Below are 57671 nucleotides of genomic sequence, written 5' to 3'. Positions count from 1 at the left end.
TGGGTTACACCACAGGGGCGGCAACCATCGGCGCAACCCCCATCCCCTTTTCAGACTTTGCCCTACTTGCCCCAACACAAATTGCTATGATCGTGCACATCAGCAAAATTTACGGGCTTGAACTCTCGCAGAGCATGGCAGAGCAGCTACTAGCGGTCTTTGCGGGCGTGCTTGGCGTGGGCTATGCGGTGCGCGCGGCGGTGGGCGGTGTTTTAAAGTTTATCCCCGTAGCGGGCAGTGTCCTTGGGGGCATGATCAGCGCCACGGCAGCAGCGGGCACAACGGCTTTAGTGGGCAAGGCGTTCGTGGCGTATTTGGATGCCAACATTGAGGATTTAGAGGGAGCGATTAAAGATTTTAACGCTAAGGTGTTTCAAAAATACTTAGATATGGTAAAAGCCATCAAGTCCTATGTCTAAGAGGGTTTTTTAAGCCTTGCAAGATGTTGGAAAAAGCTAAAATTTTGGGGTGTTTTCTATAGGTTTTTAAGTGGGAGTGTGGCACAATCTGCGCACATGTCTAGTCTTTCTATCGGTTTTTATCGTGGTATGCTCATCGGCGATAATCTTGTCTGTATTCCTGCTATGGTTGCCATTAAAGCCCTTTACCCCTCTTGTAAGCTCGTGGTCTATACAAACACGATTGGCAAAGAGCTTTACGCAGGCTATGATTTCATCGACACCCTCGTGGACATGGACACCCTCTCTAAAGAGGCGATCCAAGCAAGCATCAATTCTTGGCACTTTGATTATTTCATCCTCACCCAAGCCAACCGCTGGCGTTGTAAGCTCGTCAACGCCACTAATGCCAAAGTCGTCCTCTCTTTGCTTAGTTTAGGCAGCATTTTTAAGCCACGATTTCGCACCCTTTTTATTTCGAGGAATTTTAGCCCAACGGCGCAATATGCGAGGATGTTAAGGCTGGTAAGAGAGATCGACCCTAAGTATTTTGACTCCCATTTTAAGGGCATTGACTTTACAGCCACGCGCCTAAAGACCCTTGCTAAACACAAAGAAAAAATCGATGCGTTCCTCGCCCCCTATGGCGCATTTTCTAAGCTGGTGTGCTTAAACCCCTTTTCACGCACATGCACGCATAACCTCAGCCTTCAAGGTTGGCTAAAGCTCACGCAAAAACTTGCTAGCCTCTACCCCCAAATCCTTTTTATTCTCCCCACCTATCAGGGCAACCCCACCCCCCTAGACTTCACCCCCACACAGCCCAATGTGGTGGTTTTCAGCAACGATCGCGATCTCTTCAACATGGTTGAGCTCATCTCCCGCCTTTGGTTACTTATTTCGCCCAGCACAGGCAACGCCCACATCGCCAACAACCTTAAAATCCCCCTGCTGGGGCTCTTTAGCAAAAGGGATCGGGTGCTTTGGCGGGGAGAGAACATGGATCTAGACAAGCTCATCACTTTGAAAAAATCCCAAGCAAAGATGAGCGAAGCGCAAGAAGAGGGGGTGATCGCCCAAGTGGTGCTTATGTTTAAGTCAATTTTTGAGAGGTCAAATACACAATGATAAGGGAGGTATTTTAGCTTATGCGTTGCGCAGGCTGCGTGTTTTAGTGTAAGTCACCCTGACATAGGGCGAGCGCACAACCCACTAAAATGGTTTCCTTTTACATTTTATGTGTATAATTAAGGCATTTTTAGAAAAGGAAGCCCATGTCTATCACACTCATCAACAATGAAACAAACGAGAAGTTTGAGTTTGAGACCATCAACTGCACGCGCGGTCCCAATGCGATCGATTTTTCTAAACTCTTTGAAACCTCGGGGATTTTCTCCTACGATCCGGGGTACGCTTCTACGGCTGGGTGTAAATCCACCATTAGCTACATTGATGGCAAAAAAGGGGAGCTTTACTACAAGGGACACCCCATTGAAGAGCTGGTCGCTAAATACAAGTATGTAGATGTGTGTAAACTCCTGCTCACCGACCAACTCCCCCAAAATGAAACCGAGTCGCTGGAATTTGAGCTGGAGCTACGCCACCGCAGCTTCATCCATAGGACTTTAATGAATATGTTTTCCGCCTTCCCCACAAACGCCCACCCTATGGCAAAACTCAGTAGTGGGGTGTCCATCCTCTCCACTTTCTATTTTGACCACGCTGTGATGAAAGATGAAAACGACCGCCAAACCATGGCAAGGCGCATCGTGGCAAAAATGCCGACCTTGGCTGCCATTTGCTACCGCAACGAGATCGGTGCGCCCATCATCCACCCCGACATCAGCCGTAGCTACATTGAGAACATTTTATTCATGTTAAGAGCCTATCCTCACGAGCGCCTCAAACACGGGATACACGGCGAAGTGGAGATCACGCCTCTAGAGGTGGAGGCTTTGGATAAAATCCTCACTTTGCACGCCGACCATGGGCAAAACGCCTCCTCTACGACCGTGCGCAATGTCGCCTCTACGGGTGTGCATCCTTATGCTGCCATCAGTGCGGGCATCAGCGCACTTTGGGGGCATTTGCACGGCGGAGCAAACGAGAAAGTGTTGATCCAACTAGAGGAAATCGGGGATGTAAAAAATGTCGACAAATACATCGCACGGGTGAAAGACAAGAACGACTCGTTTAAGCTCATGGGCTTTGGGCATCGGGTGTATAAAAGCTATGACCCCCGTGCGCGGATTTTAAAAAAGCTCAAGGACGACTTGCAGGCTAGGGGGATTAAAATGAATCCCAAGTTGGATGAGATTGCCGCTAAAGTTGAGGAAGTCGCCTTAAAAGACGAATACTTCATCGAGCGCAACCTCTACCCGAATGTAGATTTTTACTCGGGCACGATTTTACGGGCATTGCAAATCCCCGTGCGCTTTTTTACCCCCGTGTTTGTCATCGGGCGCACGGTGGGCTGGTGCGCCCAGCTCCTAGAGCATGTTAAAAACGCCCAAGCGAGGATCACCCGCCCTAGACAAGTTTACATCGGCAAATAGGTTATGTCCCTTCGTGTTGCGCCCCTGCCACTTAGTTGGGGCTTGTTGCTCTACAGCGTTGTTTCTTTAATTCTCTTTAACTTGCCCTTACTGGGATTTGTGCTGAGAGAAAATGGGGGCTTTAGTGTGGTCTTTAGCGTGTGCGCTGCCTACATTTGCACCACAAACATGGTCTTTGTAGCGTTGTCTGTCTTTGGTTTGCGGGTGTTGCGCTTTCTTTGCGCCCTCTTTAGCCTGCTCAATGCCCTAGCTCTTTACTTTGTTAGCACCTACCACGCCCTATTGACAAAGGACATGATGGGCAATGTCTTGCACACGAACTTCAAGGAAGCCAGTGCCTTTTTAGGCGGACATTTGTGGGCTTATGCCTTACTAGGGCTTGTAGTGGGGGCTATCTTTTGGGTCTTGCCCTTAAAGCCAAGCCCCTTTAAGAGTAAAGCCTATTTTTTCTTAGGCTCGGGGCTTGTCTTTGCGCTGTGGGGGGCGACCCACACGAAACAATGGCTCTTTTTTGACCGCCACGCCAAGGCCATCGGTGGGCTGGTTGCGCCCTACAACTACAGCATCAACGCTGCGCGCGCCGCCCTAGCCCACTTAAAACACACTCCTCTAAAACGCTTTGGCTTAGTGCCCCTGCAAGCGCAAGGGCGGGTGGTGGTGTTAGCCATCGGCGAGAGCGCGAGGCGGGCAAATTATGGTATCTATGGCTACAACAAGCCCACCACGCCCAAACTCCAAGAGCTTTTAAACCACCACGAAATTTTAGCCCTCAAAGCCACCTCTTGCGCCACCTACACCACCGCTGTGCTGGCGTGCATTTTAAACGCCAAGAGTGGGTATGAGAACTTGCCCTTGTTCTTACACCGACAAGGGGTTAAAGTCGTGTGGCTGAGCCTAAATGACGGACCACCTCCCATGGATGTGGACTGGTCTCCCCCTTTGCTAGAGCTGCACCAATGGTTTAGACAAGCAGGCTTAGATCCTAAGATCATAGACTACGATGAAGCCCTAGCCCTAGCCTTGCCCCATTTGCTGGCACGCTACCCTAAAGACAATTTATTGGTCATCTTGCACCTCAAAGGTTCGCACGGCCCGCTGTATGTGGATAAAGTCCCTAAAGGTTTCGCCCCCTTCAAACCCATTTGCACCCACAGCGAATTAAACATGTGCCAGAGTACCGCCCTCATCAATGCCTACGATAACACCATCGCCTACAATGATAAAGTCCTAGGTCTTTTGGTGCAAGACCTACACCACACGCCCCGCCAAGCGGTGTTGCTTTACATGAGCGATCACGGCGAGAGTTTGGGCGAACATGGGCTGTATCTGCACGGCACGCCCTACCTCATCGCCCCCGATTTTCAAAAACAAGTCCCCTTCATTGTTTACATCAACCCCGCCTTTCAAACGAGTTTGCAAACCAAACCTATAAAGTCCAACTACCACCAAGATGTGATTTTTTCTAGTGTCTTGCACGCCTTTGGGCTGCAAAAAAGCCCTGCCTACAACCCCCATTTGGATATTTTCCAATGAGGCTTAAAACCCTATGTCTCAATAGCCTGCCTAAGAGTTTGCCGATCAAAAGCATTGCGCTTTTTTTCCTGTTCTTTTTAGTGGGGGTGTTAACCCCCTTTCCTAAGATCGCCAAACAGCCCCAAGTCCCCACCGCCTTTAGCGTAACCGAGCACTACGCCCGCTTCATCCCCACCATCGCCTCTTTTGCCTTGCCTCTTGCTAAAAGGGACATAGTCGGTTTGGTGCAAATCATCCATGTCAGCATCGCCACCACCATCGCCACGCATGCGCTCAAATGGGGCTTAAACAATGTCGTGCTTTTTGGACGGCGTTTGGGCGAACGCCCCAATGGGAGCAATAAAAACATGCCTAGCGGACACTCTTCGATGGTGGCTTGTGCTTTGGGCTTTTTAGTGCGCCGCTATGGGTGGGTGTGGCTGTGGTTTTTGCCTTTAGCCTTCATGACAATGGGGGCTAGGATCTACCTAAATGCCCACACCATCGGCGCGCTCATCGCCGGCTTTAGCGTGGGGATTTTATGCGTTTTGTTTTTAACGAGCCGGTTTAAGTAGGCTTTCTGTAAATCTCTGGGTGCGTGGTTTTAAAACGGCGGTGGAACCAAAACCAGCTCTCAGGGTGGGCTCTAATGATTTGCTCGCTTAAAGTGGCTTGAGCTTGGGTCGCCTCTTGTATGTCGGCTTGGCTGTCGTCTGTAATGTTGATTTTGATCGGGGGGTAGTAGGTGACGAAGTAGTGGCTGTAATCCTCGTTGAAGTCAATGATCACCGCCACAATGTCTATGTTAAAACGCCTTGCTAGGATAGAGCCGATCGTGGTGTGGGTCGCCTTGTGCCCGAAAAACTCCACCTCCACCCCCTCTTTGGGCGAAATGTTTTGATCGACTAAAATCCCCACCAAGCCCTTGCCCCCATTATAGACTTTCAACAGCTCTTTAAACGCCCCGACTTTGTTGATAAAACGCACGCCAAAAGCCTCTCTATGTTTGACAATCAAGCGGTTAATGTTTTCAAATTTGGTTAAACGCCCCAAAGAGCCCCGATCGTACTGCGCATAATACTGCGCTAAAGAAGTCCCCACCGCCTCCCAATAGCCAAAGTGCATGCCCATCACCACCGCCTGCCCGTTCTTAGCCAGCGACTTTAAAACATTCTCTTGATCTATGAGCGTGAAGCGGGCATCGTAAATGTCTTTAGGCAAAAACTCCACCCTAACGCTTTCTAAAATAATGAAGGCGAAGTTTTGGTAAGCCCTTTTGATGATTGCCTCTTTACGCTCATTTGACATTTCGGGGAAGACAAAGTCTAAATTTGCCTTAGCGTCATAATAACGCCGTCTATCTAGCTTGTAAAAGATAGAGCCCAAAGCCCGCACACAGCCTACAAACCATTTATGGGGCATGTGTGCTAGAATGAAGCCTAGCCCATTTAAAGCCCACTCTAAAACCTTGCCCCAAAAAATCCCCCACTCTCTTTTAATCCCATTTTCTTTACTCAAACTTGCTTGTCCCTTCTAACACTTTTAACACCGCCTCTTTAATGGCAAGGGGCGGGATGTCTTTAATGGAGTGGTCGTTTTTGTTGTAGTCGGCATTGGGGTTACCCACTAGGGCAATGTGGTGCGTGCCCTTAAGCTCAAACCTCTCTTTTGGCGTGTTGCCATACAGCGTTACCGAAGGCGTTTTTAACGCCCAAGCCAAATGCACCACGCCCGTATCCCCGCCCACAACGACGCTCACCCCAGCCACAAGGGTTTTCACCTCTTCTAGGCTTAATGGGGGTAAAAGCGTGGCTTTTACTTGGGGGTTTAAATAGGTGTAAAGCTCTTGGGCTTTCTCTAAGTGGGCGTGGCTTAAAATTAAAATTTCTAGCCCATAGTCTCTTAACGCCAGCCCCACTTGTTTAAAGCCCTCTATTGGGTAGGTTTTATGCACCCTAGAAGTCTCTAGCACGAACAAGACTTTAGGCGTGGGGGTGCTTAAAATAGGCTCTAATTTGGGGATTTTGGGGCAGAAAAAAGTCAAGTTTCTTAGCTCTAAGCTGTCTTGCCACTCTTGCACGCCAAAGGCTAAATTAAAAGCGTCATGTAAGATTTTTTCATTGCGTTTTAAAATATGGGCGGTGTAGGGGATTGCGACCTTATGGGTGTAAAAAAAGCTAGCGATTTTCTCTCTAATGGAGTGCTTGTCAAAGCCCACAAAATGCCTAGGCTTTTTCTTGGCTAAGAACAGCCCGATTAAAGCGGACTTTAACAGCCCTTGCATATCAATGATTAAATCAAACACTCCCAAAGAGCGTAAATGCCGATAGAAACGCCAAATTTTTAAGGGGTTTTTGGAGTGCAAGGTTTTTTTATAAGGCAGGGCGTGTAAGACATCAATGTAGGGGGCATTTTTTAAAATGGGGGCGAAGTTTTCATCTACAAACCAATGGATTTTCGCCCCATTATAGCGTTGCTTTAAAAAGGGTAAAAACACGGCACTCACAATCACATCGCCTAGGGCTGAGAGCCTAATGATGGCGATTTTCATACAAACTCAATTTCAAAGGGCACGGGTTTGGTGAGTTTGGCAGCGATCTCTTGGCATAAATAGGTGTCGCTCGGGCATTTGATTTGTAAGGTCTTGTGCTTGAGGCTGTAGTGCGTGCCCTTGGGCACACGGGCTAGGCACATGGTTTCAGCAAGCCCCAAAATAAAGCTGAGCCACTGCAGGGTCAAAATGGGGGGCATGATCGCACTGATATGGGCGATGTTGCTATCTCTAGGGATTTTTTTATGGCTAAATTGCACTAATAGACAAATGATTGCCCGATCTTGATGAGAAAAGCCATAGCTCAAAGAGTGCAAACTTAAATAAGCCCCGTGTTTGTGGGCGTTGTAGAAATTTAACACCTTGCCAATGCTAGAGAGTTGTCCGGCGATTTTCAAATGGTAGAGGTATTTTTGGTGGATGCCATGCAAGGGTTGTAGGACTTCAAAGAGTTTAGCGCACTCTTTTTTCACCTCTTGGCTGTGCTTGGAGTGGGGCAAGAAGCGATCCAAGAGCGATAAAATGGAGGGGTTGATCCCCTTGGGGAAGCTGTGGTTGTGGCTTCTTAGCATGTCGCTTAAAAACACGCCCTCACGCACGCCCACCCCGCTAGCCACAATCGTACTCGCCTTAAAATGCTCCAAAAACATGGTGAAAATCAAGGTCCCACTGCGGATGCTGTCTTTGCGATCCTCGCTGATGCCAAACTCGGCAAGCTGCGATTCACTGCTTCTTATGATTTGTTGCATCCAATGCCAATTGCTCTTCACATCCATTTCGTAGCCGTGGATCACATCAATGGGGTAGTTATTTTGAAACATCCCCACCTTAGCTAAAGAGCGGATCGTCCCACCCACGCCAAAAACACAGCTGGTTTTAAAATGGGGGGGCAATTTGGCCAATTCTTTTTGGATAAACTCCCTAGCTAAGCTCAAATCGAGGTTTTTATCAAAAAAGAGTTCTTTGAGGCGGATTGTGCCAAGATTAACAGAAATCAAATCCTTGATTTTACCATTTTCAATCAAGGCACACTCTGTGCTCCCTCCGCCAATGTCAATGGTGATCCCGTCTTTATGGTGCAAGAGATTCGCACAAGCCACGCCCCCATAAAACGCCTCTTTTTTGCCATCAATCACCTTCACTTGCAGGCCACACTCCTCTTTCACAAGGGCGACAAATTCTTTAGAGTTGGGCGCATCGCGCACGGCTGAGGTCGCCACGCATAAAATCTTACGGCTCTTGTATTTTTCGGCAATGTCCTTAAAGTCGCTGAGTGCCCGCAACGCCCGCTTGAGTGGGGCTTTTTGCAAGACCCCCTTATGTTCGTAAGTGCCTTGCGAAATGCGCACCTTGGCTTTGATCTCATAGAGCAGATAAAAACCAAATTGGCTTGTCTTTTTAAAGATCGCCATGCGCACGGAGTTCGAGCCGATGTCAATGATGGTGGTGATTTTTGCCATAAAAACCTAGTTCTCTTCTTGCAAGCTCTCGTATTTGTATTGCAATTCCTCTTGAGTTTCGGCGTTATTTGGGTCGGGTATAATCGCATCTACGGGGCAAATGCCGACACAGCTAGGCTCATCGCTGTAGCCCACGCACTCCGTGCACCGATCGGGGTCAATGGTGTAAATCGGGTCGCTTCCATCAATGGCAATGGCTTCTGTAGGGCACTCCTCTCGACACGCATCGCAAGCAATACACTCCTGAATGACTAATAAAGACACGAAAACCCTTTATATAGAATTTTTAGCATGCGTATTTCTACTAGAGTTTTGCTAAATTTTCTCTAAAAAATCTAAAAAAAGACTCCTAAGAGCCTTTATTTTCATCAAAACACACTTTCAAACTTGCCCCGACTAATGCTCTTTGGCACGCTTGGGGCTTTTTAATAGACATATAGACTTGTGTAATAGTAGGAAAGCAAGTCTTAAGCCATGCGCTAATTTCGCTTAACGCCTCCTCTAAAAGCCCATACTTGGTTGTGGATAATTTGTTTTGCACCACCTCTAAAATGTCCATGTAATCTAGGTAGTTTTGGGGGGTATAGTTGTACTCAATGCTTAAATCCACAATCAAGGGCTGGGGGGCTTTTTGCTCGCCCTCCAACACCCCGATGATGGCATCGATTTGGTAATCTTGCACACTTAGTGTCATAAAATCTTGCCCTCTTGTCCGCTTAGTAAATTTAGTAAATTAGACCAATGCTTGTAAAGTGTGAAAACAAAAATCAGCACCATGGGCGTTTGCGTGCCCACCTCATGCACGATATTAATCGGTGCCGGCAGGAATTTAGGCATGAAAAAGATCAAAAGAGTCGCCGTGCCCACCCCCACAATGGAGGCTAAGGACGAGATTTTAAGCCCCTTGCCAATGACCGCCCACAGAGCAAGCCCGATTAAACTTTCTACGGGGATGAGCAGGAGCACCGCCCCCATGGTGGTGCTGACCCCCTTACCGCCCTTGAAGTTCAAAAAGGGCGAATAGCAATGCCCCAAAATCGTGGCGATGGCGACCATCCACTGCGCCGCAAAATTCAAGCCCGCCATTTTGGCAAGGAAGACACAAAAAACCCCCTTCACCAAGTCCAAGACCAAGACCAAAGTGCCGATTTTCTTTGCCTTAGCCGGGTCAATATTTTTAAGCACCCGCACAACATTAGTCGCCCCAATACCCCCACTGCCATGCGCGGTGATGTCCACTTGGTACATGATTTTGATGAGCCAATACCCAAAGGGCATGCCCCCCACCACATAGCCCACAATGTAAAAAATGACATTAATGTTTGTCAAAAAACTCAAGAGACTGTCCATAAACTCCCCTAAAATTTAAACCCCCATTATAGCCAAATTCAAAACGATTTAAGATAAGCCCCCTTGATGAAGACATGGTTTTTATCATTAAAGAGAAAATCCACCTTGTAACTCTCTTTAATCTTTTGCTTTTTGTTGGGCAGAATGTGACGCACGGCTAGCTCAATGGGGGGCAATTTTAAGGGGGTATTGGGTTTGACCTCAAAGGCTAAAAACAGCGGTTTGTTGTGCACCTTGTCCCAGCCCGTGCGCCACCTAGGCAAAGTCCCCTGACTTTTTAAAAGTCTATCGCCCACCTGAAACTCAAAAGAAGCCAAGTAATACAGCCCGGGCTCTAGGTAGCGTTGTTCGATTTTGGCTTTTTTATAGGGATCTTTGAAAATCAACAACACCCAATTATTGCTCCCGAGTGCAAACTCTTTAGAGGGCTTGTCGCCCAATTTGCGCCAATAAGTCTTCACCACCCCCCCCTGATGGGCAATGTCAAAGGTTACCAAGCTCGCATTTGGGGAGTGTTTTACAGTACACGCCCCTAAAAATAGCCCCAAGAGCAGACTAAATATTTTCACGGGCTATTTGATAAGCTTAGAAATGGCTTTAAACTGCGGGTGGGTGTAGGTTTTAAGCCAGCCAAAGGCGCACATTTCAATGGAGACAACTCTCGCCCCCTGTGTGTGTAAATCCTCTAGGGCTAAATGGCAATCCGTGGGCTTTCTTGAGCTGACACACTCGGCGACCACGCTCACACTAAAGCCCGCCTTTAAAAAATCCAGCACGCTTTGATACACGCACACATGCGCCTCAATGCCGAGCACAAATAGAGGGGTTTTAGGCAGAGATAAAACGGGGTGGGCACTAAAGCTCTCTTTGGTGTAAATCTCCTCACAAAAGGGGCGCAACTCTTGCAAGGTTTCGCCCAACTTAGTGGGGTTTTGCTCTGTGGCGATGGTAGGGATATTGAGCTCTTTAGCGATTTGTAAAAAACGCAGGCAGTTTTCAAGCAGTGCTTCTTTTTGGTGCATGGCAGAAAAGAGACGTTCTTGCAAGTCAATGAGTAAAATGAGGGGTTTTTCTAGGGTTTGCATCCATGTCCTTTAAAAGCCCCTATTCTAACCCAAAATGTTTAAATTTAAGGAGTTTCTTTAAAGGTGGTACCAAAAGTCGGACTCGAACCGACACGGAGTTGCCTCCACCAGATTTTGAGTCTAGCGTGTCTACCAATTCCACCATTTTGGCTTAAAGTTTTTAAGGCTTTGAGCCGTTTCACTAGCTTGCTCATAAAGCAACCAGCCGTTTTTTATCCGCCCTGCGACGCAACTAGCCGTTTTACACAACTAACAAATCCCACGGTTTTGTGGTGCACTGAGCGAGACTCGAACTCGCACGGGTTGCCCCACCACCCCCTCAAGATGGCGTGTCTACCAATTCCACCACCAGTGCCTAACCCCCTCCTTTTGTTTTAAGCCAAGAAAGGGTTGCTGTAAATCGCCACGATGGCAAACACAAGGGTGTAAATCACTTGCGCCTCGATCATCGCCATGGCGATGAACATGGTGGTGAGCAATTTACCGCCCACGCCGGGGTTGCGGGCTGTGCCTGTGATGGCAGCGGCAGCGGCGTTGCCCATACCGATTGCGCCCCCACAAGCAGCCACGCCTAGCCCCACAACTGCCCCCACGATAGAGTAGGATTTAATCATGTCCACCCCGCTCATATCCGCTCCAAAGGCTAGCCCTAACGCTCCTAAAAAGAAAAGCACAAAAAACTTCATCACCGCCACAACCTCGCTTTGCTATTTTAAAATATACATAAGCCCTAATTATAGCAACTCTAAACTTAAGCTAAAATGACATGCACCTTGCCCTGCTCGATTTTAGAGATTTCACACCACAGCGGCGTGCCATTTTCTAAGCTCGTCAAATCCAAATCCCCCGCATTGCTCTTATGCAACAAAGCGTCCTCCCCCGCCTCCAAGCGCACAAACACCCCAAAATCCACCACCCGTTTGACAAAGGCCTGCACCTTCTGCCCCACGCTCAAATTTTGCAGTTGCAAGGCTTGGCTAATGTACTCTTTAGCCTGTGTAACTGCCTCTTGCATGCCCCTCACCGTCACAAGTCCGCTTGCCTTGTCTAAATCGATCTGCACGCAAAAGCGTTGTAAAATGTCTTTAATGTGCTTGCCCCCCGGACCTATGAGTGCGCTCATTTTTTGGGCGGGGATGTGAAAACTCTCTGTGGTGGGTAGGTTTGTGTTGATTTGCATGTACTTTGCCGCCTCTTGCATGCGATCTAGAACCACTTGGCGGGCTTCTTTGGCCTGCTCTAAAATCTCTGCTAGCCACTCTAGGGGTAAGCCGGCTAATTTCGTATCCATTTGCATGGCGACCACGCCCTGAGTGGTGCCTGCGATTTTAAAATCCATGTCGCCTTGCATGTCCTCTAGCGCGCTGATGTCGCTTAAAATGGCATGCTTATTGCCATCAAACACCAACCCCATCGCCACACCCGCCACTAAGGCGGTGGGCTCAATCCCGCTTGCCTTTAAAGCTAGCGAGCCCGCACACACGCTCGCCATAGAGCTAGAGCCATTGGACTCTAAAATCTCGGACACTAGGCGGATGACGGGGGCATTTTGGGGCAAAGAACAGCTTAAAGCCTTTTGGGCCAAATGCCCATGCCCTAGCTCGCGGCGGCTGGGTGCGCTAAGTGGGGCAGCCTCACCCACACTAAAAGGTAAAAAATTATAGTGGAGCATAAAGCGTTCTTTGGTGGGGCTCGCCTCTTGTAAACCAAAGTTTTGTTTGGCATCGCCCTCTGCCCCCAAAGTGCAGGTTACCAAAGCTTGGGTGTGCCCCCTTTCAAAAAACACGCTGGAGTGGCAAGTGGGGAGTAGATTTGTATCAATGCGTATGGGGCGGATTTGTTTTAAACTGCGCCCATCCGCCCTCTCTTGGCGCTCTAAAATGCTTTGGTGCAACAGCTCTTTAAAGCAGGCGTGTAGGGCGTGTTTTAGCTCTGTGAGGCAGTGCTCGCCCAGCTCGTGGGCGATGTATTCTAATAAATGTTCTAATTGTGCGCCCCGCTCACTTTTTGCCATTAAGGACATGGTTTCTAAGATTTGGGGTCTAAAGCGGGTGCTTAAAATTTGCATTAAATGCGGGTTTAAGGGCTTTTCCTCAGGGATTTGCAGTTTTGCTTTTCTATGGGGGCTAAAATGCTCGGTGTAAAGGGCGCACTGGGTTTTAATGTGGGCGTGGGCATTTTTTAACAAATCTAAAAGCTGTGCCTCGCTTAAGGGGTCGCTCGCCTCGCTTGCCTGCATTTCGATCATTAAGATTTTATCCGCACTGCCCGCCACAAAGAGATCGCCTTTTTCTTTGAGGCGCATGGCGTAAATGGTTTGCTCCACGCCCACATTGGCTAAGTAGAGCGCACAAGAGGCGGCGTTTAAAGCGCACACCTGTAAATCGCTCTCATAGGCGTGGCTTAAAAGCAAGAGCGTGATTTGCGTGGGGTAGGCGTAGTTCTTAGGAAAAAGGGGGCGCAAAGAGCGGTCAATAAGCCGTGAAGTTAGGGTTTCAAAGTCCTCCATCTTGCCCTCGCGGCGGGTGAAACTGCCCGGCAGTCTGCCCACAGCATAAGCCCTTTGGGCATATTGCACGCTGAGGGGCAAAAAGTCCTCCTCTGTGGCTTGCAAATCCACCACCACGCTGGCTAAAATCGTGGTGTCCTTGTGGCGATAAAGCAGCGCACTCGTGGCCTGGCGCGCCATGTAATCTAAAATAAATTCTTCATTGTGGATATTAATTTTTTGCATCATTTCCTTTCATTTGGACTTCTTCAATTTTCTTTAAAATGGCTTCAATCTCGGCGGGTTCGATTTGTATGGGGGTTTTGTAGTAGTGGTCTCTGCTGACAAAATACTCAGGGCGGTACACGCTCACCACCCCATCGCACAGCATGGCTAAAGCGTCCGCCACGCTCTTTGGCAAAATGGGGGTGAGTATATAAATATTTTTTGATGACTTTGCCATGCAAGTTTGGATAGCTAAATTCGCCGTGATGCCTGTTTCAATGCCATAGTCCACGATGAACACATTTTTATTCTCTAGGGATTTAATGGTGTTGCCCTTGCGGTATCGATAAATTTTAGACAAAATCTCCTCTTCATACACCCGTTTGGCTTCCCCATAGACATAATCTAGGGTGATCTCAAAGGAGTTAATCAAATTCTCGTTCATTAAAATATCCATGCTCTCGCTCACAAGGGCGATCTCACACTCGCGATTTAGCGGGGCATAAATGGGAGCGGTGAAAAGAAAATCTAGGGGGGTGTTGAGCCTTCTAGCGAGCACATGGGCAAATTTCAAGCCCTTTAGGCTTATTACAAGCATGAGGGCGTTCTTGGTGTCTAAATGCCGGATAAGGATTTCGTTCATCAGCAACTGCAGCGCGTCTTCAGGGCTAGCAAACATGAAATTGTCCACTAAATCACTCATTTTAATGCCTTAAGGATCGGTAGGTGATGTTGGTTTTGGTGAGGGGCGAGAAGTCAAGGGTCAATTTGATATAGTTGTTTTGGTAGATGGTGAGCGGGTCGGCGGGATTGCTTGTGAGCACAGGGCGGCGTTGGCTCACAAATTGCAGTCCAACGCCAAAACAGCGGATTTTTTTAAAAATCCCTACGCGCCAATTTAAAATCACATTGTTTTGGATGTCATAACCCACGGATGCATTTAGAGAAAACCAGCGAAAATCGTTGCTAAGACCGGCTTTTAAATAGTTGGAGTTGTTCGTGGAAATTTTATTAATGCCACTCTCATCAAAGTTCTTTTTTAGGTAGTAGGACACATTTGCGCTTAAAAATTTACGGGTGTAATTGGCGTTGATGGACACTTCCTCTAGGCTGTTGTAATACCACGAGTAAAAGACGGTCCCGTAAATGTCAAGCCCTCTTAAGGGCGAAAACCCGATTTTGCTCTCCATCGGCGAGTTGGCGGTCGAAATCGGGTTGGCAAAGTCCAACACCTGACTGATGCGCCAATAGAGCAACTCTTGCCCACCTAGTCCGTATAAATATTGTGTCAAGTTCAAATAAAGTTGGCTATTAGAGGGGTTTGGGGCAAAGAGTAGGGAGGGGTTCCACACCGCATCGTACAAACGCCCCCCCACGGCGTAGTTACTTAAGGTGGGCGAGGTGAAGTTGTTTAGTGCCCGTGCGCTTAAGTCATACATTTGTGTGTCAAACAACCCATTGGCAAAGGTGTAATACGCCCCACTTAGCAGAGCTTGAAACTGGATGGTGTGTAGGAGCTTGTGGTACTCCCTAGCTAGGTCGGTGTTTAAATAGAGTGCGTAAGAGCTAGAGAAGTAATTGCCAAACTCTTTAGATTGTCCGCTCACCTGCGGAATGTAGCTGGCTTTGGTGTTTAAAATGGCTAAGTTACTCAGTTGCACCGTGTTCCACAATCCCACCGAGAGGTATTTGTTAAACATGGAAAATTGCAAGCCTAGGGGGACATTGATCGTATTTTGGGCGTAGCCATAGCCCACATCCCGCACCACATTGTGGAATTGATAGTCAAAGGAATAAAGTAAATGCTTCCACCCTAAAGTATTGAGGTATTTGTGGTATTGCAAATTTGGCAAGGATTGGAAGGTGTTGTTGTTGTTGATTTTATTCAGGTTTAAAAAGTATTTGAGGTAAAAGCCGTAAAAGTTGTTGTTCGTTTGTACATAGTAGTTGCCCCTAGACATGTGGGTTGCGTCCGTGATGCGCTTATTCACCTTTTCAAAGCGCACATAGTCTAGGTCGTTCATATATAAGAAGTCTAAATAAAAGGCGTTGTCTAAAGGCTTTTTCAGGCCAAAATATTTTTGCAAGGTTTGGCGGCTAGCGTGCAACATTTCAAACCCAAAGACATTTTGGTTTCTCAGGTCATACCTTTTAGTGTAGGCGTTGTAGTTGCGGAAATATCTAGCGTTGAATAAAAACTTGTCTTGATGGGAGTTGATCAAACGCCCTTCAAAGTTGAGTCCCAAGCCCCTTTTAGAGCGGATTTGTGGGGTCAGTGTGATGTCCCAAGAATCCCTAGGGGCAATGTAAAGGGGCTGTAGGTAGATAAAGCCGGCAAGGTTAGAGGTCCCAAATTCGGGGTAGAGAAGCCCGCTCGAGCGTTTGGTGCTTGTAGAGGTGAAAATATAGGGTAGGTAAAAGATGGGGATTTTACCTAAATAGATTTTAGAATTGACGAGGGACAAATGTTTTTTGTCGGCGTTATACTTGCCCGAAGAGGCGTTGACATGCCAAATGGGGTTTTCGATGTCGCAGCCGGAGGTGGTGAGGTTCTTAATGTAGTAGTGGTTTTTCTGCGAGTGGGCGATGTCTGCGCTGATCCAAATGCCCGTAACGCTGTCTTGCACATAAAAAGGGAACATAAGAGCGTATTTGTCATCCATGCGCACCTTCATGTGCTCGCTTTGCACCAAGAGCCCCTCGCCCCGATACACCTTGACATGCCCGTCAATGATAGCTTCTTTTTTCTTGGTGTCGTAGCGCACTTGATCGCCTAGGATATAGACATCGTAATTAAGTAGGATCGCATGTCCCCTAGCCACCACGACATTGTTTTTCGCATCCACGCGGTCGGCTAGCAGCTCAAAGATTTTATGGTTTTTCTTGTCAAACTTTTGCACGGCGACTTGCTGTTGTTTGCCAAACAACACACCCAAGAAAAAAGCAATGATAAAAGTACCGCGCCACACCACTCATTTAGACACGATGATAAAAGTCTGTGCGTGTCTGTCATAAAAAGTCCGCCCAAATTTATCCCTAAAGAAATAACCTAAGGGGTAAAAAAGCAAGAGCTCCTTCAACAAATACCGCTTTAAACGGGCGGCAAATAGGGGCTTGTCTAGGCTTTTAAAGTCCAAGACCCGCAAGTGAAATACGAGCTTACCCAAACTACTCGCAAAGCCAAGCATGGACAAAGACTCATAGACCACATGCGCCGCCACAAAGGCACATAAAAAGCGCAAAAATGCCCAGTGCAAGGGCACATAGGGGTGCAAATCCCACGCCAAAAAGCAGATAAAGAGCAAATCCACCAAGTAAGCCCCCACCCGCCACCAAAAGGGGGCGATCACCAGCCTTTCCTTGTAAATTTTCTCTTCTAATTTGGCTTCCAATCAAAGCACCCCAATATCCTCACGAAATTGCATGCCTTCAAATTGCACCTTCTTCACTAGGTGGTAGGCGTGGCTTTTAGCTTCAGCTAAGGACTTGCCCCAACCCACACACACACACACCCGCCCCCCCGCAACCAAGAACACCCCATTCTCTTGTGTGATTTTGCCTAAGTCCAAATGGGCGTTTTTCTCATCGATGGGGTCTATGTAGACGCTTTGCCCTTGCGAGATTTGGTGGGGGTAGTCCTTGCTTGCCAAGACCACGCCTAGGGCATGCTGTGGGTGCAATTCTAATTGTATTTGGTCTAAATTGCCCTGCAAGGTGGCTTCTAATAAGTCCAAGAGGGGGGTTTTAAGCAAGGGCAAGAGCACACTGCACTCAGGGTCGCCAAAACGCACATTAAATTCCAACAAATGAGGCTCTAAAACCCCTTCTTGTTCCACAAGCATGAGCCCCGCATACAGCACCCCCACAAAGGGCGCGTTGCTTGCGTGCAAGGCTTGCAAGGTGGGCTTTAAAATGCGCTCGATGATCTTTTCTTGTAGTGCGTCATCGCATAGGGGCGAGGGGGCAAATGCCCCCATCCCCCCCGTGTTTGGCCCATTTGGGTGTAACTTTTTATAATCGTGGCAAGCGGGCAAAAGTAAAAAATCCTGTCCGCTCACAAAGGCAAAGACCGACAGCTCAAAGCCCTCTAAAAACTTCTCTAAAACGACCTTAGAGTGCGCTTTAAACAAGTTTTCTAGGGCGATTTTGGCTTCATTTTCATTCTGTGCCACCACCACGCCCTTGCCCTGTGCGAGCCCATCGGCTTTAAGAACCACAGGGCAGCCAAAGCTTGGGATCATCTCTAGGGCTTCTTGTGGATTAGTGGCAATGGCATAGGGGGCAGTGGGGATATGGTGGGCGGTGGCTAGCTCTTTGGTAAAACTCTTAGAACCCTCGAGCATGCTCGCTCGCTTGCTTGGTCCAAAGACCACCACCCCCGCTTCTTGCAAAAAATCCGCCAACCCCCCCACCAACGGCTCTTCCGTCCCCACCAATACTAAATTAATCATTTTCTCTTTGGTGAAAGCGGCGATTTGGGCGAAATCTAGCAACAAGACATTTTCACCAATGCTTTGCGTCCCGCCATTGCCCGGGCTAAAGAACAGCTCGCTCACCCTAGGGTCTTCTCTTAGCTTACGCCCTAGCGCATACTCGCGCGCCCCGCCCCCAATGATTAAAATTTTTCTTTTCATTCAATCCCTAATGTCAATCGCCCAAACGACCGTTACTTGTGTGCTGTAGTTCAACAAAGCCACAAGAGGCAAGAGGGTTTTTTTAGGGGGCAAATGCGAGCAAGTGCCCATCACACCAAAACCACTACAACAGCCTCATAAAAAAGATAAACGAACTTGCTTTATATGAAACACGCATCGTTCAGGCTAAACAGCCCCATTATACCCCATTTTTGCTTAAGGGCTGTGGATAAAATACACGGCTCAAATACAGCCCATTAGGGGGGGCTAAATCCGCACACACCCGCTTTTTTAACGCAATTTGCGCTTTTAAATCCTCTAGGCTCAAATGCCCCAAAGAATGTTTTAGCACCGCCCCGAGTATTGAGCGCACCTGCGCACGTAAAAACCCATTGGCCTCCAACACCACCACCGCCAAGTCTAAGCGCCCCACTTTAAAAGGGTAGCAAAAGGCTTTAAAAACCGTGCGCCTTGTGTGGGTGGGGTTGCTGCCCGTTTTACAAAAATACTTAAAGTCGTGTGTGCCCACAAAGCAATTTAGGGCTTCTTGCATTTGCGTTAAGTTGCCATGCGGGTGTGTCGCCACATAGCGGGCACAAAAGGGGTTTAAAGGGATTTGGGTAAAAAGGTAGCGATAACGCCTTTTGTAGGCGCAAAAGCGGGGGTGAAAATCTAGCCCGACTTGCTCTAAACTCTTACAAACAATGTGGGGGGCAAGTTTGGGTGCAAGGTGGGCTAAGAGTTTAGGTACGCTCCAAAAGGCGGGAGCATTAAATGCCACGACTTGGCAAGTGGCGTGCACGCCCTTATCCGTGCGCCCAGCGGCCATAATAGGGCTAGAGATGCCTAGCCTTTTTAAAGCGTTTTCTAAAGTGCCTTCAATGGTGTGATGACCTACTTGTTTGGCAAAGCCTAAAAATGCGCTGCCATCGTAGGCGAGGGTGAGTTTAAAGCGGCGCATTTAGTAAAAGCGCACAATGATGCGCCGATAGAGCGCATACGCCCCCAAGAACCACACAATCGGTAAAGTGATGGTGCCGATGAGGGGCACATCTTGGCTGATGACATGCATGCCTAAGAAGTAAATCCCCACTGCCAAAAGCACATAGACATAGGATAAATTCTTAGAAAAGCGTGGATTGGAAATGCCAAAGACGGGGATTAAAAAGAGGCTGGCTAGGGGGAAGAGGGCGACTAAAATAGCTTGGGTGAAGCGGCGTTGTTGGTGTTTATCTGGGTGCGCTCCAAAAGCCTTTTTCCAATACCCGATGTAGTCGTGGCCGTGCAAATACGCCGCCCCATTTCTAGCCGATATGTTTAATTTGTTGCGTAAATTCAACTGCTTGAAGGCGACCTTGCGTAACTGCCCCTTGTCGGCAAAGTAGGCATTGCCATGCTCTAATTGCAAGCCAAAGACCCCATCGGTGTTTTTCACCTCCCCCTTTTGAGCGATCATAAAGCTCTCTAAAGCCAGCCCCTTATGCGAGAAGAGCACCAAATCGCTAAACACCCCCCCCTCTTTCTTACCCACATACACCAGCCAATCGCCCAATTTCTGCCCAAACTCCCCCGCTTGGATATTGACATCGATGTGATCCTTTTTATCCCGTATGAACGAGTAATATGCACTCTTAGAGGCCGGAATTAGGATCAAAGAAAAGACCAAAAGCACACAGCTCGCAAAGATACAAAGGGGCAAAAAGGCTTGCACGATTTTTTTAGGCGCGATCCCCAGTGAAAAGAACACCAAGAGCTCGTGATCGTAGGAGAGCCGTGCTAGCCCAATGGCGCAGGCGGCAAAAAAGGTGATGGGGATGATGAAAAAGACCGTGCCGGGTAAAGAGTAGGTGTAAAGCTGCACTAAATCTAAAAAACTGAGCTTCACTACTAAGGTAACGCTGGCGATGCCAATGAGCATGATCATGGAGGCGATGAAAAAGAGCACCAAAAAGAAGGAAAAGAAAATTTGCGAAATGGCGTTAAACATACAGGTTTTAGCCAAATCCACGCTAACCCCCTAAACCCCTCGCTCTATGCCATCTAGCACGGGCACAAACTGACACTTTTCTAGCCGCTCAGCTAGCAAGCGTCCATTTTGTTTGGTGAAACGAGTGATGATCTGTGTGTTGCCTTCTAGCATGGGGGCGAGCAATATCCCCCCCTCGCTTAATTGCTCCACAAGGGCTTGGGGGATGTGCGTGGCGCAGGCGGAAAACAAAATGCGCTCAAAGGGGGCAAATTCACGCCAGCCCTCTTGCCCGTCTGCCAATTTGGTGTGGATGTTGGTAACGCCCAAGTGCCTAAAACGCTCCTTAGCCTGCACCAAGAGCTTTTCAATGCGTTCAATGCTAAACACACGGCGCACCAATTTAGAGAGCACCATCGCCTGATAACCGCTCCCACAGCCGATCTCTAGCACGCTATCCACCCCCCTCAGCTGTAAATACTGCGTCATTTTTGCCACCGTGAGTGGGGAGCTGATGAACTGCTCGCCATCTAGGGGCAGGGCGTTGAGGCTGTAGGCTAGGTGTTTAGGGGAGACAAACTCTTCTCTGTTGATCGCGCAAATAGCCTCTTCAACGGGCTTTTCTAGGGGGAAGTAGCGGGCGATCTCAGCACACATGCGGGCGTTTTTTAGACTTAGCAATTAAAACCCCTCAAAGCTGATGCTGCCCTTAGAGTAATTGCTGACCCTTGCCTCAAAGAAGTTGGAGCGGTGGCTGTTGAAGTTGGCAAATTGCTCGACCCAGCGGATGGGGTTTTTGGTGTGATACAGCTTAGGCAGCCTCACCACGGCTAGGCGCGTGTCGGCTAGATACTCCGTGTAGGCGCGCAAAATTTTAGGACTCAAATCCAAAATCTGCCCCTGGGTAATGTACGCCCCCCATGCGCTCTCTAAATCCACCGCCTGCTTAAACATTTCTAACACCTCTTCGAGCAAATCGGGGGTAAAAAGATCGGGGCGTTCTTTACGCAAGGAATTGATCATATTTTGAAACAAGCTTAAATGCGTCACCTCGTCCCTTTGGATGAAACGGATCATTTGCGCCGTGCCCAGCATGCGCCCACTTCTAGCCAAAGCGTAAAAAAAGCTAAACCCGCTATAAAAGTAAATGCCCTCTAGGATTTGGTTGGCAAACAACGCCTTTAATAAATTGCGTTCTGTAGGCTCTTGGGACAGCTCCATATAAATTTGGGCGATGCAGTCGTTCTTATCCTTGAGGGCGGAGTCGGTGCGCCACATTTCGTAAATCTCATCGCTGTTTGCGCTGATGCTCTCCACCATCACGGCGTAGCTGTGGCTGTGCAGCGCCTCTTCAAAGGCTTGGCGTACAAGGCATAGATTGATTTCAGGGCTTGTGATGAAGGGGTTGATGTTGTCGATGAGGTTGTTTGTTTGCAAGCTGTCCATAAAAATGAGTTGGGCTAGGGCGCGGTCGTAGCCGATTTTCTCTTGTGGGCTTAGTTTCAAATAGTGGTTCTTGTCCCCGTGCATGCCCACCTCTTCAGGAAACCATGTATTGGTGAGCATCGTCTTCCATAGCTTGCTCGCCCACGGGTATTTGATTTGGTTTAAATCAAACATGCTTGTGGGGTTACCCCCAAAGATTTGGCGCTCCCCAACGTGTTCCTTGGATTCGGGATTGTAGATTTTTTTACGGCCCAATGCTTTCATTTTTCACTCCTTCAAAAGGGGCTTAGTATAATCTAAACTAGCTTATAAAATAGACTTTGGCTAAATTTAAGTATACTTTAAACTTCTAAAGGTTAAAATTTGCACTTTGTGCGGAAGTGGCGAAATTGGCAGACGCACCAGACTTAGGATCTGGCGCCGCAAGGCGTGGAGGTTCAAGTCCTCTCTTCCGCACCACTACTTTAAGAGTTCCTTACGCAAAATCCAATCGTAGATTTTATCCGGTAGCAGTGCCTTACCCCACACCAATAAATACGCCTTTTTGCCAACCAAATAGCGGGTTTTAGGCTGTTTGCTCTCTAATGCCCTGATAATCATGCTAGCCACAAGGCTAGCCGGGCTCGCGTCCTCATAGGCTTTTTTAAAATAGGCGTGGGTTTTTTCTAGCTCCATTGCATAGGGGCTATTTGGCTTTAGGGCGTTTTTAAGTCCTGAATCCCACTTGGTTTTAATCGCCCCGGTTCAATCAACACCACTTGCACGCCAAGCCCCAAGAGCTCGGCACGCAGACAATCGCTGTAGGCCTCTAGGGCGTATTTGCTCGCATGGTACCAGCCTAAAAACAAAGTGGTGGAGCGCCCCGCACTCGAGGCGACATTGATGATTTTTGGAGCAAGCCCTATGCTTGCCTGAAGCCCTGCGCTTGCACGCAATAAGGGCAGTAGTCTAGAACACAGCACTCCCACGCTGAATAAATTTGTTTCAAACAACGCCCTTGCCTCTTGTATGGGTTGCTCCTCTAGTGCACCAAACATGCCATAACCGGCGTTGTTGATGAGGGCAAACAGCTCTTTTTCTTGCGTTAAAATCGTGTCTGTGGCTTTGATGATCTGCTCTTCATCTTGCAAATCACAATCAAGGCGCACACAATGGGGGTGTTCTAGGCTTTCTATTTGGGTGGCGTGGCGTGAGAGGGCATAGACTTTATAGCCCTTCTGCAAAAGCATTTTGGCACACTCTAGCCCGATCCCACTGCTTGCCCCCGTCAACACCACCGCTAACATTTGGCTAAGTATTGCTCCCACTCATAGACACTTTTTATAATTGTTTCTAAATCGTCATATTGTGGTTTAAAGGCGGTGTGGCTTGAAATCTTAGAATTGTTGGCGATCAAATTTGCCAGATCGCCCGCCCTCCTGCCCTGCATTTGCATCTTAAAATCCACGCCCGAAACTTCTTTAACTTTCGCCACCACGCCCACATTGTAAATTTGGCTCGTATTCGTGGCACACTCGCAAGCCACAAAAAGTAGCATTGAAAAACCTTTAAAAATTTTGGGCTATGTTATCTAAAATTGGCTTTGTGTGTGTTGCACCCGTGGGCTAAGGCATTTGAGCTAGCGTTACAAGCATTGCCCTTTGTTGTGTCTTTCTTTGTGGTGTTACACATGTACCCCCTTTTTTTAACTTTTAACCATGTGTTTTAAAAACCTCTTGACTCTCTCTCTCTCTCTCTCGTTAAAATGCCTTTGTCTTTTAATTTTTTTGGAAAGGAGCAAACATGTTTGTCCAAGATTTAAGCGTAGAGCAACAACAAGTGTTCTTGTATTTGGCAAGAAAAGTCATTGAAGCCGATGGGGTGTTGCACGAATTGCAACTAGGGGCTTTAGATGTGATTAAAAAGCAATGTGAATATGGCATTAGTGAAAAGGAAGTGCCCGTAAACACTTTAGGGCAGATCTTCACCACAAACCACGCCAAACACGCCACGCTGTTAGAGTTGGTCTCTGTGGCTTTAGCCGATAGCCGTTGGCATGACAATGAGAGAGACACCATTTACTCTTATGCTAAAGAGATGGGTGTTCCCACCCACAAAGTGGATCAATTCAAAGACTGGGTGGTGAAAAACTTCATGCTTTATCAAGAAGCGGTCAAGTTGTTGGAAGATTAGGGGGCGCTATGGTTAAGGTTTTAAAAGCAATGGTGAGAACCGCCGGGATCGCTGTAGGGGCTGTGGGTGTGGCAGCGGTTACTGCTGCATCATATGCGGGGGATTTAGCCGCAAGCGCCACCAACCATCTAATCCGTGATAAGGTGGGCGAGCCTGCGGTGGGGAGTGTGGTGCGCCGTTATCATGGAGGATTGGAGCATACGGGCATTTATGTGGGCAACAACCAAATCATCCACTGGAGTGAAAACAGCCGCGTTGAAAAATGCAATCCAGAAGCATTTTTGCAAGGGGGTGGGGATTTAGCCCTAAGCATTTATGTTTCGTGCAAAGGCACGGAACCCATCGGGTCTCTTGAAGTGGCGCAACGCGCAAGGGTACAAGTGGGGCATGGCATAGATGAGAGAGGTCCATATGACCCCTTGGTCAACAATAGCCATAGGTTTGTCATTGAGTGTTTGTCCGGACAGGAATGCCAAGAAGACCTCTTGGTGAAAGACCCTATAGAATATTGTAAGGTGTTTCTTGGGGCGGACAACTGGCGCGTTTGGGAGAGAGATTAAGTCTCTAAATCCCCTCCAACTGCTCTAAAATGTGCTGGCCTATGAGGAGGCTGAAGTGGCAGCGGGGTTTGGAGCGTTGTAGGCATCCACACTTTTGGCACTATTACAAAAAAGTCCTCTTTTTAAAGGAAACACCTATCTGCCTTTACCGCTCTTAAGAAGTGTTTTGTGCAAATCGCCGAGGATCAGAACAACACTAAAAATACCAAGTATGGGACACAAAAAAGCTGTAGTTACGCACAAATCTAGAGCCTAGCTCTGTGTCAAAGGGGAATTTAATCCCAAACTCGAAGGACACATCGTGGTAGAGAATCACGGTCTGAAAGCGCACGCCCACTTGCCCTAAGAGCCTAAAGTAAGTCCCCTTAAAGGAAAAACTAGTGAAAGAGCGGTAATTTTCCACAAAGAAATTTTGTGAAAATTCAGAAGTCGTCCAAGTGTTGCCCGCCAGCATCATTCCATAAAAGAGCCCCCACACATTGAGCGGGTTTTTGTTGTACTCAATCAGCAAATCCGCCCCTACTCCATAGGTAAACATGTTTGTTTCGATCTTGCCTCGAGGATCTAAGATCACATACCCATAGTCTAAGAAGCCGTAGTAACGGGTGTAAAACCAGCGATCTAAAGGGTTGAATTCGTAGCCATAGACAATGCTCGCCCCTTCAATGGTGCGGATATTTTTAATGGGTGTGCCGTTTTGGTAGGTGTAAAACTGCATTTGACCGACTTGGTATTGGCTGAGTAGAAATGTGCGGCTTTTGGCAGCCTGTAAGGGGAGCAACAAAACGCTAAACGCACCCAACACAAGAGCAAGGTTGCGCACAAATGTTAAAATAGTTATCCTTATCAGTTTAGTAGTTATGGTTCAAGGGCGAGGCGAGATTATCCTCGTGGTTGGTCCAATTTTGAAGGATATTGCTATTTTGGGGGGTGTAGAGTGGGCCCGTGCCCTGCGTGGCTTCTTGGACGGCGTTTTCCTCATCCACAATGCGATCGACTCTATCGGTCGTTTTTGCATCATCAATTCTATGATCTAAGCCGGATTCTATAGATGCATCCTTATTGGGCTTCATCAAAGCCATCTTGTTGAGGGCTTTGGAGTCGGCATCCTTAGCTTGGTTAAAAACTTTAGTGTCTGCAGGTTTCGCTCGTTGGCTAGAAGTTTTGTGCGTGTCCTTACACGCTTGCAAACCAAGTACCCCCGTCGTTGCTAAGATAGAAAAACCTAAAAAGCGTAAGAGTCTGGAGTTCATCCACTTCCTTTTTGGGCTATAATAACCATGCTTTATTAAATCTAAGTTAAAGATCAGTTCATGCCACAAATAAAGATGGGAGGGATTAACTCCAACACCGATTTAGGTGTTGGTTTGCCCTTAGCCCGTTTTTTAGAAATCATTTTAAATCCCCCCAAAACCTACACCCCCTACCCCATCTTAAACAACTTAGAACCCGGGGTTGTGGGCTGTATAGAAGTAGCGTATTTAAGCATGCACACTAGCAAAGTTCTAAAAATCCAAACAAAAACCAAAGCGACTCAACAATCTTTAGATCTGCTTTGCTTTAACCACACCCCCTACCATCTTAAAATTTTTACCCAAAAAAGCTACTTTGTCTATGGCAAGTTGAGCACCAACCCCTACACAAACGCCCTACAAATGATTAACCCCAAAATCATAGACAAGCCAAACACCATCACCATGCGTTTTGATAAGGATTGCAAGAAACTGCCCGCCTTTTTAAAGCAAGACCAGCACAAAACCTACCTAGACTTTTGCCTAGCCACACTTGCACCCCAAAATTTAGAAAAGCTCGTAAGTCTAGGCGTGCCCTTGCAGGTGGTGCAACACATCAACGAAATTTTCCACCCTAGCATGGATTTTGCCCTCGCCTACAACGCCCATAAGGGTTTTTGCCCACCCCACCTACAAGCCCTAAAGTATATAGAAGCTTTGGCGTATATGTGCGCTCTAAGCTCTAAGACCTTTGATTTCCCCGCCAAGTTTAGCCAACACGCCAACACACAGGCTTTAGCAGAGTTTGTCAACAACTTGCCCTTTGCGCTTACCAACGACCAACAAAAGGCAATCAGCACAATCCAAAACGACATGCAAGGCTTTAAAGCCACAAAACGCCTCGTGATGGGCGATGTGGGCTGTGGTAAAACAATGGTGATTTTGGCTAGCGTGGCTTTGTGCGCCCCCTATAAAAGCCTTCTTATGGCACCCACAAGCATTTTAGCCAAGCAAATTTACACCGAAGCTCTAAAATACTTACCCAAAAGCATTAAACCCTTACTGCTCTTAGGCGGGACAACTAGCAAGCAAAAAGAAGCTTTTAACGAAGCAGATTTTATTATCGGCACGACCGCCTTGCTCTACGCCCCCCTAGACACTTCTAAGGTCGCCCTAGTCATTAGCGATGAGCAACACCGCTTTGGCACAAAACAACGCCACACCCTGCAGACCCTAGCCACACAAGCGGGCAATAAACCCCACTATTTACAATTTTCCGCCACGCCCATCCCTAGGACTTTAGCGATGATGGGGGCTAAATTCATCGCCACGAGCTTTTTAAAGGACAAACCCTACACCAAGGACATACGAACCCATATTGTGGATAAACCCCAATTCAACGCCCTTTTAACCCATATCAAAGCCGAGATTGGGGCAGATAAACAAGTGGCGGTCATTTACCCTTTGGTGGAAGAGAGCGAAACGATGGACTATCTCTCTTTAAAAGAGGGCGCGCCCTATTGGCAAAAACGCTTTGAAAGGGTCTTTGTGGTGAGCGGTAAGGACAAGGATAAGGAGGACATCATGGAGGGCTTTGCCAAAGAGGGGCAACTTTTACTCGCCACAACTTTAATTGAGGTGGGGATCAGTTTGCCTAAACTCTCCACCATTGTGATTGTGGGACCCGAGCGCTTGGGACTAGCGACCTTGCACCAATTAAGGGGACGGGTGGCAAGGCTTGGGGGCAAAGGCTATTGCTATCTTTTCACCCACCAGCCCACTAACCGCCGTTTACACGACTTTAGCCAAACTTTGGATGGCTTTGAAATCGCCAATTTAGACTTAAAATACCGCCATTCGGGGGATTTGCTTCAAGGGACACAACAGAGTGGAGACGCCTTTAATTTCTTGGATTTAAGTCAAGACACGCACATCATTGAACAAGTGAGCACACTTTTTAGCTAGAACGCCTAAAAAAACCAAAAAGGATATTAAATTAAACGCTACTAATGCAATCTGTGCTATAATCCAAGTTTGTGTGATATTTTTATGAAGGAGAACGTATGGATGTAGGCATCCAACAGGGCTATGTCCGCAGTGCTTCAGTGTCGGCTACGGCTAAAACTTCCACTGAGTACGATTATTCAATCGCCCGATTATTCATCATTGCCATGATCGCCTTTGGGGTCATTGGGATGTTGATTGGGGTGGTTTTAGCATTTCAGCTAGCCTTCCCTAAGCTCAACTATATTTTGGGCGAATACAGCATTTTTGGGCGTTTGCGCCCCGTGCACACCAATGGTGTGATTTACGGCTTCACTTTGGGCGGGATTTGGGCGAGTTGGTATTATTTTGGACAAAGGGTCTTAAAAATTACCTATCACGACTATCCATTTTTAAAAGCAGTGGGCTATCTGCATTTTTGGATTTGGATTTTAACCCTGATCTTGGGTGTGGTGAGCTTGCTAAGTGGGATCACCCAAAGTAAGGAATACGCCGAACTTGCATGGCCTTTAGACATTTTGGTCGTGGTGGTGTGGGTGCTTTGGGGCATTAGCATGTTTGGGAGCATGGGGGTTAGACGCGAAAACACAATCTATGTTTCGCTGTGGTATTATATTGCGACCTATGTCGGGATCGCTGTTCTTTACATATTCAACAACCTTTCTATCCCCACTTATCTAGTCGCCCACACCGGTAGCCTTTGGCACTCCATTTCTATGTATGCGGGCAGTAACGATGCCCTCGTGCAATGGTGGTGGGGGCACAATGCGGTGGCATTTGTGTTCACCAGCGGGGTGATTGGCACCATTTATTACTTCTTGCCCAAAGAGAGCGGACAGCCCATTTTCTCTTACAAGCTCACTTTGTTTTCCTTTTGGAGCTTGATGTTCGTCTACATTTGGGCGGGCGGCCACCACTTGATCTACTCTACGGTGCCTGATTGGGTGCAAACCTTGTCTTCTGTGTTCTCTGTGATTTTAATCATCCCCTCATGGGGCACCGCCATCAACATGCTCTTAACCTTAAGAGGGCAATGGCATCAACTCAAAGAATCGCCCCTCATTAAATTCTTGGTTTTAGCCAGCACCTTCTACATGCTCTCCACCCTAGAGGGCTCTATCCAAGCGATTCGCTCCGTCAATGCCCTAGCGCACTTCACCGATTGGATCATCGGGCATGTGCACGATGGCGTGCTCGGTTGGGTGGGCTTTACACTCATTGCCGCCGTCTATCACATGGTGCCCCGCGTGTTTAAACGCGAGATTTACTCAGGCAAACTCATGGATGTGCAGTTCTGGCTGATGACTCTAGGCATCGTGCTTTACTTCTCCTCCATGTGGATTGCGGGAATCACGCAAGGGATGATGTGGCGCGATGTGGATCAATACGGCAACTTGGTCTATCAGTTTGTCGACACCGTGCGGGTGTTGATCCCCTACTATGTGATCCGCGGTTTTGGTGGCAGCTTGTATCTCATCGGGTTCTTCATCTTCCTTTACAATGTGGTGATGACGATCCAAAAAGGCAGAGTTTTAGAAAAAGAACCCGCCTACGCCACGCCCATGGGCATGCACTAAGGAGCGCAGATGTTTACTTTCTTAGAAAAAAACCCCTTCTTTTTTACACTCGCCTTTGTGGTCGCCTTTGCGGTGGCTGGTGTGGTGGAGATTTTGCCCAACTTCTTTAAATCCGCCCGCCCCATTGAGGGGCTAAAACCCTACAGCATTTTAGAAACTGCCGGGCGGCAGGTGTATATTAATGAGGGGTGCTACAACTGCCACTCGCAACTCATCCGCCCCTTTCAGGCTGAGGTGCAACGCTATGGGGCTTACAGCCTAAGCGGAGAATACGCCTACGACCGTCCCTTCTTGTGGGGTTCTCGGCGCATTGGTCCTGACTTGCACCGCGTGGGCGATGTGCGCACCACCGCATGGCATGAAAAACACATGCTAGAGCCCACCAGCGTGGTGCCCGGCAGCATCATGCCCGCTTATAAACATTTGTTTAAAAAAGATGCAGATTTTAACACCGCCTTTGCCGAAGCCTACACCCAAAAAGAGGTCTTTCATGTGCCTTATGACAAACCCGGCGGCGTGCAGCTGGGCGACATGCAAAAGGCAAAAAAACTTTTCTTAGAGGAAGCTAAGGGCATTGTGGATCACATGCAAGACCCCGAAATTAAAGCCGCTTTAAAAGAGGGACGGGTTAAAGAGATTGTGGCTCTGATCGCCTATTTAAATAGCCTAGGGCAAGGGCGCATCCAAGCCCCAAAAGCTAGTGCAAAGGGGCAATAGATGGACATTGACACCTTAAGAGGCTTTGCCTACGCCTTTTTCACGGTCTTATTCACGCTCTTTTTATACTTTTACATCGTGTCCATGTATGTCAAGGACAAAAAGGGGATCACCGATTACGAGCGTTACAGCCAACTCGCCTTGCAAGATGAGCTAAACGACACGCCCATTGAACCCCGGCACTTATCCCATAAGAAAGGCTAAAGATGAATATTTTAAAGGATCACATTAATTTGTTCACATTAGTGGCAGCCCTTGTGATTTTGGTCGCCACGCTTAGCATGAGCTCCTCTCTGTTTAAAGCGATGCGCGAGAGCAAGGCAGATGGCGAGCTTTACGGGGGTAAGGATCACAGCTATGACGGCATCGGGGAGTTTCTTAACAACATCCCCATGGGTTGGGTGGTGAGCTTTTTGGTTTTCATTGTATGGGGGCTTTGGTATATCTTTATGGGTTATCCCATGTCGAGTTACTCGCAAATCGGGGAATATAACAAAGAGCTCGCCGCCTATAATAAAAACTTTGAAGCCAAGTGGCAAAACCTCAAAGATAAGGATTTGGAGCAAATGGGGCAGGGCATCTTTTTAGTGCAATGCTCGCAATGCCACGGTTTAGAGGCCACGGGGCTTAACAACACCGCTAGAAACCTTGTTAATTGGGGCAAAGAGGCGGGCATTGAGGAAGTGATCGCACAGGGTTCAGTGGGGCTAGGTTATCAAGCCGGTGAAATGCCCCCCATGGGTCTTAATGCTGAGGATTCTAAAGCGGTGGCTAGTTATGTCATGGCAGACATCTCTGCCCTACACCACACCAAATACCCCCAATTAGTCCAAAAAGGGCAGGCCATTTTCCAAAGCACTTGTGCGAGTTGCCACGGGGCTGATGGCAAGGGGCAAGCGGGCATGGCAGCGGATCTAACCCACTATGGAACTCCAGCCCTTTTACAAGAAGTGCTTGATAAAGGCAAAAAGGGACACGTCGGCGAAATGCCCAGCTTTGCTTACCGCCACTTTAGCCCCACACAAGTGAAGGCGTTGGCAACTTATATCCAGTCCTTGCAAGGAGATGAATGATGAATGGATTATTTGGCTTGAATGGGATTTTAGGTAATTTGATCGTGGTGGTGGTGCTCTTGGTGGCGGTGGCGTTCTTTGGCTTTAAAGCCGTGCACATCCAACAAGAAGAGTCCACCCACTACTACAAGCTAGACACCAAGAGTCTACAAATGTTTGGCAACAAGCATGAGTTTTATAAAGTGGAGAAATAGCGATGTTTACGGGAATGGAAAAATTACTAGGTCTTTTCTTGATCATTTTATTTGTCATCACAGTGGTGCTTTACTTCGCCCGCCCCTTTCTCTTTGCCGTGTGAAACTTCTTAGGGCTTGCCTGCTTTTGGCGGGCTTTTTGCACGCCCAAAGTTTCGTGCTGGACAACGAAGCGGGGCATTTAGTTACCAAGAGTGCGGGGCTCGTGCAACAGGTGTCTAGCGAATTATTTGACAAAACGGGAGTTTCTTTTATGTTGTTTTTAAAAGACAGCCCCGACACGCTGGATAAAGCCGGGCGTCTAGCTTACCAACAAGCTAAGTTAAAAACCCTGCACCCCCCTTTCATCGCCCTTTTTGCTCACTTTAGGGCACAAAAAATCGACATTCTGTCTAACCCCAAGGATTTAATCTCCACAGACCAAATTTTTTTTGAACACATCGCCCCCTTTTTACCCAAAGAGTGGGGCAAGGACATGGCCAAAAACAACGCCCGCTTTTCCTTTGCACTGCTCAATGGCTACACCTACATGGCAGATGCGATCGCACGCAAACACCACATCACCCTAGCAAGCAACATCAAAGAAGAGTATGCCAACAGCGTTACAAAGACCACGCTCTACATTCTCTTATGCTCGCTCTTGGCACTTTTCTTTTATGGTTACTTCTTTGGAGTAAGAAAACATGGAAACTGAAGAAAAAAATTATTGGCCCCTAGGCATTTTGTCTATTCTGCTCATCGGTTTGAGCTTAGTTGTCGCTTTGGTGGTCGTGGCGATCAAATACACCCCCCAAAGCGACAATTCTTATTTGCACCAGCACACCTACACTGATAGCCACATCAATGGCATGCTCTCCACTTACAACGCCTTTAGGCAAGCCTACAGCCTTGAGCTAGTGAATGGCAACCAAAAACTTGAACCGCTCTTTCCTTTTTACATCAACCAAAACACCCCTTTGCTTTGGCTCTCCAATCGGCACAATAACCTAAGCTTACAAGTGCAACGCAAAGACCCCAAAGCCCTAGTTCCCACTTTTAGCGTGGCGGTGCTAAGGACCAAGCAAAAAACCCTAGACCTTGGCAAAGTCCCATGCAGCACGCAAGAGAAAGAGAGCACTTGTTTATTGCCCCCCTTTAATCTCCCCCTAAAAGGGCACTACCAAATCATGTTAAAAGTAGACTTTGAAGGTGAAGAACTCCCCCTCATCCAACCTGCCTATGTGCGCTAAAAGGTAAAAGCGTAGTTAACATACCAAGAGTAGAGTCGGCGGATATAAAGCGTTCCGTCATTCTTAGTTTGTAAGAAAGGATTTTTACGCATCATGGGAAATTTAATGCCCGCTTCAATGCTGCTGTGTTTTAAGATACGCAACCTTCCCCCCACATTGAAGAGAAACTGAAAGCCCGTAGCGCTCTTATTTACACCAGCATACCGCAAGGCTACATCACTGAAATCGGGCGTGGCCAAAAGCCAAGAGTTACCGGCAAGTTGTATCCCCCCTATCACGCCTAGAGCCATCATTTTATTGCTGATGGCATTCACCACTAAATCCGCCCCTACGCCATAAGTGAGCATGTTAGGTTGCAAGGGCTTGTTGCTCCCCACCATTTGTTGTAAAACGCCCATGGCATTAACAGAGCATTGGAGCGTGTTCCACCCGGATGCTCCTCCCATAGGCGGCGTGCGCTCGCTCCCAGGCATTTTACAATCTACGGGGTTGCCCCCTGGATAGCCATTGTTAGCAAATTTAATTCCCATTGTGTGGGCATAGTCAAAGAGACCATAAACCTTAAAGCCAAAGTACTTATTTGCAAACATTTGGTAACCAATTTGCAAACCAAAGCCTCTTATGGTGGAAGTTGTAGTTTTGCCATCTTTACCCGTGCTTCGTATCTGGGCCTTGCCCTGCTGGTAACCACCCTCAAGAAAAACACCGCTCTCCTCAGCGTTTAAGAAACCAACCAAAGCGGGCAGAACCATCAAAGAACACTTAGAGTAACGCATACCAACTCCTTTTGTTTCGGTTGCCTTATAATCGGTTATAAACTTTTGAACTATAGCATAAGTCATACAAGGCGATCTTTAACTCCACACAAAAGAGTTAGAGTTTAGACTTTTAACACTTTTTGTGTTAGTATACAAGAAGGTTTTTGTTTTTTGCAACTTGTTCGGGGGTGTTTTTATTGTATCGTTTCTGCACTTTTGTTTGTTTTATTTGTCTTTTTGTAGGATCTGTTGCTCTAAAGGCACGGGTCTTTGTCCCCAAGGACAAAGCCACTTTACAAGCTCTCTTACAAAACCCCAAGATCTCCCTTGCCCAAATCAACACCCATTACGTCAAGGACATGAGCTATTTATTTTGTCTGCAAGGCCCCTTAACTAAAAAAGGCATTTGCACATCTTATAGAGAGGATTTTAAGGGGATTGGTAAGTGGGATGTGAGCCGTGTGGAAAACATGGAGGGGATGTTTATGAACCAGATGCATTTTAACGAACCCCTACAAAACTGGAACACTGCGCGGGTGAAAAACTTTAGCTACATGTTTGCCAACGCGATCCGCTTTAACCAACCCATTAATAGTTGGAACACATCTAATGGGGTGGATTTTAGCTACATGTTTTACCATGCCAAAACCTTTAACCAACCCCTATCTCATTGGAACCGCACACGCCACATAACTCCTAAAAACTTTAGTTACATGTTTGCCAACGCCATGCATTTCAAGCAAGATATCAGCCGATGGAAGAACCTAGAGCGGGCGAACACACAGGGGATTTTTTTAGGCACGCCCTTAGAGGGCACAAAAATCCAAAGTAAAAAAGCACAAGGCTTGCAAGACGATAAGCAACGAGAAACACAAAGCGTTTCTCCGCCAAATGTCTTAAAATACCTACACTACCCACAGACCAAAGCCGAGCTCGTCGCTCTAGTCAATAATCCTAATATTTCTTTAGCCAGCATCGACACGAGTCTAATTGAGGACATGAGTTATTTATTTTGCGATAAGGGCAATACCTACACCCGCTTAAAGCAACTCCCCATTAAAAACGGCACTCTATGGGCTAAACAAGATAAAGAATATATCCAGATTCTAAACCTTTTTGAGAATTGCCAAGCGGGCAGTAGCCGCACAAATTTAGATGGTATTGAAACATGGAATGTAAGCCATGTCAAAAACATGGAGGCGATGTTTATGGGGCGGGTCGTGGATGTCCCTCTAAGCAGTTGGGACACAAGCGAGGCTATAAATATGAAGGGCATGTTTGCTTTGGCTTCTTTTAACCAACCCTTGGACGATTGGGAAATGCAACATGTGCAAGATACGAGTTTTATGTTCTATGGCTGTAAAGACTTTAACCAAAACTTGAATCATTGGGATGTGGAGCATGTCCGCACCATGAGCTACATGTTTAGTCTAACTTATGGATTTAATGGAAACATCACCCGTTGGAAACTCTCTAGTGTCACAGATTTGCAAGGCATGTTTAAATACGCCACTGCCTTCAACCAGCCCATTGAAAATTGGGATGTGAGCCATGTGCAAAACATGGCATATCTTTTTTACGGGGCTTTCGCTTTTAATCAGCCATTAAACAAGTGGGACACCAGTCATGTAACCGACATGCGCAAAATGTTTTTTTATGCTAAAAGCTTTAACCACCCCCTCAACCACTGGAACACAGAGCATGTACACAACATGTACAAAATGTTTGCCTACGCCAAGAACTTTAACCAGGATTTGAGCAATTGGTATTTGCATAACACCGACACCCGTTGCATGTTTTTCCACGCTACTAGAATGCACTCCCCGTCTCCTAGAACTTTTTTTAAGGATATTGGTAGCTGTGGTTAATTTAAGGTACAAATCCCTATACAAAATTGCTTAAAAGCATGCTATTAAGCTAAAATTCAACTAAGAATGAGTAGAATCGGCTCTGTTTTTGATTCCACAAATTCCACAAAGGTAGTTTATGCGTCAGTTCGCAAAAATTTTTGTAATGGGTTTATTGGCTTTAGGTGTTGCGCATGCAGCGGAAGATTTTTCTAAGCTTAGCAATAAAGATTTCATTAAAAAAGCGGGCACTATGCACGATGCTGAAGATGTGATCCACTATAAAATTGAAGTGGCTAAACGCGTAAAGGCGATGAAATCAGCAAAGGCGAAAGCGGAATTTAAATACCAAGTTAGAAAAACCGCAAAAGCCAACTTTGCCAAAATGGGTGCAGAAGATTTTAACAAGTTGCGTGAAGAAGTGGCTGAAGAACTTGATAAAATGAAAAAAGAGCACAAGCCCCAAGAAATGAAAGCTATGGGTTTAGCTGGAGTTGAGGTTTGTAAAGGTGAAGACCACAAAATGTGGTGCCACCCCAAACACGCCAAAAAAGGCGAACATCATAAGGGCGAACACCACGCTCATAAAAAAGAGCATAAAGGCGAACATGAAGAGCATGAAGAGCATGGCAGCAAAGCCGAACACGCCGAACACCCCGCTGGTACAAAACCCGCAGCCACTCACGAATAGTTTTTGGGAAGATCGCTCGCTTGAGCTGATCTTGAAATGCCCGCTTTGGGCTAAATCTCTAGCAGAGGATTTTTATGAAAACAGCAAAATTAAAACTGGGTCTAGCCGCTTTAGTGGTGTCCGGGATTTGCAGTGGATTGTTTGCCGCGCAAGGACCTTTTGAGAGCAAGAGCGATAAAGAGCTCGTCGACATGGCGGGTAAGGTTGCGCCCGAGCAAGTGCCCGATTACCGCATGGAACTTTATAAACGCACCAAGCACATGAATCCCGTCCAGCGTAAGAAATTCTACGATAAAGTCATGGCTTCGGCGGATAAAAACACCGCCAACATGACCATGGAAGACTTTGGCAAACGCATGGAAGCGATCCACGCTGCCATGAAAGCTAGGATCGCCAAAATGACGAGAGCGCAGTTTAAAGCAAGCGGCTTGTTCATGCCCATGGGTCCGCACGGGCACGGCATGGGTCCCTTTGGTCCCTTTGGTCCCTTTGCTTGCCACTGCGGTGAACACCACAACCCCCACAACTCCCCCAAACCCAGCCATTAGTTACAAGCTGTAACGCTTTTTAGGGGCTTTTAGCCCCTCCTTGTCTTTTTAACTTTCCCATTTTCTTTAATACACTAGGATTCTTTCTATGGGTTTTCCCAAATCCCTAAATCTATATAAAGGATCGCTATGAAAGATGTGACGCTCACCAACGCCGTAGGCACACCCATCGGGGCTAACCAAGATGTTTTAACCGCCGGACCTAGGGGACCGGTATTGCTCCAAAACACTTGGTTTTTAGAAAAACTCGCCCACTTTGATCGCGAGCGCATCCCTGAACGCGTGGTGCATGCTAAGGGCAGTGGGGCTTATGGGACTTTGACGATCACCAGCACCGAGATCACCAAATACAGCAAAGCCAAACTTTTTAACCAAGTGGGTAAACAAACCCCCTGCTTTTTGCGCTTCTCCACTGTGGCGGGCGAAAAGGGCTCAGCCGATGCCGAGCGCGACCCTAGGGGCTTTGCGCTCAAACTCTACACTGAGGAGGGCAATTGGGACATTGTGGGCAACAACACCCCCGTGTTTTTTATCCGCGACCCTTTAAAATTCCCCGACTTTATCCACACCCAAAAACGCCACCCCAAAACCAACTTAAAAGACGCGACTATGGTTTGGGATTTTTGGAGTCTAGTGCCTGAGAGCTTGCACCAAATAACTATCCTAATGAGCGATCGGGGGATTCCTAGGAGTTACCGCCACATGAACGGCTATGGCAGCCACACCTTTAGCCTCATCAACGAGAAAGATGAACGCTTTTGGGTGAAGTTCCACTTTAAAACTTTACAAGGGATTAAAAATTTAACCAGCCAAGAGGCGGCAAAGATCCGCATGCACGACATGGATTCGCACCAAAGGGATTTATTCGAAGCCATTGAAAATAAAGACTTCCCCAAATGGCGTTTTTGTGTGCAAATCATGCCAGAAAGCGATGCCAAAAACTACAAATTCCACCCCTTTGATGTTACAAAGGTGTGGAGCCATAAGGACTACCCCCTCATTGAAGTCGGGATTTTAGAGCTGAATAAAAACCCTGAAAACTACTTTGCCGAAGTGGAACAATCCGCCTTCAACCCCGCCCATGTGATCCCGGGCGTGGGTTATAGCCCCGATCGGATGCTACAAGGGCGGCTCTTTGCTTATGGGGATACGCAGCGCTACCGCCTAGGGATCAACCACAGCCAATTACCCGTGAATGCCCCCAAATGCCCCTTTGCCACCTCTTCACGAGATGGCTTTATGACAAACGGGCATTATGGCGTAATGCGTAACTATGAGCCAAGCTCACTGCCCGGCTATAAAGAAGCCCCCCACGCCAAAGAGCCCAAGTTGGAGCTAGCCAAACTTACCGATGAAATGGCGGTCTATGCCTACAACTTCCGCGATTGCGACAGCGACTACTACACCCAGCCCGGCAATCTCTTTAGACTCATGCCAAAAGACGAACAAGAGCGCACTTGCCAAAATGTCGCCGATGCCATGCAGGGTGTGCCTAATGACATCATTAGCCGCCAATTAGAGCACTTTAAAAAGGCGGACGCGCATTACGGGCAACGCATCCAAGAGTTGTTGCAAAAACGCTAACCCTTAAAGGGAGGGGGCTAACCAACGATACACCTGGTTTTGCTATTCTTTTGTAATTTTATTTTGGGAGAGGCCATGAAACTTTTTGGAGAGTATAAAACCCGCTTATTTTTCATTTATTGGGTGCGTTGGATGGTTTCAGCGGTGGTGATGTTGCCCTTCATGCTCTTGTTTGAGTGGATGCACACCCCCCTTTGGCTCAATCTCTTTTTAGGGCAGACGATCGGGGCGTTCATTTTCTTTAAAATCGATAAATTTATTTTCCGCAACAAAGACTAAAATTTTCGTGGGAGTTTGCCCTAAGTAAAGTTTGGCTATACTAGCCCCTCCAAAAATTTATCATAACCAAGAGGCTTAGATGCAAGAGATTAGAAATATCGCTGTCATCGCCCATGTCGACCATGGCAAGACCACTTTAGTGGATGGTTTGCTGACCCAATCGGGGACTTTTGGCGAGCACGACAAGGTCGATGAACGCATGATGGACAGCAACGATTTAGAGAGGGAGAGGGGAATCACAATCCTTTCTAAAAACACTGCGATCCACTACAAAGACACCAAAATCAACATTATAGACACCCCCGGACACGCCGACTTTGGGGGCGAAGTGGAGCGGGTGTTGAAAATGGTCGATGGGGTGTTGCTCTTAGTGGATGCGCAAGAAGGCGTGATGCCCCAAACCAAATTCGTGGTGAAAAAGGCATTAAGCTTTGGCATTTGCCCCATTGTGGTGGTGAATAAAATCGACAAGCCCGCCGCCGAGCCTGACCGGGTGGTGGATGAAGTCTTTGATTTATTCGTGGCGATGGGGGCTAGCGATGAGCAGTTAGACTTCCCTGTAGTGTATGCTGCGGCTAGAGATGGCTATGCCATTAAAGACTTAAACGATGAAAAGAAAAACTTAGAACCGCTGTTTGAAACGATTGTATCCCATGTGAGCGCACCCAGTGGGGAGGTAAATAACCCCCTACAAATGCAAATTTTCACCCTAGATTACGACAATTATGTCGGCAAGATCGGCATTGTACGGGTGTTTAACGGGCAGATCAAAAAAGGGGACATGGTTGCCCTTTGCAAGAGCGATGGAAGCAAAGAAACCGGGCGGATCACTAAACTTATTGGCTTTTTGGGCTTAGCTAGAATGGAGATCGAGCAGGCACAAGCGGGCGACATTGTCGCCATTGCTGGCTTTAACGCGATGGATGTGGGCGATAGCGTGGTTGATCCTAACAATCCCCAACCGCTCGATCCCATGCACCTTGAAGAGCCCACCATGAGCGTGGTGTTTGCGATCAACGACTCCCCACTGGCGGGCACAGAGGGCAAGCATGTAACCGCCAACAAACTCAAAGACCGCTTGCTTAAAGAAATGCAAACCAACATTGCCATGAAGTGCGAGGAAATGGGCGAGGGGAAATTTAAAGTGAGCGGACGGGGGGAATTGCAAATCACCGTTTTAGCCGAGAATCTACGCCGTGAGGGCTTTGAGTTTAGCATATCCCGCCCTGAAGTGATCGTTAAGGTGCAAGATGGGGTGAAATTAGAGCCCTTCGAGCATTTGGTGATCGACACCCCCCAAGACTTCAGCGGCGCGATCATTGAAAGATTAGGGCGGCGTAAGGCAGAGATGAAGGCGATGAACCCCATGAATGATGGCTACAGCCGTTTAGAGTTTGAAATCCCGGCTAGAGGGCTTATAGGCTATCGCAGCGAATTTTTAACCGACACGAAGGGCGAGGGCGTGATGAACCACTCATTTCTAGAGTTTCGCCCCTTTAGTGGAGGCGTGGAGTCGCGTAAGAATGGGGCGTTGGTGAGTATGGAGAATGGCGATGCCACCGCCTTTTCGCTTTTCAATATCCAAGAGCGAGGCGTGTTGTTTATCAACCCCCAAACGAAAGTCTATATCGGCATGGTGATCGGCGAGCACAGCCGAGACAATGATTTAGAGGTTAATCCCATTAAATCCAAACACCTAACCAACATGCGTGCCAGTGGGAGCGATGACGCGATCAAGCTCACCCCCCCAAGGCTAATGGCACTAGAGAGGGCGTTAGAGTGGATCGAAGAAGACGAGCTACTAGAAATCACCCCCTTAAACTTACGCATACGCAAAAAAGTTTTAGACCCCACGGCACGCCGCCGTGTCAAAAAATGACCGATTAAAGGCAATTTATGGAAATGACAGCAACTAAACGCACGGATCGCACCGAATCGATAGACATGGACAAGATACGCCAAAGCATACAAAAAGCCACAGAGGGCATAGAGGGGATCGACTCTAGTGAGCTAGAAATGGAGGCAGAACTTTACTTTAAGGACAGCTTAAGCACGCAAGATACAACGCAAGCCCTAATCCGCATGGCGGTGGATAAGATCGACATTGACGCGCCTAACTGGAGCTTTGTCGCCGCTAGGCTGTTCTTAGAGGATTTATACGAAAAGGTGAGCGGGTTTCAAGGCTACTTGCCCCTTAAAAAATATTTGGAGCTGGGTGAGAGTAAGGGGCGGATTGTCCGGGGCTTTAAAGGAAAGTTTGATTTGGACTTGCTAGACAAGGCGATCGAGAAAAAACGCGACCTGCAATTCAACTATTTAGGCATTAAAACCTTGCACGATCGCTATTTACTCAAAGACGAGCACAACCACCCGATCGAATTGCCCCAGCACATGTTCATGGCAATCGCCATGTTCTTGGCACAAAATGAAGAAAACCCCAATGAAAAAGCCCTAGAGTTTTACGGGGTTTTAAGCCGCTTTGAAATGATGTGTGCCACGCCTACGCTTGCCAACGCCCGCACCCCCAACCACCAATTAAGCTCTTGCTATGTGGGCTCGACCCCTGATAATATTGAGGGAATTTTTGACAGCTATAAAGACATGGCTTTGCTCTCTAAATACGGCGGAGGGATCGGGTGGGACTTTAGCCAAGTGCGTTGTTTAGGCAGCTACATTGACGGGCATAAAAGTGCCAGTGCAGGCGTGATCCCTTTCTTAAAGATCGTCAATGATGTGGCGATCGCTGTGGATCAACTCGGCACAAGAAAAGGGGCGATCTCTGTGTATTTAGAGATTTGGCACATGGATGTTTTGGAGTTCATAGACTTACGCAAAAACAGCGGAGATGAACGCCGCCGCGCGCACGATCTCTTCCCCGCCCTATGGATTTGCGACTTATTCATGGAGAGGGTAGAAAAGGACGAAATTTGGACTCTCTTTGACCCCTATGCGTGCAAGGATTTGACCGAGTGCTATGGGGACAAATTTAAAGAAAAATACCTCGCCTACGAGCAAAACCCCCATATCAGCAAAGAAAAAGTCAATGCACGCACACTTTGGAAAAAGATTTTAACCAACTACTTTGAAAGCGGTTTGCCCTTTTTAGGCTTTAAGGACAACGCCAATCACGCCAACTCAAACGGCCACGCTGGGCTCATCCGCTCGTCTAATCTTTGCACCGAGATTTACCAAAACACCAGCTCCAGCCACTACAAAATGCAAGTGGATTTTAAAAATGGCGATAGAGCGTATTTTGAAGAAGAGGCGATTGTTTGCACCGATGCAGGCATTAGCAAAAGGGCAAACAAACTCACCAGCAACGACTCGATCAACGGGCAACAAATTTTCATGGCGACTAAAGTGCCCGAAGAAGGCACGCTTGCGGTGTGTAATTTAGCTAGCTTAAATTTAAGCAAAATCAACACCCCAGCAGACATTGAGCGGGTTGTGCCTATTGCCGTGCGTATGCTGGATAATGTGATCGATTTGAACTTCTACCCCACCGCTAAAGCCAAAAAAACCAATCTAAAAAGCCGGGCTATCGGGCTTGGCGTGATGGGCGAGGCGCAAATGCTCGCCCAAGCCCAAATAGCATGGGGGAGCAAAGAGCACGCCGCTAAAATAGACGCTTTGATGGAGAAAATCAGCTATGAGAGCATCAAGGCAAGCAGCAAGCTAGCTAAAGAGCGGGGCAGCTACGCCCACTTTGCAGGCTCGGCGTGGAGCAAGGGCATTTTCCCAATGGATAAAGCCAAAAAAGAAGCCCTAGAAATCACCCCCCGTCAGCCCACTTGCGATTGGGATAGCTTAAAAGCACAGGTGCAAAAACAGGGCCTTAGAAATGGCTATTTGATGGCGGTTGCCCCCACCAGCTCGATCTCTATTCTAGTGGGCACGACCCAAACCATTGAGCCCATTTACCAAAAGAAATGGTTTGAAGAGAATTTAAGTGGCATGATCCCCGTAGTCGTGCCAAACTTGAGCCTAGACACTTGGAATTACTACACTTCAGCCTACGACATTGACCCTAAAGACATCATCCGCCTAGCCGCCGTGCGCCAAAAGTGGATCGACCAAGGGCAGAGTTTGAATCTCTTTTTACGCCCCGATAAAGCCAATGGCAAGCTTTTGCACGAAATCTACCACCTAGCGTGGAAGCTGGGTTTAAAATCCACTTACTACCTACGCACCCAAAGCCCCCACCTAGAGGACAAAAGCATCTTTGATCGCTCCATTGAATGCCACCATTGCCAATAAAAATCAAGGTTTGCTTGGATATTCTTAAAGAGAACCCCCTAGGTTCCACTCCAAAGAGAAAATCAGGAGGCTTTTTTTTGAATTCACTACTCTGGTATCCTAAACTCTGGGTCATAGCATGTAAAAAAATATAGACAAGAAATGGGGATCATTGGTCTTTATAGATTTGGAAAAGCATAAAAAGGATACCTCCCCAAGATTATATTTATTTTACTACCTTTGAGGAAGTAGTGAAAAGAACAAAATTTCTATGTGTATGTGTAAGATCCCAAAATACAGTATCATCGTTATAGCGAGCATCTTATCTATGAGACTGATAAGGGTAAATTTTAGCATTTACATAAGGCAAGATGTTAAAAAGATGTTTTACTTCTAAATATTTTGAGATCATGTAGTTCGATATTTCATTTTTTTGCACTGATATAGGCAGTATTAAAAGAGATAAGGGGGAAAAAATCACAGCAACAAGACCCAGCTTATACGATGTAATTTGGGAATTATGGGGGTTTTTAGTCAATCCTTAGCATGTCATAGTAAGGATTTTTCCTCGTTTGGGCTTGTTTGCGTTGCTTGTCTTGGGTGGAAGTAGTAGGGGGCGTTAATCAGATCGGTGGCAGACATCTAGGGGCAAAGAAGTCGGCATTAAATAGAGATCTTGCATGAATAAAAAATAAGCTGTGTGATGATTTTGTAACGATACAGTGATGGATTATTTAGACACAAAGAGTGCATAGAGAGCGCAGGGGTAAGTAGTAGTGGACTATTTAGACCATAGTTTTAGCAGCTGAGTAGGCGGTGATTTATTTATGACATTTGATAAATTTGTTTTTGCATCTAGGTCTTCTAAGCTCTTGTCTATGAGGGTTTTTAAATCATCGGAGAGCTCCACACCACAAGCTTCAAAGATGATCTATTGTTCTATACATTTGCCTTGTATGTGCTCATAAAATGTTTTCGAAGGGAAGCAACAATACTCTTATAACTGCACAACACGCACAGTGCTTTGTAGGCTAAAAGATAAGTTTGTGTATGGTTAATTAATCATCTTGCTTGGTACATAGGCAACAATTTTGCGGAGGCATTTTGGGTTGGTGTGGAGCGCTTCATAATGTATTCCAAAAGTTTTCGTAGCGTTCTTGTTCTTCTGTCCTTTGTTGTTGTTCTTTGAGAACACGAGCCCACTTTTCGGCATTTGGGTCGCTTACTGCTACTACTAAATCATACCTCCCATTGAGGTCATCGATGACTTCTAGGACTTTTTGGATAGCCATGCCACTTTTATTGGGGTTGCTATTTGCTTTATGTAGTTCGAGCATGCCTTGTAAATCCTCCCATAACATGGCCTGCATGTTTTTGTCGTTGTTCTTAAAGACTTGTTCGTATTTATGAAGTATGTCTGTAGTTTGTCAAAAATGGGCTTGCTTTTGGTTTTGGACGACTTGGAGCATTTTTACAACACTCTCTACGATGGCTTTGTTGTTTTGAGGGGTTGGGTGTTTTGGCATGCATACCCTTAAATCTCTATTTTCAAGCTCCTCTAATACTGAGCGAACCACATTTTTTAACTCATTATTTACTTCATTTGAATTTACAATTTTTTGGAAAAGCCCAGCGGCTTTGGCATAGTCTTGGGGGACACCTTTATCTATCGTATTTAAAAGCCAAGTCAAAACAATCTTCAGCACTCATAAAAACGCCCTTAGCATTCTCAGGAAGACTTTCACAACCTACAAATATCGCCCTCATATCTGTCACATTAGACACATCCCAGCCTAAAATGCATGGTTAAAATAAATTGCCTCGTAAATATCCCCTGCATGTTTTTTACATGGGGTACATTCCAGCTTTCCAATCCTTCAAAATTTCGGCGTCTAGAATCTTCACATTTTCCAGTTCTAGATCATCTTCTTTTAGGGTATTATAGTGTTGGTCTAGGGCTTGCATTAAGCAAGTAGGTGCATCTACAAAGTGCCGAACTCCTGGTGCAATTCCTCAACTTCTTGCTTAACATCTAATCTAGTAGCCCATCTTTCAAAACACTTTTGTTTAAGCGACACGCACGCTTGAGCGTTCTTGTTTTTTGTCCGAGTTTTGCTAGTTCCTGTTGCAAGTGAATCCTTTAGCCTCTAAAACAACAAACCCATCTTAGCACAATAAATCAAAATGCCATGAAGAAAGCAAATTTGCTAGATCAATCCGATAGACTCAACAATGACTGCTAAAGTATCTTTAAGTTCTGCCATGTCGCCATCCTCTAAAACGGCACTAAGATGACTTAAACGCACTTGATCGGAGTCTAAGAGCTCGGCTGCATTAAAGGGTTTAAAGGTTACGGACATGGATAATCTTTTAAGATTTTTGTGCCTTGATTATATCTTTTTGCTGTGTGCTTTTGTCGCCTTAAGCGCGCCACTGTACGGTGCGCCACAGCAAGATCACCAACACATCGCCCCATTTATCCATATACAAGCGGTAACTTGCACCCGTGTGGATACGCATTTCAAAGATTTAACCCGTAATGTATTTATGATCACCAAAGTGTCCGCTCTTTTTTAAGCTCTGTATGCGGCGTGTAAGTACACCTTTTCCGTTTAAATCTTTGAGGTTTTTAGCCACTTTTTAAATTCGCTCGATGTTTGTATTTTCATGCGTGCATTGTAACTAAACACCCATTTGGGGCATCAGGGGCGTGTGGCTCGATCCTTAGAGTTGTGCACAATCAGCAAATAGTGAATCATCCATCCACTGAAGAGAGGTGGGCTTCTTGTTTCAACGATCCATAACTAGCTGTTAGCTGTATCTAGCTGTATCTAAATACTTAGCCATACTTGGTTACAATCCAATTAGAGGAATCTCCACAAGCGTAACTTCGGGTCATCCCTACCATAGAATGTGCCATTTAGATATGGTTAATAATATGGATTTAGCACATTACGGTTGCGTGATTTGGGCGGTCTGTCTGTGCGAGGGTTGCGTATTGGATAGAGTGTAATGGATCGAGCAGGGTATAGCACTAACTTGGGTGATAAAGGAGCAGTATGGACAAAGTAAAGTGGAGCGAGGAGGAAAGAAGGGCGTTTCAAAGATTGTTGTGGAAGTTTGTGGTGGGAATCGAGGTGTAAGGACGCGATAGGGGGGCTAGTGGTGTGTTGGCAAACAATGAGATACATTATATATTTTCAAAAACTGTCTAATCAGTAGGTTAAATAATGAGTTGAAAAAAGAAAAGCTTTTATAGGACTTGGGTTACACATGTGAAGTTCGCATATTTGCAATAGGCCCACAACTTCCAGATCATTTCTCATCGTGTGAGGTGGCGATTGCCTTTTGCCGTACGGACATTTTTGGTGAGGATTTTGTTAATAAAAGTTAAGAGGGTTTTTTTTACAAACTGGAATGTCCCACTCGAGGAGCGCAAAGGGGGGTATAGTGAGGGGACAGGTGGCGTGTGGATTTGTTTTAAGTTCTTGTGGGAAAATGGTTTGACATGGAAGGATGGTAGAACGGAGTCCTTTGATCGTTTGAGGGGCTTTGTAGGGGATAATTTTCCATGTCCAAAAAAAGGTGAGATCACTTCTACGCATTCAAACTTTTCTCTTGGATTTGGTAAGTCTGAAAATGCAAAATGTGCAGCAACTTTAAAGATGGGGTGGAACGCAAAAACCTATCCTGATCCTGACTTAGAAAATTCTTTGGAGGGTTCCTTAGAGCAAATCACTAGAGATTTTTTAAATTTTGTCAATCGATTTAATACAATTCCTCAAGGAGATTTTAAAAAAATGGATGTTTCTAAAAAGTACCCACTCAATCAAATCCTTTATGGTCCTCCGGGTACAGGTAAAACCTATCGCACCATCAATAAGACACTAGAAATTTTGGGTTTTGCAAATGATCAAGAAATCACAGCGAAGCTTCAAGAATTAAAAAAACCGATCCCAAAAGATGAAAGAACCCGCGCAAAAGTCTTGTTTGATTATTATAAGCAGGAGGGACAAATTAGTTTTATTACTTTCCATCAGAGCTATGGTTATGAGGAATTTGTGGAGGGTATCAAACCCAGCATGGATTCTAAAAAGACAGGTGAGGTTACCTACAGCGTTCAAGAGGGAGTGTTTAAACAGGTCTGCAATAGAGCATGGAAGAATTATGGTAGAGTTCAGATGCAAAACAAGCAGGGCACTCGGGAAATTAGCTGGGAAGATTATCTAGATCACTTGATCTGCGATTTTAATACTTTTATGCAACGGATGATTGACAAGAAACAGGAATTTTTTTTCGACAGTGACAATAAGGTGGTGGTTAGAAGTTTTGGTTTGGAAGCTTCACTTTTAGTGGATCTTGAAAATAATCTATCGCTAGCATTAGATGAGTGGGTTAAAATGGTAAAAGGAAATTACAGTGATTTTAAAAACGGTGCGAACCTAAAAGAGGCTGAACATGCCAAGTACTACTTTATGCTCTATCGCAAAATTTGGGAATTTGAGCAATCCTGGTATTGTCCCAAAACCTATGTTCTCATCATTGATGAAATCAATCGGGGCAATATCTCTAAGATTTTTGGAGAGCTTATTACGCTAATAGAGCCTGACAAACGCGCAGGTAATAGCGAAGCCTTAGGAGTTGTCTTGCCCTATAGTCAGGAGTTTTTTAATGTGCCTAAGAATCTCTATATCATTGGTACAATGAACACCGCCGATCGAAGCATTGCTCTATTAGACACTGCTTTGCGCCGTAGATTCACCTTTGAAGAGGTAATGCCAGAACCCGAGTCTCTCAAAGATCGCCACATTAAGGATAAGGACGAGGATACAGGCATCGATCTATCAAGACTCTTGAAGGCAATGAATAAACGTATAGAATTTTTGCTCGATCGCGAACACACCATTGGGCATGCGTACTTTTCAGAACTAGAAACATTAAAGGATTTGCAAGACTGCTTTAAAAACAAGATTATCCCGCTCTTGCAAGAGTATTTTTACGATGATTACGCCAAGATCAAGGCGGTGCTTAATGATAATGGTATGCTTGTGAGTGAAACAATGCAAGATGCAAGTGAGGAGGATGAAGATTTAAGAGATACAAGTCTTAAAAATTCTCTTAAAAATCTTGTCGATCCTAACAAAAAGATCTATCGGATTACAAATGATAAATGTGATGAATGGGAGGTTAATTGCTTCAAAAAGATCTACAATGATAAGGCATGGGACAAAAATAGAAAAGAGAAATAATTCTACTCTGCATTTTAGTGAGTGATCTATGTTAATTCCACCTACACTCCATCTAACAGAGCATGCTAACTTTGGAAAACAAAAAGTCATAAGTCGTTTACCGCTACAAGAAAAAGACAAAGCCCAAGGCATATGGGAAGCCTTAAAAGAATTTGCTAAGGCCAATAAAGAGTTGTTAAAATTTGAAGATTCAGATACCCTAAAAACCCAAAATTATGTGGGTTTGATCCAAGTTGAAGGTTTTTACGTAGAAATTTTGCCCAAAGTTTGCGAGTATGATGAACATGATTTAGAGAGACATACTAGTTGCGACAAAAAAATTTCCATGCTCGATCACTCAAAGTTTCAAGAGTATGCAAGAGAATTTATAAAGCCACAAACTAACCCAAAACCTTTAAAAGAGCCTTCTTGCCCTATTTGCTATGCCAAACAAATTCTTTACAATTGCTTGTCTACTCTTAAAGATATGTCCTTTAAGCAAACCCACTTTTCTCAGCTTGACAGTGCGCATTTACCTATACTAGATGTCTTTGTTTGCATGTTTTTAGATGAATGTATGGAGCTCATTAAGCGTGGATTAAAACGGGATTATTTGAGTGTCTCAGAAAATCGTCATTATCTTAAAGGTAAGTTAGAGTTTTCTAGTCATCTTAAGACTAATTTAGTCCATGAAGAACGCTTTTACACAACAAGTGATGAATATAGCCTAGATGTCGCCCCTAATCGCTTGATCAAATCTACACTTGAAACTCTCAAAACTCTAGCGTTAAGTCCTCAAACACAAGAAAAACTAAATGCCGTGCGTTTTGTTTTTGATGAAATAAGCACTAGCAAAAATATAGATGCGGATTTTGCTAAAAGTACGCATGCAAGCCGTTTTAAAGAGTATAAGAATCTTTTGATGTGGTGCAATCTTTTCTTGCGCAAAAAGTCTTTAATGCCTTATAGCGGTTCTAATCGAGCCTATGCGCTATTATTCCCTATGGAAAGGCTTTTTGAGTCTTTTGTAGGGGTTTGGTTGTAAAGGAGTTTAAGAGACTATGATGTGAGTTTGCAAGAACAAAGCAGATATCTCGCAAAAGATGAAAACTCTCAAAATTGCTTTGAAATGCATCCCGATGTTGTACTTAGAAACAAAAAAGAAGTTTTGATTTTAGACACTAAATGGAAAGTCATTAAGAAGCAACAAGATATTGACCAAGCTGACCTTTACCAAATGTGGGCGTATGCAAGTAAATACGCTTCTGTTGAATTAATAGGTAAACAACGGCGTGTGAGCGTGTGGCTGGTCTATCCTTGGCAGGGGTCAGGATCCACTTCTACTTGGACTTTTAAGGCGAGTGAGCCATTTAGTGTAGATGGCATTCAACTCACCTTAAAGATACTTCCCCCTCAGTCTTTGACCTATATTTGACCTATACAAAAGGGTGTTTTTTGGTGTTTAAAAGTACTTACAAGTTCCTAGTTCCTAGAACAAAGTATTTTATAAACTATCCAATGAATAGACGGAGTGCAGAAGATCGACATGTTTTGATAAATCTTCTGGAGTGTGTTGTTTCAAGTGTGTTGTTTCAAAGAATCCAACTGAACAATAACCCCTTCTCGTTTAGCAAATTTGATGGCAGGGACAAAGTCACTGTCATTGGCAACCAAAACGATCTTTTCAACCTGCTTTTTAATGGCAAGAGAGGCAATGTCTGGACCTATCTTCATGTCTACCCCTTTTGCCGTAAGTTCAACTGAAAATCTTCATCTGTCAAATCTTGTATAGACTTTTTGTTGGATAGAATATCAAACAAGACTTGAGGTTTTAATATCTATGGATTCTTCTTATCAAGCCTAATCTCTCCCAACCTAACGGTAAAATAAGACTTTGTGTTGAGTATCTTTAAAAGCTCCGTTCTAAACTGAGCTACATCGCTTTGGTCTAAGGGAAATTGTTTCTTGCTCTTTGGCCTTTGCACCCTCCCAGTAATCGGCGCACAATCATAGACAAAAACACGGAAGAGATAGTCTTTAGAGTTGTGCAGTGTTTTAAGGACATATGCTTGATCTCTTCGGCTAAACTGCTAGGCTCAAGATACTTCTTAGAACCAGGGTAGTACACCTTAAGAAAAAAACTTAAGTCTACTAAAACTGCTGTTTTTTTTTGGGTAGGAAAACATCGAAATCTTGAGTGGTAGAGGAATCGCTAGAAGATTGATCACATTCGTTTGACACAAGAAACTCCGCAAAGACCTCGGGGGCTTGAGTGCCTAAATCAGCGTGACACTGAACCAACCGAGCCAATATTCACTCCAAATTTTAGTGCTTTTCTTGCTGATTGTCTAGAGTTTGGGCGGTGATGAAGGAGGAAGAGAGAGCCAAGTGTTTGAGTCAAGAGCAAGTCTTAGAAAGGGAGGCAAACATTGCCCGTTACACTAATGAACCCTTAGAAAAAGCAAGGCCGTGGGTTACAAAGCTTTATCATCGGGGTTTCTTTGAAAAGATGATAGACAAGGGCAAGGATTTAGTTAAAGACTTGACAGATGTTAAAAAGGTTAAAGACAACACCTAGAAAGACAACAGACAATAGACAATGAGCTAATCCAAAGCCTTAACCTTTGTCTTTTGACAATTTAGAAACAGCAAATGGCAATAATCAAGCTAGCACAATCTTATACAGCATAGATAGCTCTGTCCGCATGCATAAGGAAAGAGCGGAGCAGATACTCAAAGAGTGGAAAGAAAAAGGCGGAGATGAAAGGGGTGGGGGTTATCATAAGTAGGGGTTGTGTCAAATAATTTTAAGTAGTATTAAATACAATTTTAAATAATATATAATGTTTTTAATAGTGTTTGAAATATTGGTTATATAGCAAGTTTATACTCAAGGTCATGGAGATAGAGCACGCTGTAAATAGCGGATAATAGACCGGTGATACTCAGAGAATTGGGTGTTGGTGGTTTTTGCACAAGATCTTTAAATAAATTATTTTTGTAGGTTTCCACAAGCTTTTTCTGTTGTTTGAGCATTTGCAAAACATGGTTCAAGGTCATAATGTGAACCTTACTTTTTTGGTGCACTTCAAGCTGTTGCTAAATACCTTGGATTTCTTTTTGGATTTCTGTGGAAATTTTGTTGTCTTTTTCAGGTATTCTGAGTTTTTTCAGCCAAATATTACCGCTGTCTTTCTGTAGTTGTCTCTTAGTAATGTCTAACTCAAATTCATGTTATTTTTTTGTAATTTTTCTATCCTCTTATCAGCGTATGCAACTTCAAAACAGCGCGAAAATATTAGCAATGCCTTGGTAGTCAAACTTTATTTCACCTTATTTCCTTTAATAAAATCGGGGCGACCACCCTTTCCGTTATTTAAAGCCCAAATTGAGCGACTTCATTTAGTGATGTGGCCATCTTTGGAGCAGATCCAATTTAGTATAGCACTTCATATCCTAAACATTTCCTAATTTACACGAATCCTAGTTTTATATTCCTCAAAATATATTAGAAAGAAGATTTTAGGGTGGCTTAGCTAATCCTATTAACTATCCATTAAAAAAAATACGCTAGACCGAACTACCTTGTTTTATGGAGGTCATTGTGGCGACTAAGTTAGATGTGCAAACTATCCAAATGGATATTTTAAGCCATTTGTCTAAAAATAAATTTGTAGTCCACTCTTACCAAGGAGGCTATGCATGGTGGGTCGTGTAAGTGTGGATAATTGTGGGAAAATGTCTATCTTTGCACGCAATACACAATTAAGCGCATTACCAAAAGACGCTCCAAGATTTTTTCATCTTCCAAACTCACTAAAAGCAATTGGTTTCATAATGATATTGAAACGTGCACAGAGAAAGTCTACCTGTGCTTGCATGGCTTTTTTAAAGAATATACCATTTAAGGAATTTTCATGATTGAGCGGATTCAATGGAGTGGCCCAGAGGCGGCAGTCCTAGACAAATACCTAAGCAACTTTGGGCATGTGGGAGAAGAAATCACAATCGCCCAAAAATTAAACACACTCTTAAAAGGCATTGGGTATGTGTGTGCATTGCACATCACGCCACTTAAAATTCTAAGCCAAAAGGGAGTAGAAGAGGTAGAGCGTGCGCTTATCTTTGCCCCTAAAACTCTCTTGCAAAAGGGTCTAGTCAACACGACTAAATTAAATAGCCAACATGGTTTTTACCTATGCTTTGCGTCTTTCAAAGAGGGCAAATACAAATCTTCCTTTTTGATCACTTGTGGGGCACAAAATCTCAAAGAAGCGCAAAAATGCCCCGCATTTAAAAAACTTTTTAAGGGCAATAAAGCCAGATACCACTTGGATGACTCCCAGTATGAAAGACTCTTTTTAAGATTAGCGGCGTTGCTCAATGATTTACACTTAGATGCGTTTAAAGTGGGGGGACATTGCCATAGCTTGATGACCTTTCCTAGAAAATCTGATGTCTATTTTTTAAAAGCTGCAAAAGCACACCAAGGGGGTATGCTTGAAGAAGCCTTAAAGTATTATGAAAAGAGTGCCAAACTAGGCGATACAGAAAGCTACTTTGAAATGGGCATGATCTATGGGCAGGATTCTCCCCTAGAATTACGGAGTGGAGACCCTAACCGCACCAAAGCTCTAAAATATTATGAAAAAAGCGCAAAACTAGGGAATGCAGAGGCCTATGAAGTGCTGGCTAAGATTTACTGGAATGCTAGTGGGGTGTCTAGGGATGTAAAAAGAGCCTTAGCATACTACCACAAGGCTATTGAAATGGGCTCTGTAGATGCTTATTTGGAATTGGCAAAAATATGTCGGAGTAGCGTTCAGGAGCGTGAGTATGTTGGGAATGCTGAAGACTATTATAAAAAAGCCATTCAAATAGGCAAAACCAAGCTAGGAAGGGCAGATATTTGCGCTAGAATCGCTAGAACCTACCTAAGCTATTGCACAGATAAGCTCAAAGACCGCCCTAAGGCCACAGCCTATCTTCAAAGAGTCGCTGATTTATCGAGGGGAGTCTTAGGGATGAGGGCTTCTAGGTGGTTGGCATTTTCAGGCTGGCGCTATGGAGATGGCTTTGTGTTAAAGTGGTATCTCAAGGCGATTGAATTAGGCGATACAAGTCTTTATGGGTGTGTCGCCAAAATGTATGCTGAGGGTCGAGGGTGTGTGCAAGATGATAAAAAAGCCCTAGAGTATTACCAAAAGGCAGTAGAATTTAGGAAAGATAATTGGGATTATTATAATGCGTGTTGCGGACTAGCAGACTTATATTTTGAGGGTAGGGGTGTGGCTAAGGATTATGCTAGGGCTTTTGCATATTACACCAAAGTGGCTACCGAATATAAGTGGACCCACTTTGTGAGGACTCGCGATCCTTTTAGCAAAGCTTGCTATCGGCTAAGTCAAATGTATGAGAAGGGTTTGGGCGTTGCACCTGACCTTTTAAAGGCGTTTGAATACCTTAAAAAATCTTGCGATCCGTGGGGAAATTAAGTGTATTTACAAATATTCTATGTGCTTATGTGCTTTTATTTAAAAATATCATAAAGGACTCACTTGAAAACACAAACCCATGAAAGAAAATACTTCCCTAAAAGTAAAGAAGAGCTTCAAAAATTAGTAGAAAATAAAAAGATTCACCTAGCTGAAATCGATATTGGAGATTTGACAGACTTAAGCCGATTGTTTTATCGTTCAGAAAGAAAAAATTTTAAAGGGTTAGAAACTTGGGATGTATCCAAGGTAACAAACATGGAGAGCATGTTTTACAAGTGTGAGAGTTTTAATCAACCGCTTAATGATTGGGATGTGTCTAGTGTAGTGAATATGAGGGAGATGTTTAGTAGGTGTGAAAAGTTTAACCAACCTTTGGATAAATGGGATGTTTCTAGGGTGGAGAATATGCGAGAGATGTTTAGTGGTTGCTGGTCTTTTAATCAACCACTTAATAGTTGGAATGTCTCTCATGTGGTGGATATGCTGGGGATTTTTGATGGTTGCTCGTCTTTCAATCAACCCCTAGATAAGTGGGATGTGTCTAGAGTGGAGAATATGGGAAGTATGTTTGCTGGGTGCAGGGTTTTCAACCGACCCTTAGACAACTGGAATGTTTCTAGTGTGAAAAATATGAGTGGGATGTTTTCTGGGTGTAGAGTTTTTAACAAACCGCTCAACAGTTGGAATGTGTCTGGTGTGAAAAATATGGGATGGATGTTCGTCGGTTGTGGGCACTTCAATCAGCCCCTAGATCAATGGGATGTTTCTAGTGTGGTGGATATGAGTGACATGTTTGCTTGCTGCACAACTTTCAATCAACCACTCAATAGTTGGAATGTGTCTAATGTGGCGGATATGTATGGCATGTTTCGTGATTGCAAAGTTTTTAACCAACCCTTGGATAAGTGGGATGTGTCTAGTGTAAAAGATATGAGGTGGATGTTTAAAGACTGCACAGCCTTTAATCAACCACTCAATAGGTGGAATGTGTCTAGTGTAAAAGATATGGGAGATATGTTTTCTAGTTGCAAAGTCTTTAATCAATCCTTAGATAAATGGGATGTGTCTAGGGTAGAGAATATGGAAAAAATGTTTTGTGGTTGCACATCTTTTAATCAATCTTTGGATAGTTGGGATGTGTCTAGTGTAAAAGATATGGGGGGTATGTTTGAAAATTGCACAGCCTTCAACAAACCACTCAATAGTTGGAATGTGTCTAATGTGAGAGATATGGAAAGTATGTTTGAAAATTGCGTGGTCTTCAACCAACCATTAGATAGATGGGATGTATCCAATGTGGAGGATATGTGTGGTATGTTTTATTGTTGCAAAAGTTTTAACCAATCTTTAGATCACTGGAATGCTTGTAGTGCAACAGATATGGAATGGATGTTTGCTCACTGCATAGTTTTTAACCAACCATTAAATGGCTGGAATGTTTCTAAGGCGGAGAACATGTATAGAATGTTCTATCGCTGTGTCGTTTTTAATCAGCCTTTGGATAATTGGAATGTTTCTAGAGCAAGGAATATGAATGGTATGTTCAAAGGGTGCATAGCCTTTAACCAATCTTTGGACAAATGGAATGTCTCCAAGGTGTGGGATATGCGGGAGATGTTTGATGGTTGCATAGCTTTCAATCAACCTTTAAATGACTGGAAGGTGTCCAATGTAAGGAAGATGGGAAAAATGTTTTTTGGTTGTGCATCCTTTGATCAGCCTTTAGACAGGTGGAATGTTTCTAAGGTGTGGGATATGCAAGGGATGTTTTTCAACTGCGCAGCATTCAACCAAGCATTAGATAAATGGAATGTGTCTAATGTAACAGATATGGGTAGTATGTTCAAGGGCTGTAAGGCCTTTAATCAGCCATTAGACAAATGGAATGTTTCAAAGGTGTTGGATATGAATGGCATGTTTTCTGGTTGTACATCCTTCAACCAACCTTTGGATGAGTGGGATGTCTCTGGTGTTGAATGTATGGATGATATGTTTTTTGGTTGTGATAGTCTTATCTACTAAAATATCCAGCATGGTATCGGGAAGTAATGGTGGCGAGTGCTAGGTTGGTACATAGAACAAATCCGCCTTTTCATTATAAAGAAGAGATGAGAATATCTAGCATGGAACAAAAGTTTGCCCAAGGCATAAATAAAGAGAGTCTAGGTATTGTGCGGCAGCCTGTCTTGCAAACTTCCTTTATCGCTCGTGATGGTATAATGCGCTAGACTAAGCCAGTCAACCTATATAGGCTTGGGTGCATTTGATACACTCTAGTAAACGGCATGCTGGGGGCGGCACTAGGAAGTGGTGGGTTACATTTATGGATTGAGCATCGCCGCCCAAAACCCCATGCTACACAGAACCCAAAGGCACTTTTTTGCCATTGCTCGATTTAGGTTAACCAAGCTAGTTTATGAGACCCTTGCATGTAGGCTGGACTTATGAATATATGACTCAAATACTCCCATTATTTAGAAAACAATTTGGAGAAGATTAGTTATAACTTATTAGAATCAACGAGCTAACCTAACGAACCCTTTAGAAAATCCCAGGTTAGTGGGTTATGTTTTTGCAATGGAGGATTATCATAGCAAAAGTAATTTGGAATCAAGAGCAAAGACAAGCGTTTCAGGGGTTGTTGCGAGAGTTTGTGAGGCGCATGGATGCAAAAATAGCCAGCGGAGATCGCACCACGAAAGGCATGGTAACAACCGACTTAGAAGAAAATTTTAACTATCTTCTAAATGATATTGACTATGAATGCAATGTGAGATTTGGGCAGGGCTGGCTATCGGGTGCTGGCAAGAAGAATCTCAATCCCAAAAAAGGGTTTAGACCTGCGATCGTTTTTTGTCGCAAAGATATTTTAAAGGAACATCTTGTTAATAGAACCAAGTTAGCACGGAGTCGGGGGTTTTATATTTGGTTTGCCTATTATTGGCTTGACACCTTAGTGAGAGGTGTGCCTAATTCCAAAGATGGTTTTCATCTTTCTATGGGTAGGGCTACAAATAAAACTGAGTCAGAAAGGTGCGAAAAGTGTCTAGCATATGAGAAATTCTTTGGAAAAAACTCCAGAAAAGACCTCAGAAATAAATACGAAATCTATCCTGATCTAGAAACTGACTTAGAAAAAATCACAAACTATTTTTTGAAGTTAGTGGATTTCTTTAACGAAATCCCCCAAGAGTGTTTTAAACCAATGGATAATCTATCCACTCTCTAGCAAACAACCCCCACACAAGAGCCAACATAAGAGAAACAGCACATGCAAACTTCCGCATGTCCCCTTAAATATAATCCTTTATGGACCTCCAGGCACAGGCAAGACCTACAACGCTATCAATGTAACAAAATGAACATCTCTTCCATTCTAAAAATTAGGGGTGGATGGGGATTTTAGAAGATGCGACTATACAACTCTTATCAAAATAAATGGGCGAGCAACAAAGCGCAAAACCCACCACAAATCCCCGCTAAAGCATCATCACCCACCACGCCAAGCCCGCCTTTAACATCTCTATCAATTTTGCCAATCAAAGAGGGCTTGTAAATGTCAAAGAGGCGGAAAAACACAAAACTAGCAATCACACCCAACCAACTAAGCCCAGCAATCGCCATCGCCATCCACATCCCCACCAATTCATCGATCACAATTTGTTTATCATCATGGCTATTCGTTTGGGCTTCATAAATGTCAATCTGCTTAATGGCGATAAGCCCAATTAAAAGGGCACACAAAAAAAGTGTGTTAGCTGATAAATACAAGATAGGTAGACCCAAAAACAGAGCAACCACACTCCCCGCTGTGCCCGGTCCCTTAGGGAATTTACCGGAGTAAAAAAGTGTTAAAAAACACTCACGACTCAAGAATTTCAAAGTTCTCTCCAAAAGCTTTGGTGTCATTTTAACATGATTTAAAAATATGTTACAATGAATGGCTTTTTGCATTATTGAGATATAGGGGGTTGCATGGATTGCTTGGAATTTGGGCAACACAGACGGAGATGTAGGGGTAGCTTGCCACCATTATCCTTTTTTGGTGGTGCTTTTGCCTTTCGGTGTGCTTTTTGTGCTTTTCCTATTTCTTGCCCAAACCCGAGAACCCCTAGGCTTTCTTAAGGTTTTTGAATAAGGACTAAATAATGTTATTCGCCTCTTCTGCTAGCAAAAAAACTAAAAATACAGAACTCACAGAACAAATCACCACGCTCACCAAAGAAAATCGTGAATTGCGTGCGATCTACAACGCCATCAGCCGATCTCTAGCCCTCATTGAATTTGATACAGAAGGTAAAGTGATCACAGCCAACGATAACTTTCTTCATCTCATGGGCTATACCTTAGAAGAAATCAAAGGTAAGCACCATTCCATGTTTTGCGACCCCGAGTTTGTCAAAACCCCACAATACACCGAGTTTTGGCGACATTTAAAGTCGGGGGAGTTCAAACGAGGGACTTTTAAGCGCGTTACAAAAACGGGCAAGGCAGTTTATTTGGAGGCCAGCTACAATCCCGTTTTTGATAGTGAGGGTAAGATATATAAATTCATTAAATTTGCCTTGGACATA

General features: G+C 45.3%; 58 protein-coding genes, 3 tRNA genes and 2 pseudogenes (1 of these 63 running past the window's edge). 32 read left to right on the top strand and 31 right to left on the bottom strand.

Going from position 1 to position 57671, the window contains the following annotated elements; all coding sequences use genetic code 11:
- The 5 genes from QSJ47_RS03110 to lpxE all read left to right on the top strand — a co-directional run.
- On the top strand, positions 1-419 hold the end of the coding sequence (locus QSJ47_RS03110; protein WP_285602398.1) for a YcjF family protein. 730 nt of this gene lie to the left of the window's left edge; 419 of the gene's 1149 nt are visible here — the last part of the coding sequence; its start codon lies off the left edge, out of view; it ends in the stop codon at positions 417-419.
- A gap of 78 nt (positions 420-497) precedes the next feature.
- Positions 498-1526 (top strand): glycosyltransferase family 9 protein, encoded by a 1029-nt coding sequence (locus QSJ47_RS03105; RefSeq protein WP_221271093.1) that lies wholly within the window; start codon positions 498-500, stop codon positions 1524-1526.
- Positions 1527-1672: 146 nt separating this feature from the next.
- Positions 1673-2953: a citrate synthase gene (locus tag QSJ47_RS03100; protein ID WP_221271092.1), complete on the top strand. Its 1281-nt coding sequence runs from the start codon at positions 1673-1675 to the stop codon at positions 2951-2953.
- A 3-nt stretch (positions 2954-2956) separates the two neighbouring features.
- A complete protein-coding gene (locus tag QSJ47_RS03095; RefSeq protein ID WP_285602397.1) occupies positions 2957-4486 on the top strand; it encodes a sulfatase-like hydrolase/transferase in 1530 nt (509 codons plus the stop codon).
- Positions 4483-5040, top strand: coding sequence for a lipid A 1-phosphatase LpxE (gene lpxE / locus QSJ47_RS03090; protein ID WP_285602396.1), 558 nt, complete (start codon positions 4483-4485; stop codon positions 5038-5040). Before QSJ47_RS03095 ends, lpxE begins: the two co-directional genes overlap by 4 nt.
- Here the strand turns inward: lpxE and QSJ47_RS03085 are convergent.
- From QSJ47_RS03085 to QSJ47_RS02990, 20 genes are all read right to left on the bottom strand, one after another.
- Positions 5033-5983 (bottom strand): lipid A biosynthesis lauroyl acyltransferase, encoded by a 951-nt coding sequence (locus tag QSJ47_RS03085; RefSeq protein ID WP_285602395.1) that lies wholly within the window; start codon positions 5981-5983, stop codon positions 5033-5035. The genes lpxE and QSJ47_RS03085 overlap by 8 nt on opposite strands.
- The gene (gene waaC / locus QSJ47_RS03080; protein WP_285602394.1) at positions 5976-7016 is read right to left on the bottom strand and encodes a lipopolysaccharide heptosyltransferase I; all 1041 of its coding nucleotides are present in this window, start codon (positions 7014-7016) and stop codon (positions 5976-5978) included. Before waaC ends, QSJ47_RS03085 begins: the two co-directional genes overlap by 8 nt.
- Positions 7013-8476, bottom strand: coding sequence for a Ppx/GppA phosphatase family protein (locus QSJ47_RS03075; RefSeq protein ID WP_221271088.1), 1464 nt, complete (start codon positions 8474-8476; stop codon positions 7013-7015). The genes waaC and QSJ47_RS03075 overlap by 4 nt, the downstream gene beginning before the upstream one ends.
- Before the next feature lie 6 nt (positions 8477-8482).
- Positions 8483-8740 carry a YfhL family 4Fe-4S dicluster ferredoxin gene (locus tag QSJ47_RS03070; protein ID WP_221271087.1) on the bottom strand — a complete coding sequence of 86 codons (258 nt, stop codon included), beginning with the start codon at positions 8738-8740 and terminating at the stop codon, positions 8483-8485.
- A gap of 85 nt (positions 8741-8825) precedes the next feature.
- Complete coding sequence (locus QSJ47_RS03065) at positions 8826-9170, bottom strand: dihydroneopterin aldolase (protein WP_221271086.1); 345 nt, start codon at positions 9168-9170, stop codon at positions 8826-8828.
- A complete protein-coding gene (plsY, locus tag QSJ47_RS03060) occupies positions 9167-9826 on the bottom strand; it encodes a glycerol-3-phosphate 1-O-acyltransferase PlsY (protein WP_285602393.1) in 660 nt (219 codons plus the stop codon). Before plsY ends, QSJ47_RS03065 begins: the two co-directional genes overlap by 4 nt.
- Before the next feature lie 38 nt (positions 9827-9864).
- A complete protein-coding gene (locus QSJ47_RS03055; protein WP_285602392.1) occupies positions 9865-10395 on the bottom strand; it encodes a hypothetical protein in 531 nt (176 codons plus the stop codon).
- Positions 10396-10398: 3 nt separating this feature from the next.
- Complete coding sequence (locus QSJ47_RS03050) at positions 10399-10911, bottom strand: isochorismatase family protein (RefSeq protein ID WP_285602391.1); 513 nt, start codon at positions 10909-10911, stop codon at positions 10399-10401.
- 64 nt (positions 10912-10975) lie between these two features.
- Positions 10976-11062, bottom strand: a tRNA-Leu gene (locus QSJ47_RS03045).
- Between the two features lie 119 nt (positions 11063-11181).
- A tRNA-Leu gene (locus tag QSJ47_RS03040) sits at positions 11182-11266 on the bottom strand.
- Between the two features lie 19 nt (positions 11267-11285).
- The gene (locus tag QSJ47_RS03035) at positions 11286-11597 is read right to left on the bottom strand and encodes a F0F1 ATP synthase subunit C (RefSeq protein ID WP_053825726.1); all 312 of its coding nucleotides are present in this window, start codon (positions 11595-11597) and stop codon (positions 11286-11288) included.
- Between the two features lie 65 nt (positions 11598-11662).
- Positions 11663-13645: a polyribonucleotide nucleotidyltransferase gene (locus tag QSJ47_RS03030; RefSeq protein WP_285602390.1), complete on the bottom strand. Its 1983-nt coding sequence runs from the start codon at positions 13643-13645 to the stop codon at positions 11663-11665.
- Positions 13632-14327, bottom strand: coding sequence for a phosphoribosyltransferase (locus QSJ47_RS03025; RefSeq protein ID WP_221271081.1), 696 nt, complete (start codon positions 14325-14327; stop codon positions 13632-13634). Before QSJ47_RS03025 ends, QSJ47_RS03030 begins: the two co-directional genes overlap by 14 nt.
- A 1-nt stretch (position 14328) precedes the next feature.
- A complete protein-coding gene (locus tag QSJ47_RS03020) occupies positions 14329-16593 on the bottom strand; it encodes an LPS-assembly protein LptD (protein ID WP_502875108.1) in 2265 nt (754 codons plus the stop codon).
- Between the two features lie 3 nt (positions 16594-16596).
- A complete protein-coding gene (locus QSJ47_RS03015) occupies positions 16597-17016 on the bottom strand; it encodes an RDD family protein (RefSeq protein WP_221271079.1) in 420 nt (139 codons plus the stop codon).
- The gene (purD, locus tag QSJ47_RS03010; RefSeq protein ID WP_285602388.1) at positions 17017-18258 is read right to left on the bottom strand and encodes a phosphoribosylamine--glycine ligase; all 1242 of its coding nucleotides are present in this window, start codon (positions 18256-18258) and stop codon (positions 17017-17019) included.
- Positions 18259-18457: 199 nt separating this feature from the next.
- The gene (gene truA / locus QSJ47_RS03005; RefSeq protein WP_285602387.1) at positions 18458-19219 is read right to left on the bottom strand and encodes a tRNA pseudouridine(38-40) synthase TruA; all 762 of its coding nucleotides are present in this window, start codon (positions 19217-19219) and stop codon (positions 18458-18460) included.
- Positions 19220-20260: an LptF/LptG family permease gene (locus QSJ47_RS03000; RefSeq protein WP_285602449.1), complete on the bottom strand. Its 1041-nt coding sequence runs from the start codon at positions 20258-20260 to the stop codon at positions 19220-19222.
- A 15-nt stretch (positions 20261-20275) separates the two neighbouring features.
- Positions 20276-20905 carry a protein-L-isoaspartate(D-aspartate) O-methyltransferase gene (locus QSJ47_RS02995; protein WP_285602386.1) on the bottom strand — a complete coding sequence of 210 codons (630 nt, stop codon included), beginning with the start codon at positions 20903-20905 and terminating at the stop codon, positions 20276-20278.
- A complete protein-coding gene (locus QSJ47_RS02990) occupies positions 20906-21934 on the bottom strand; it encodes a ribonucleotide-diphosphate reductase subunit beta (RefSeq protein ID WP_285602385.1) in 1029 nt (342 codons plus the stop codon). It abuts the gene before it with no gap.
- A gap of 110 nt (positions 21935-22044) precedes the next feature.
- Here QSJ47_RS02990 and QSJ47_RS02985 point away from each other — a divergent pair.
- A tRNA-Leu gene (locus QSJ47_RS02985) sits at positions 22045-22129 on the top strand.
- Here the strand turns inward: QSJ47_RS02985 and QSJ47_RS02980 are convergent.
- The 3 genes from QSJ47_RS02980 to QSJ47_RS02970 are packed head-to-tail and all read right to left on the bottom strand — an operon-like array spanning position 22130 to position 23207.
- Positions 22130-22345: a hypothetical protein gene (locus QSJ47_RS02980; protein ID WP_285602384.1), complete on the bottom strand. Its 216-nt coding sequence runs from the start codon at positions 22343-22345 to the stop codon at positions 22130-22132. It lies immediately after the preceding tRNA gene.
- A 20-nt stretch (positions 22346-22365) separates the two neighbouring features.
- Positions 22366-22956, bottom strand: a complete 591-nt coding sequence (locus tag QSJ47_RS02975; protein WP_285602383.1) for an SDR family NAD(P)-dependent oxidoreductase — start codon at positions 22954-22956, stop codon at positions 22366-22368.
- Positions 22950-23207, bottom strand: coding sequence for a Rossmann-fold NAD(P)-binding domain-containing protein (locus tag QSJ47_RS02970; RefSeq protein WP_285602382.1), 258 nt, complete (start codon positions 23205-23207; stop codon positions 22950-22952). Before QSJ47_RS02970 ends, QSJ47_RS02975 begins: the two co-directional genes overlap by 7 nt.
- 245 nt (positions 23208-23452) lie before the next feature.
- Here QSJ47_RS02970 and QSJ47_RS02965 point away from each other — a divergent pair, with 245 nt between their 5' ends.
- The gene (locus tag QSJ47_RS02965) at positions 23453-23842 is read left to right on the top strand and encodes a molecular chaperone DnaJ (protein ID WP_285602381.1); all 390 of its coding nucleotides are present in this window, start codon (positions 23453-23455) and stop codon (positions 23840-23842) included.
- 8 nt (positions 23843-23850) lie between these two features.
- Positions 23851-24402 (top strand): C40 family peptidase, encoded by a 552-nt coding sequence (locus QSJ47_RS02960; RefSeq protein ID WP_221271073.1) that lies wholly within the window; start codon positions 23851-23853, stop codon positions 24400-24402.
- 196 nt (positions 24403-24598) lie between these two features.
- On the opposite strand, the gene QSJ47_RS02955 is transcribed toward QSJ47_RS02960, so the two are convergent.
- Both QSJ47_RS02955 and QSJ47_RS02950 read right to left on the bottom strand, forming a co-directional pair.
- The gene (locus QSJ47_RS02955; protein ID WP_260321513.1) at positions 24599-25183 is read right to left on the bottom strand and encodes an outer membrane protein; all 585 of its coding nucleotides are present in this window, start codon (positions 25181-25183) and stop codon (positions 24599-24601) included.
- A 70-nt stretch (positions 25184-25253) separates the two neighbouring features.
- Positions 25254-25655, bottom strand: a complete 402-nt coding sequence (locus QSJ47_RS02950; protein WP_221271072.1) for a hypothetical protein — start codon at positions 25653-25655, stop codon at positions 25254-25256.
- A 60-nt stretch (positions 25656-25715) separates the two neighbouring features.
- On the opposite strand from QSJ47_RS02950, the gene recG reads away from it, so the two are divergent.
- The 8 genes from recG to QSJ47_RS02910 all read left to right on the top strand — a co-directional run bounded on the left by recG (position 25716) and on the right by QSJ47_RS02910 (position 32428).
- Positions 25716-27599, top strand: coding sequence for an ATP-dependent DNA helicase RecG (gene recG, locus QSJ47_RS02945; protein ID WP_502875107.1), 1884 nt, complete (start codon positions 25716-25718; stop codon positions 27597-27599).
- 98 nt (positions 27600-27697) lie between these two features.
- A complete protein-coding gene (gene ccoN / locus QSJ47_RS02940; RefSeq protein WP_285602380.1) occupies positions 27698-29215 on the top strand; it encodes a cytochrome-c oxidase, cbb3-type subunit I in 1518 nt (505 codons plus the stop codon).
- Positions 29216-29224: 9 nt separating this feature from the next.
- Positions 29225-29932, top strand: a complete 708-nt coding sequence (gene ccoO / locus QSJ47_RS02935) for a cytochrome-c oxidase, cbb3-type subunit II (RefSeq protein WP_285602379.1) — start codon at positions 29225-29227, stop codon at positions 29930-29932.
- Complete coding sequence (locus QSJ47_RS02930) at positions 29933-30136, top strand: cytochrome c oxidase, cbb3-type, CcoQ subunit (protein ID WP_053828899.1); 204 nt, start codon at positions 29933-29935, stop codon at positions 30134-30136. It begins immediately after the preceding gene.
- Positions 30137-30138: 2 nt separating this feature from the next.
- Entirely contained in the window at positions 30139-31005 is an 867-nt protein-coding gene (gene ccoP / locus QSJ47_RS02925) for a cytochrome-c oxidase, cbb3-type subunit III (RefSeq protein ID WP_285602378.1), read from the top strand.
- Complete coding sequence (locus QSJ47_RS02920) at positions 31002-31199, top strand: DUF4006 family protein (protein ID WP_285602377.1); 198 nt, start codon at positions 31002-31004, stop codon at positions 31197-31199. Before ccoP ends, QSJ47_RS02920 begins: the two co-directional genes overlap by 4 nt.
- A 127-nt stretch (positions 31200-31326) precedes the next feature.
- Positions 31327-31893 (top strand): hypothetical protein, encoded by a 567-nt coding sequence (locus QSJ47_RS02915; protein WP_260321511.1) that lies wholly within the window; start codon positions 31327-31329, stop codon positions 31891-31893.
- A complete protein-coding gene (locus QSJ47_RS02910) occupies positions 31883-32428 on the top strand; it encodes a hypothetical protein (protein WP_285602376.1) in 546 nt (181 codons plus the stop codon). Before QSJ47_RS02915 ends, QSJ47_RS02910 begins: the two co-directional genes overlap by 11 nt.
- On the opposite strand, the gene QSJ47_RS02905 is transcribed toward QSJ47_RS02910, so the two are convergent.
- Positions 32425-33204, bottom strand: coding sequence for an outer membrane protein (locus tag QSJ47_RS02905; RefSeq protein ID WP_221271064.1), 780 nt, complete (start codon positions 33202-33204; stop codon positions 32425-32427). The two genes, QSJ47_RS02910 and QSJ47_RS02905, sit on opposite strands and share 4 nt — an antisense overlap.
- A gap of 146 nt (positions 33205-33350) precedes the next feature.
- On the opposite strand from QSJ47_RS02905, the gene QSJ47_RS02900 reads away from it, so the two are divergent.
- From QSJ47_RS02900 to QSJ47_RS02870, 7 genes are all read left to right on the top strand, one after another.
- The gene (locus QSJ47_RS02900; RefSeq protein ID WP_285602375.1) at positions 33351-35054 is read left to right on the top strand and encodes a BspA family leucine-rich repeat surface protein; all 1704 of its coding nucleotides are present in this window, start codon (positions 33351-33353) and stop codon (positions 35052-35054) included.
- Positions 35055-35199: 145 nt separating this feature from the next.
- Positions 35200-35724, top strand: coding sequence for a DUF1104 domain-containing protein (locus QSJ47_RS02895; protein WP_502875112.1), 525 nt, complete (start codon positions 35200-35202; stop codon positions 35722-35724).
- Positions 35725-35798: 74 nt separating this feature from the next.
- Positions 35799-36272: a DUF1104 domain-containing protein gene (locus QSJ47_RS02890; protein ID WP_285602373.1), complete on the top strand. Its 474-nt coding sequence runs from the start codon at positions 35799-35801 to the stop codon at positions 36270-36272.
- Between the two features lie 123 nt (positions 36273-36395).
- Entirely contained in the window at positions 36396-37856 is a 1461-nt protein-coding gene (locus QSJ47_RS02885) for a catalase (RefSeq protein WP_502875111.1), read from the top strand.
- 75 nt (positions 37857-37931) lie between these two features.
- Entirely contained in the window at positions 37932-38135 is a 204-nt protein-coding gene (locus QSJ47_RS02880; RefSeq protein ID WP_015106194.1) for a hypothetical protein, read from the top strand.
- 79 nt (positions 38136-38214) lie between these two features.
- Positions 38215-40014, top strand: coding sequence for a translational GTPase TypA (typA, locus tag QSJ47_RS02875; RefSeq protein WP_285602371.1), 1800 nt, complete (start codon positions 38215-38217; stop codon positions 40012-40014).
- Positions 40015-40031: 17 nt separating this feature from the next.
- Complete coding sequence (locus tag QSJ47_RS02870; protein WP_285602370.1) at positions 40032-42392, top strand: ribonucleoside-diphosphate reductase subunit alpha; 2361 nt, start codon at positions 40032-40034, stop codon at positions 42390-42392.
- A 1103-nt stretch (positions 42393-43495) separates the two neighbouring features.
- On the opposite strand, the gene QSJ47_RS02865 is transcribed toward QSJ47_RS02870, so the two are convergent.
- The 3 genes from QSJ47_RS02865 to QSJ47_RS02855 all read right to left on the bottom strand — a co-directional run bounded on the left by QSJ47_RS02865 (position 43496) and on the right by QSJ47_RS02855 (position 44731).
- The gene (locus QSJ47_RS02865; RefSeq protein ID WP_285602369.1) at positions 43496-43741 is read right to left on the bottom strand and encodes a hypothetical protein; all 246 of its coding nucleotides are present in this window, start codon (positions 43739-43741) and stop codon (positions 43496-43498) included.
- 57 nt (positions 43742-43798) lie between these two features.
- On the bottom strand, positions 43799-44077 hold the full coding sequence (locus tag QSJ47_RS02860) for a hypothetical protein (protein ID WP_221271059.1): 279 nt from the start codon (positions 44075-44077) through the stop codon (positions 43799-43801).
- Positions 44078-44578: 501 nt separating this feature from the next.
- Positions 44579-44731 carry a hypothetical protein gene (locus QSJ47_RS02855; RefSeq protein ID WP_221272634.1) on the bottom strand — a complete coding sequence of 51 codons (153 nt, stop codon included), beginning with the start codon at positions 44729-44731 and terminating at the stop codon, positions 44579-44581.
- A 1452-nt stretch (positions 44732-46183) separates the two neighbouring features.
- Here QSJ47_RS02855 and QSJ47_RS08270 point away from each other — a divergent pair.
- The 3 genes and pseudogenes from QSJ47_RS08270 to QSJ47_RS02845 form a co-directional block, all read left to right on the top strand.
- A pseudogene (locus tag QSJ47_RS08270) lies at positions 46184-46273 on the top strand (hypothetical protein); the annotation flags it as partial.
- A 180-nt stretch (positions 46274-46453) separates the two neighbouring features.
- Complete coding sequence (locus tag QSJ47_RS08265) at positions 46454-47620, top strand: McrB family protein (protein ID WP_502875110.1); 1167 nt, start codon at positions 46454-46456, stop codon at positions 47618-47620.
- Between the two features lie 28 nt (positions 47621-47648).
- Positions 47649-49034: pseudogene (locus tag QSJ47_RS02845) on the top strand (McrC family protein).
- A gap of 143 nt (positions 49035-49177) precedes the next feature.
- Here the strand turns inward: QSJ47_RS02845 and QSJ47_RS02840 are convergent.
- A complete protein-coding gene (locus QSJ47_RS02840) occupies positions 49178-49333 on the bottom strand; it encodes an NYN domain-containing protein (protein ID WP_260321505.1) in 156 nt (51 codons plus the stop codon).
- 631 nt (positions 49334-49964) lie between these two features.
- Between QSJ47_RS02840 and QSJ47_RS02835 the strand changes: the two genes are divergently transcribed.
- From QSJ47_RS02835 to QSJ47_RS02815, 5 genes are all read left to right on the top strand, one after another.
- Positions 49965-50177 (top strand): hypothetical protein, encoded by a 213-nt coding sequence (locus tag QSJ47_RS02835; RefSeq protein ID WP_221271054.1) that lies wholly within the window; start codon positions 49965-49967, stop codon positions 50175-50177.
- 46 nt (positions 50178-50223) lie between these two features.
- Positions 50224-50388 carry a hypothetical protein gene (locus tag QSJ47_RS02830; protein WP_221271053.1) on the top strand — a complete coding sequence of 55 codons (165 nt, stop codon included), beginning with the start codon at positions 50224-50226 and terminating at the stop codon, positions 50386-50388.
- A 1128-nt stretch (positions 50389-51516) separates the two neighbouring features.
- Positions 51517-53094 carry a tetratricopeptide repeat protein gene (locus QSJ47_RS02825; protein WP_285602367.1) on the top strand — a complete coding sequence of 526 codons (1578 nt, stop codon included), beginning with the start codon at positions 51517-51519 and terminating at the stop codon, positions 53092-53094.
- 63 nt (positions 53095-53157) lie between these two features.
- The gene (locus QSJ47_RS02820; RefSeq protein WP_285602366.1) at positions 53158-55119 is read left to right on the top strand and encodes a BspA family leucine-rich repeat surface protein; all 1962 of its coding nucleotides are present in this window, start codon (positions 53158-53160) and stop codon (positions 55117-55119) included.
- A 544-nt stretch (positions 55120-55663) separates the two neighbouring features.
- Complete coding sequence (locus tag QSJ47_RS02815; RefSeq protein WP_221271046.1) at positions 55664-56326, top strand: hypothetical protein; 663 nt, start codon at positions 55664-55666, stop codon at positions 56324-56326.
- Between the two features lie 200 nt (positions 56327-56526).
- Here the strand turns inward: QSJ47_RS02815 and QSJ47_RS02810 are convergent, their stop codons facing one another.
- Entirely contained in the window at positions 56527-57006 is a 480-nt protein-coding gene (locus QSJ47_RS02810; protein ID WP_221271045.1) for a phosphatidylglycerophosphatase A family protein, read from the bottom strand.
- Between the two features lie 239 nt (positions 57007-57245).
- On the opposite strand from QSJ47_RS02810, the gene QSJ47_RS02805 reads away from it, so the two are divergent.
- On the top strand, positions 57246-57671 hold a 426-nt coding region (locus QSJ47_RS02805; protein ID WP_285602365.1), incomplete at its 3' end, for a PAS domain-containing protein.

The sequence above is a fragment of the Helicobacter sp. NHP22-001 genome (genome assembly GCF_030270165.1).
GTDB lineage: Bacteria > Campylobacterota > Campylobacteria > Campylobacterales > Helicobacteraceae > Helicobacter > Helicobacter gastrofelis.
This window is presented reverse-complemented; position numbering and strand designations above follow the sequence as displayed.

What these genes read in the sequence shown, in the direction of transcription:
- QSJ47_RS02965 (WP_285602381.1), top strand. Translation starts at nt 23,453, where the DNA reads ATGTTTGTCCAAGATTTAAGCGTAGAGCAACAACAAGTGTTCTTGTAT.
- QSJ47_RS03065 (WP_221271086.1), bottom strand. Translation starts at nt 9,170, where the DNA reads ATGACACTAAGTGTGCAAGATTACCAAATCGATGCCATCATCGGGGTG.
- QSJ47_RS02865 (WP_285602369.1), bottom strand. Translation starts at nt 43,741, where the DNA reads ATGCAGGCCATGTTATGGGAGGATTTACAAGGCATGCTCGAACTACAT.
- QSJ47_RS03025 (WP_221271081.1), bottom strand. Translation starts at nt 14,327, where the DNA reads ATGAGTGATTTAGTGGACAATTTCATGTTTGCTAGCCCTGAAGACGCG.
- QSJ47_RS02970 (WP_285602382.1), bottom strand. Translation starts at nt 23,207, where the DNA reads ATGCTACTTTTTGTGGCTTGCGAGTGTGCCACGAATACGAGCCAAATT.
- QSJ47_RS02825 (WP_285602367.1), top strand. Translation starts at nt 51,517, where the DNA reads ATGATTGAGCGGATTCAATGGAGTGGCCCAGAGGCGGCAGTCCTAGAC.
- QSJ47_RS02975 (WP_285602383.1), bottom strand. Translation starts at nt 22,956, where the DNA reads ATGTTAGCGGTGGTGTTGACGGGGGCAAGCAGTGGGATCGGGCTAGAG.
- QSJ47_RS02950 (WP_221271072.1), bottom strand. Translation starts at nt 25,655, where the DNA reads ATGAACTCCAGACTCTTACGCTTTTTAGGTTTTTCTATCTTAGCAACG.
- QSJ47_RS03050 (WP_285602391.1), bottom strand. Translation starts at nt 10,911, where the DNA reads ATGCAAACCCTAGAAAAACCCCTCATTTTACTCATTGACTTGCAAGAA.
- QSJ47_RS02930 (WP_053828899.1), top strand. Translation starts at nt 29,933, where the DNA reads ATGGACATTGACACCTTAAGAGGCTTTGCCTACGCCTTTTTCACGGTC.
- QSJ47_RS02910 (WP_285602376.1), top strand. Translation starts at nt 31,883, where the DNA reads ATGGAAACTGAAGAAAAAAATTATTGGCCCCTAGGCATTTTGTCTATT.
- QSJ47_RS03095 (WP_285602397.1), top strand. Translation starts at nt 2,957, where the DNA reads ATGTCCCTTCGTGTTGCGCCCCTGCCACTTAGTTGGGGCTTGTTGCTC.
- QSJ47_RS02890 (WP_285602373.1), top strand. Translation starts at nt 35,799, where the DNA reads ATGAAAACAGCAAAATTAAAACTGGGTCTAGCCGCTTTAGTGGTGTCC.
- QSJ47_RS02960 (WP_221271073.1), top strand. Translation starts at nt 23,851, where the DNA reads ATGGTTAAGGTTTTAAAAGCAATGGTGAGAACCGCCGGGATCGCTGTA.
- purD (WP_285602388.1), bottom strand. Translation starts at nt 18,258, where the DNA reads ATGAAAAGAAAAATTTTAATCATTGGGGGCGGGGCGCGCGAGTATGCG.
- QSJ47_RS02835 (WP_221271054.1), top strand. Translation starts at nt 49,965, where the DNA reads ATGAAGGAGGAAGAGAGAGCCAAGTGTTTGAGTCAAGAGCAAGTCTTA.
- ccoP (WP_285602378.1), top strand. Translation starts at nt 30,139, where the DNA reads ATGAATATTTTAAAGGATCACATTAATTTGTTCACATTAGTGGCAGCC.
- QSJ47_RS02855 (WP_221272634.1), bottom strand. Translation starts at nt 44,731, where the DNA reads ATGTCCGTAACCTTTAAACCCTTTAATGCAGCCGAGCTCTTAGACTCC.
- QSJ47_RS02920 (WP_285602377.1), top strand. Translation starts at nt 31,002, where the DNA reads ATGATGAATGGATTATTTGGCTTGAATGGGATTTTAGGTAATTTGATC.
- typA (WP_285602371.1), top strand. Translation starts at nt 38,215, where the DNA reads ATGCAAGAGATTAGAAATATCGCTGTCATCGCCCATGTCGACCATGGC.
- QSJ47_RS02840 (WP_260321505.1), bottom strand. Translation starts at nt 49,333, where the DNA reads ATGAAGATAGGTCCAGACATTGCCTCTCTTGCCATTAAAAAGCAGGTT.
- QSJ47_RS03030 (WP_285602390.1), bottom strand. Translation starts at nt 13,645, where the DNA reads ATGCAAAAAATTAATATCCACAATGAAGAATTTATTTTAGATTACATG.
- QSJ47_RS03100 (WP_221271092.1), top strand. Translation starts at nt 1,673, where the DNA reads ATGTCTATCACACTCATCAACAATGAAACAAACGAGAAGTTTGAGTTT.
- waaC (WP_285602394.1), bottom strand. Translation starts at nt 7,016, where the DNA reads ATGAAAATCGCCATCATTAGGCTCTCAGCCCTAGGCGATGTGATTGTG.
- recG (WP_502875107.1), top strand. Translation starts at nt 25,716, where the DNA reads ATGCCACAAATAAAGATGGGAGGGATTAACTCCAACACCGATTTAGGT.
- truA (WP_285602387.1), bottom strand. Translation starts at nt 19,219, where the DNA reads ATGCGCCGCTTTAAACTCACCCTCGCCTACGATGGCAGCGCATTTTTA.
- lpxE (WP_285602396.1), top strand. Translation starts at nt 4,483, where the DNA reads ATGAGGCTTAAAACCCTATGTCTCAATAGCCTGCCTAAGAGTTTGCCG.
- ccoN (WP_285602380.1), top strand. Translation starts at nt 27,698, where the DNA reads ATGGATGTAGGCATCCAACAGGGCTATGTCCGCAGTGCTTCAGTGTCG.
- plsY (WP_285602393.1), bottom strand. Translation starts at nt 9,826, where the DNA reads ATGGACAGTCTCTTGAGTTTTTTGACAAACATTAATGTCATTTTTTAC.
- QSJ47_RS03075 (WP_221271088.1), bottom strand. Translation starts at nt 8,476, where the DNA reads ATGGCAAAAATCACCACCATCATTGACATCGGCTCGAACTCCGTGCGC.
- QSJ47_RS02895 (WP_502875112.1), top strand. Translation starts at nt 35,200, where the DNA reads ATGGGTTTATTGGCTTTAGGTGTTGCGCATGCAGCGGAAGATTTTTCT.
- QSJ47_RS02990 (WP_285602385.1), bottom strand. Translation starts at nt 21,934, where the DNA reads ATGAAAGCATTGGGCCGTAAAAAAATCTACAATCCCGAATCCAAGGAA.
- QSJ47_RS02905 (WP_221271064.1), bottom strand. Translation starts at nt 33,204, where the DNA reads ATGCGTTACTCTAAGTGTTCTTTGATGGTTCTGCCCGCTTTGGTTGGT.
- QSJ47_RS08265 (WP_502875110.1), top strand. Translation starts at nt 46,454, where the DNA reads ATGGATTCTAAAAAGACAGGTGAGGTTACCTACAGCGTTCAAGAGGGA.
- QSJ47_RS02815 (WP_221271046.1), top strand. Translation starts at nt 55,664, where the DNA reads ATGTTTTTGCAATGGAGGATTATCATAGCAAAAGTAATTTGGAATCAA.
- QSJ47_RS02980 (WP_285602384.1), bottom strand. Translation starts at nt 22,345, where the DNA reads ATGGAGCTAGAAAAAACCCACGCCTATTTTAAAAAAGCCTATGAGGAC.
- QSJ47_RS02880 (WP_015106194.1), top strand. Translation starts at nt 37,932, where the DNA reads ATGAAACTTTTTGGAGAGTATAAAACCCGCTTATTTTTCATTTATTGG.
- QSJ47_RS02870 (WP_285602370.1), top strand. Translation starts at nt 40,032, where the DNA reads ATGGAAATGACAGCAACTAAACGCACGGATCGCACCGAATCGATAGAC.
- QSJ47_RS02810 (WP_221271045.1), bottom strand. Translation starts at nt 57,006, where the DNA reads ATGACACCAAAGCTTTTGGAGAGAACTTTGAAATTCTTGAGTCGTGAG.
- QSJ47_RS03035 (WP_053825726.1), bottom strand. Translation starts at nt 11,597, where the DNA reads ATGAAGTTTTTTGTGCTTTTCTTTTTAGGAGCGTTAGGGCTAGCCTTT.
- ccoO (WP_285602379.1), top strand. Translation starts at nt 29,225, where the DNA reads ATGTTTACTTTCTTAGAAAAAAACCCCTTCTTTTTTACACTCGCCTTT.